Origin of the sequence: Methanolobus halotolerans, assembly GCF_004745425.1 — an archaeon.
In the GTDB taxonomy this organism is placed as follows: domain Archaea; phylum Halobacteriota; class Methanosarcinia; order Methanosarcinales; family Methanosarcinaceae; genus Methanolobus; species Methanolobus halotolerans.
Genome location: NZ_PGGK01000002.1, coordinates 56,616 through 113,881 on the forward strand (window position 1 = coordinate 56,616; position 57,266 = coordinate 113,881).

62 protein-coding genes (1 of these 62 only partly in view) are annotated in these 57,266 nt (G+C 45.1%); 35 read left to right on the top strand and 27 right to left on the bottom strand.

The features are described from left to right. Positions 1 to 90 precede the first annotated feature (90 nt). The 3 genes from CUN85_RS01890 (at position 91) to CUN85_RS01900 (ending at position 2,221) form a co-directional block, all read left to right on the top strand. The gene (locus CUN85_RS01890; protein ID WP_135388460.1) at positions 91 to 891 is read left to right on the top strand and encodes an undecaprenyl-diphosphate phosphatase; all 801 of its coding nucleotides are present in this window, start codon (positions 91 to 93) and stop codon (positions 889 to 891) included. Between the two features lie 100 nt (positions 892 to 991). Further along, complete coding sequence (locus CUN85_RS01895; protein ID WP_135388461.1) at positions 992 to 1,309, top strand: DUF134 domain-containing protein; 318 nt, start codon at positions 992 to 994, stop codon at positions 1,307 to 1,309. A 78-nt stretch (positions 1,310 to 1,387) separates the two neighbouring features. Continuing rightward, complete coding sequence (locus CUN85_RS01900; protein ID WP_135388462.1) at positions 1,388 to 2,221, top strand: Mrp/NBP35 family ATP-binding protein; 834 nt, start codon at positions 1,388 to 1,390, stop codon at positions 2,219 to 2,221. A 107-nt stretch (positions 2,222 to 2,328) separates the two neighbouring features. On the opposite strand, the gene CUN85_RS13690 is transcribed toward CUN85_RS01900, so the two are convergent. Further along, the gene (locus tag CUN85_RS13690; RefSeq protein ID WP_235856152.1) at positions 2,329 to 2,625 is read right to left on the bottom strand and encodes a hypothetical protein; all 297 of its coding nucleotides are present in this window, start codon (positions 2,623 to 2,625) and stop codon (positions 2,329 to 2,331) included. Positions 2,626 to 2,634: 9 nt separating this feature from the next. Between CUN85_RS13690 and CUN85_RS01910 the strand changes: the two genes are divergently transcribed. Further along, positions 2,635 to 3,342: a hypothetical protein gene (locus CUN85_RS01910; RefSeq protein ID WP_135388463.1), complete on the top strand. Its 708-nt coding sequence runs from the start codon at positions 2,635 to 2,637 to the stop codon at positions 3,340 to 3,342. Here CUN85_RS01910 and CUN85_RS01915 read toward each other — a convergent pair. Beyond that, on the bottom strand, positions 3,314 to 5,365 hold the full coding sequence (locus CUN85_RS01915) for a PAS domain-containing sensor histidine kinase (protein WP_135388464.1): 2,052 nt from the start codon (positions 5,363 to 5,365) through the stop codon (positions 3,314 to 3,316). The two genes, CUN85_RS01910 and CUN85_RS01915, sit on opposite strands and share 29 nt — an antisense overlap. 240 nt (positions 5,366 to 5,605) lie before the next feature. On the opposite strand from CUN85_RS01915, the gene CUN85_RS01920 reads away from it, so the two are divergent. Further along, positions 5,606 to 6,034: a bactofilin family protein gene (locus CUN85_RS01920; RefSeq protein WP_135388465.1), complete on the top strand. Its 429-nt coding sequence runs from the start codon at positions 5,606 to 5,608 to the stop codon at positions 6,032 to 6,034. A 13-nt stretch (positions 6,035 to 6,047) separates the two neighbouring features. Here the strand turns inward: CUN85_RS01920 and CUN85_RS01925 are convergent, their stop codons facing one another. The 3 genes from CUN85_RS01925 to CUN85_RS01935 form a co-directional block, all read right to left on the bottom strand. After that, positions 6,048 to 6,806, bottom strand: coding sequence for an ABC transporter ATP-binding protein (locus tag CUN85_RS01925; RefSeq protein ID WP_135388880.1), 759 nt, complete (start codon positions 6,804 to 6,806; stop codon positions 6,048 to 6,050). Next, a complete protein-coding gene (locus CUN85_RS01930; protein ID WP_135388466.1) occupies positions 6,806 to 7,645 on the bottom strand; it encodes an ABC transporter permease in 840 nt (279 codons plus the stop codon). The genes CUN85_RS01925 and CUN85_RS01930 overlap by 1 nt, the downstream gene beginning before the upstream one ends. An 89-nt stretch (positions 7,646 to 7,734) precedes the next feature. Continuing rightward, entirely contained in the window at positions 7,735 to 8,745 is a 1,011-nt protein-coding gene (locus CUN85_RS01935; RefSeq protein WP_135388467.1) for an ABC transporter substrate-binding protein, read from the bottom strand. 155 nt (positions 8,746 to 8,900) lie between these two features. Here CUN85_RS01935 and CUN85_RS01940 point away from each other — a divergent pair, with 155 nt between their 5' ends. Next, positions 8,901 to 9,422, top strand: coding sequence for a helix-turn-helix domain-containing protein (locus CUN85_RS01940; protein ID WP_135388468.1), 522 nt, complete (start codon positions 8,901 to 8,903; stop codon positions 9,420 to 9,422). Between the two features lie 15 nt (positions 9,423 to 9,437). On the opposite strand, the gene CUN85_RS01945 is transcribed toward CUN85_RS01940, so the two are convergent. From CUN85_RS01945 to CUN85_RS01970, 6 genes are all read right to left on the bottom strand, one after another. Further along, entirely contained in the window at positions 9,438 to 12,869 is a 3,432-nt protein-coding gene (locus tag CUN85_RS01945; RefSeq protein ID WP_135388469.1) for an S-layer protein domain-containing protein, read from the bottom strand. Between the two features lie 53 nt (positions 12,870 to 12,922). Next, positions 12,923 to 13,912, bottom strand: a complete 990-nt coding sequence (thiL, locus tag CUN85_RS01950) for a thiamine-phosphate kinase (RefSeq protein ID WP_135388881.1) — start codon at positions 13,910 to 13,912, stop codon at positions 12,923 to 12,925. A 219-nt stretch (positions 13,913 to 14,131) separates the two neighbouring features. Beyond that, the gene (locus CUN85_RS01955; RefSeq protein ID WP_167848758.1) at positions 14,132 to 14,941 is read right to left on the bottom strand and encodes a DUF4349 domain-containing protein; all 810 of its coding nucleotides are present in this window, start codon (positions 14,939 to 14,941) and stop codon (positions 14,132 to 14,134) included. Between the two features lie 114 nt (positions 14,942 to 15,055). Beyond that, positions 15,056 to 15,856, bottom strand: a complete 801-nt coding sequence (locus tag CUN85_RS01960; protein ID WP_135388472.1) for an anaerobic ribonucleoside-triphosphate reductase activating protein — start codon at positions 15,854 to 15,856, stop codon at positions 15,056 to 15,058. Between the two features lie 4 nt (positions 15,857 to 15,860). Continuing rightward, positions 15,861 to 18,152 carry an anaerobic ribonucleoside-triphosphate reductase gene (gene nrdD / locus CUN85_RS01965; RefSeq protein WP_235856169.1) on the bottom strand — a complete coding sequence of 764 codons (2,292 nt, stop codon included), beginning with the start codon at positions 18,150 to 18,152 and terminating at the stop codon, positions 15,861 to 15,863. Between the two features lie 138 nt (positions 18,153 to 18,290). Next, positions 18,291 to 18,542 (bottom strand): glutaredoxin family protein, encoded by a 252-nt coding sequence (locus CUN85_RS01970; protein WP_135388476.1) that lies wholly within the window; start codon positions 18,540 to 18,542, stop codon positions 18,291 to 18,293. 371 nt (positions 18,543 to 18,913) lie between these two features. On the opposite strand from CUN85_RS01970, the gene radB reads away from it, so the two are divergent. Continuing rightward, positions 18,914 to 19,582, top strand: a complete 669-nt coding sequence (radB, locus tag CUN85_RS01975; protein ID WP_135388478.1) for a DNA repair and recombination protein RadB — start codon at positions 18,914 to 18,916, stop codon at positions 19,580 to 19,582. Between the two features lie 4 nt (positions 19,583 to 19,586). Here radB and CUN85_RS01980 read toward each other — a convergent pair whose 3' ends face one another. Continuing rightward, positions 19,587 to 20,318, bottom strand: a complete 732-nt coding sequence (locus CUN85_RS01980) for a tRNA (adenine-N1)-methyltransferase (protein ID WP_328591215.1) — start codon at positions 20,316 to 20,318, stop codon at positions 19,587 to 19,589. A gap of 21 nt (positions 20,319 to 20,339) precedes the next feature. Continuing rightward, positions 20,340 to 22,184 carry an HD domain-containing protein gene (locus CUN85_RS01985; protein WP_135388482.1) on the bottom strand — a complete coding sequence of 615 codons (1,845 nt, stop codon included), beginning with the start codon at positions 22,182 to 22,184 and terminating at the stop codon, positions 20,340 to 20,342. Between the two features lie 684 nt (positions 22,185 to 22,868). Between CUN85_RS01985 and CUN85_RS01990 the strand changes: the two genes are divergently transcribed. The 3 genes from CUN85_RS01990 (at position 22,869) to CUN85_RS02000 (ending at position 25,307) form a co-directional block, all read left to right on the top strand. Further along, positions 22,869 to 23,900, top strand: coding sequence for an AI-2E family transporter (locus tag CUN85_RS01990; RefSeq protein WP_135388484.1), 1,032 nt, complete (start codon positions 22,869 to 22,871; stop codon positions 23,898 to 23,900). A 112-nt stretch (positions 23,901 to 24,012) separates the two neighbouring features. Next, a complete protein-coding gene (locus CUN85_RS01995; protein ID WP_135388486.1) occupies positions 24,013 to 25,032 on the top strand; it encodes an S-methyl-5-thioribose-1-phosphate isomerase in 1,020 nt (339 codons plus the stop codon). Between the two features lie 95 nt (positions 25,033 to 25,127). After that, positions 25,128 to 25,307, top strand: coding sequence for a preprotein translocase subunit Sec61beta (locus CUN85_RS02000; protein ID WP_135388488.1), 180 nt, complete (start codon positions 25,128 to 25,130; stop codon positions 25,305 to 25,307). Between the two features lie 73 nt (positions 25,308 to 25,380). On the opposite strand, the gene CUN85_RS02005 is transcribed toward CUN85_RS02000, so the two are convergent. Further along, positions 25,381 to 25,668 (bottom strand): signal recognition particle protein Srp19, encoded by a 288-nt coding sequence (locus CUN85_RS02005; RefSeq protein ID WP_135388882.1) that lies wholly within the window; start codon positions 25,666 to 25,668, stop codon positions 25,381 to 25,383. A 117-nt stretch (positions 25,669 to 25,785) separates the two neighbouring features. Here CUN85_RS02005 and CUN85_RS02010 point away from each other — a divergent pair, with 117 nt between their 5' ends. Continuing rightward, positions 25,786 to 26,073 (top strand): hypothetical protein, encoded by a 288-nt coding sequence (locus tag CUN85_RS02010; protein WP_135388490.1) that lies wholly within the window; start codon positions 25,786 to 25,788, stop codon positions 26,071 to 26,073. Here the strand turns inward: CUN85_RS02010 and CUN85_RS02015 are convergent. Then, positions 26,045 to 26,512, bottom strand: coding sequence for a DUF5806 family protein (locus tag CUN85_RS02015; RefSeq protein WP_135388883.1), 468 nt, complete (start codon positions 26,510 to 26,512; stop codon positions 26,045 to 26,047). The genes CUN85_RS02010 and CUN85_RS02015 overlap by 29 nt on opposite strands. 103 nt (positions 26,513 to 26,615) lie before the next feature. On the opposite strand from CUN85_RS02015, the gene CUN85_RS02020 reads away from it, so the two are divergent. The 12 genes from CUN85_RS02020 (at position 26,616) to CUN85_RS02075 (ending at position 34,666) form a co-directional block, all read left to right on the top strand. Then, on the top strand, positions 26,616 to 27,041 hold the full coding sequence (locus tag CUN85_RS02020; RefSeq protein WP_135388492.1) for a universal stress protein: 426 nt from the start codon (positions 26,616 to 26,618) through the stop codon (positions 27,039 to 27,041). A gap of 121 nt (positions 27,042 to 27,162) precedes the next feature. Next, positions 27,163 to 28,200 (top strand): peptidase U32 family protein, encoded by a 1,038-nt coding sequence (locus CUN85_RS02025; protein WP_235856153.1) that lies wholly within the window; start codon positions 27,163 to 27,165, stop codon positions 28,198 to 28,200. Beyond that, the gene (locus CUN85_RS02030) at positions 28,197 to 28,583 is read left to right on the top strand and encodes a DUF5402 family protein (RefSeq protein ID WP_135388494.1); all 387 of its coding nucleotides are present in this window, start codon (positions 28,197 to 28,199) and stop codon (positions 28,581 to 28,583) included. The genes CUN85_RS02025 and CUN85_RS02030 overlap by 4 nt, the downstream gene beginning before the upstream one ends. Positions 28,584 to 28,840: 257 nt before the next feature. Next, the gene (gene mtrE, locus CUN85_RS02035) at positions 28,841 to 29,752 is read left to right on the top strand and encodes a tetrahydromethanopterin S-methyltransferase subunit E (protein ID WP_135388496.1); all 912 of its coding nucleotides are present in this window, start codon (positions 28,841 to 28,843) and stop codon (positions 29,750 to 29,752) included. Between the two features lie 5 nt (positions 29,753 to 29,757). Further along, entirely contained in the window at positions 29,758 to 30,468 is a 711-nt protein-coding gene (gene mtrD / locus CUN85_RS02040) for a tetrahydromethanopterin S-methyltransferase subunit D (RefSeq protein ID WP_268921572.1), read from the top strand. A gap of 1 nt (position 30,469) precedes the next feature. Beyond that, positions 30,470 to 31,315: a tetrahydromethanopterin S-methyltransferase subunit MtrC gene (mtrC, locus tag CUN85_RS02045; protein WP_135388500.1), complete on the top strand. Its 846-nt coding sequence runs from the start codon at positions 30,470 to 30,472 to the stop codon at positions 31,313 to 31,315. Next, positions 31,312 to 31,626 carry a tetrahydromethanopterin S-methyltransferase subunit B gene (locus CUN85_RS02050; protein ID WP_135388502.1) on the top strand — a complete coding sequence of 105 codons (315 nt, stop codon included), beginning with the start codon at positions 31,312 to 31,314 and terminating at the stop codon, positions 31,624 to 31,626. Before mtrC ends, CUN85_RS02050 begins: the two co-directional genes overlap by 4 nt. 1 nt (position 31,627) lies before the next feature. Continuing rightward, positions 31,628 to 32,356, top strand: a complete 729-nt coding sequence (gene mtrA, locus CUN85_RS02055; protein WP_135388504.1) for a tetrahydromethanopterin S-methyltransferase subunit A — start codon at positions 31,628 to 31,630, stop codon at positions 32,354 to 32,356. A gap of 1 nt (position 32,357) precedes the next feature. Next, positions 32,358 to 32,585, top strand: a complete 228-nt coding sequence (locus CUN85_RS02060; RefSeq protein ID WP_135388506.1) for a tetrahydromethanopterin S-methyltransferase subunit F — start codon at positions 32,358 to 32,360, stop codon at positions 32,583 to 32,585. Next, positions 32,585 to 32,818 carry a tetrahydromethanopterin S-methyltransferase subunit MtrG gene (mtrG, locus tag CUN85_RS02065; RefSeq protein WP_135388508.1) on the top strand — a complete coding sequence of 78 codons (234 nt, stop codon included), beginning with the start codon at positions 32,585 to 32,587 and terminating at the stop codon, positions 32,816 to 32,818. The genes CUN85_RS02060 and mtrG overlap by 1 nt, the downstream gene beginning before the upstream one ends. A gap of 15 nt (positions 32,819 to 32,833) precedes the next feature. After that, positions 32,834 to 33,790, top strand: coding sequence for a tetrahydromethanopterin S-methyltransferase subunit H (mtrH, locus tag CUN85_RS02070; protein ID WP_135388510.1), 957 nt, complete (start codon positions 32,834 to 32,836; stop codon positions 33,788 to 33,790). Between the two features lie 309 nt (positions 33,791 to 34,099). Next, positions 34,100 to 34,666 (top strand): hypothetical protein, encoded by a 567-nt coding sequence (locus CUN85_RS02075; RefSeq protein ID WP_135388512.1) that lies wholly within the window; start codon positions 34,100 to 34,102, stop codon positions 34,664 to 34,666. Positions 34,667 to 34,702: 36 nt separating this feature from the next. Here CUN85_RS02075 and CUN85_RS13230 read toward each other — a convergent pair whose 3' ends face one another. The 5 genes from CUN85_RS13230 to CUN85_RS02100 form a co-directional block, all read right to left on the bottom strand. Continuing rightward, the gene (locus CUN85_RS13230) at positions 34,703 to 35,089 is read right to left on the bottom strand and encodes a PspC domain-containing protein (protein ID WP_235856154.1); all 387 of its coding nucleotides are present in this window, start codon (positions 35,087 to 35,089) and stop codon (positions 34,703 to 34,705) included. A 39-nt stretch (positions 35,090 to 35,128) separates the two neighbouring features. Beyond that, positions 35,129 to 35,410 carry a DUF1894 domain-containing protein gene (locus CUN85_RS02085; protein WP_135388514.1) on the bottom strand — a complete coding sequence of 94 codons (282 nt, stop codon included), beginning with the start codon at positions 35,408 to 35,410 and terminating at the stop codon, positions 35,129 to 35,131. Positions 35,411 to 35,430: 20 nt separating this feature from the next. Continuing rightward, a complete protein-coding gene (purM, locus tag CUN85_RS02090) occupies positions 35,431 to 36,432 on the bottom strand; it encodes a phosphoribosylformylglycinamidine cyclo-ligase (protein ID WP_135388516.1) in 1,002 nt (333 codons plus the stop codon). Positions 36,433 to 36,437: 5 nt separating this feature from the next. Continuing rightward, a complete protein-coding gene (locus CUN85_RS02095) occupies positions 36,438 to 37,838 on the bottom strand; it encodes an aspartate kinase (RefSeq protein ID WP_135388518.1) in 1,401 nt (466 codons plus the stop codon). A 105-nt stretch (positions 37,839 to 37,943) separates the two neighbouring features. Continuing rightward, on the bottom strand, positions 37,944 to 39,161 hold the full coding sequence (locus CUN85_RS02100; RefSeq protein WP_135388520.1) for a hypothetical protein: 1,218 nt from the start codon (positions 39,159 to 39,161) through the stop codon (positions 37,944 to 37,946). Positions 39,162 to 39,269: 108 nt separating this feature from the next. Between CUN85_RS02100 and CUN85_RS02105 the strand changes: the two genes are divergently transcribed. The 3 genes from CUN85_RS02105 to CUN85_RS02115 all read left to right on the top strand — a co-directional run bounded on the left by CUN85_RS02105 (position 39,270) and on the right by CUN85_RS02115 (position 42,302). Further along, complete coding sequence (locus CUN85_RS02105; protein ID WP_135388522.1) at positions 39,270 to 40,463, top strand: cofactor-independent phosphoglycerate mutase; 1,194 nt, start codon at positions 39,270 to 39,272, stop codon at positions 40,461 to 40,463. Positions 40,464 to 40,572: 109 nt separating this feature from the next. Beyond that, positions 40,573 to 41,031 (top strand): Hsp20/alpha crystallin family protein, encoded by a 459-nt coding sequence (locus tag CUN85_RS02110; RefSeq protein ID WP_135388524.1) that lies wholly within the window; start codon positions 40,573 to 40,575, stop codon positions 41,029 to 41,031. A 509-nt stretch (positions 41,032 to 41,540) separates the two neighbouring features. Beyond that, positions 41,541 to 42,302, top strand: coding sequence for a coenzyme F420-0:L-glutamate ligase (locus CUN85_RS02115; protein ID WP_135388526.1), 762 nt, complete (start codon positions 41,541 to 41,543; stop codon positions 42,300 to 42,302). 21 nt (positions 42,303 to 42,323) lie between these two features. Here the strand turns inward: CUN85_RS02115 and CUN85_RS02120 are convergent, their stop codons facing one another. Next, positions 42,324 to 42,773 (bottom strand): deoxycytidylate deaminase, encoded by a 450-nt coding sequence (locus CUN85_RS02120; RefSeq protein WP_135388528.1) that lies wholly within the window; start codon positions 42,771 to 42,773, stop codon positions 42,324 to 42,326. Positions 42,774 to 42,878: 105 nt separating this feature from the next. Between CUN85_RS02120 and CUN85_RS02125 the strand changes: the two genes are divergently transcribed. The 6 genes from CUN85_RS02125 (at position 42,879) to CUN85_RS02150 (ending at position 49,523) form a co-directional block, all read left to right on the top strand. Continuing rightward, positions 42,879 to 43,781 carry a protein translocase subunit SecF gene (locus tag CUN85_RS02125; protein WP_135388530.1) on the top strand — a complete coding sequence of 301 codons (903 nt, stop codon included), beginning with the start codon at positions 42,879 to 42,881 and terminating at the stop codon, positions 43,779 to 43,781. Beyond that, entirely contained in the window at positions 43,778 to 45,475 is a 1,698-nt protein-coding gene (locus tag CUN85_RS02130; protein ID WP_135388532.1) for a preprotein translocase subunit SecD, read from the top strand. Before CUN85_RS02125 ends, CUN85_RS02130 begins: the two co-directional genes overlap by 4 nt. Before the next feature lie 21 nt (positions 45,476 to 45,496). Next, positions 45,497 to 46,525, top strand: a complete 1,029-nt coding sequence (locus CUN85_RS02135) for an AAA family ATPase (protein WP_135388534.1) — start codon at positions 45,497 to 45,499, stop codon at positions 46,523 to 46,525. Between the two features lie 50 nt (positions 46,526 to 46,575). Further along, the gene (locus CUN85_RS02140) at positions 46,576 to 48,228 is read left to right on the top strand and encodes a tRNA uridine(34) 5-carboxymethylaminomethyl modification radical SAM/GNAT enzyme Elp3 (protein WP_135388536.1); all 1,653 of its coding nucleotides are present in this window, start codon (positions 46,576 to 46,578) and stop codon (positions 48,226 to 48,228) included. Between the two features lie 112 nt (positions 48,229 to 48,340). Further along, positions 48,341 to 48,685 carry a helix-turn-helix domain-containing protein gene (locus tag CUN85_RS02145; RefSeq protein WP_135388538.1) on the top strand — a complete coding sequence of 115 codons (345 nt, stop codon included), beginning with the start codon at positions 48,341 to 48,343 and terminating at the stop codon, positions 48,683 to 48,685. 91 nt (positions 48,686 to 48,776) lie between these two features. Continuing rightward, positions 48,777 to 49,523 (top strand): MinD/ParA family ATP-binding protein, encoded by a 747-nt coding sequence (locus tag CUN85_RS02150; protein WP_135388539.1) that lies wholly within the window; start codon positions 48,777 to 48,779, stop codon positions 49,521 to 49,523. Between the two features lie 16 nt (positions 49,524 to 49,539). Here the strand turns inward: CUN85_RS02150 and CUN85_RS02155 are convergent, their stop codons facing one another. Then, on the bottom strand, positions 49,540 to 50,352 hold the full coding sequence (locus CUN85_RS02155; protein WP_135388541.1) for a hypothetical protein: 813 nt from the start codon (positions 50,350 to 50,352) through the stop codon (positions 49,540 to 49,542). A 554-nt stretch (positions 50,353 to 50,906) separates the two neighbouring features. Between CUN85_RS02155 and CUN85_RS02160 the strand changes: the two genes are divergently transcribed. Next, positions 50,907 to 51,308: a DUF1699 family protein gene (locus CUN85_RS02160; protein WP_135388543.1), complete on the top strand. Its 402-nt coding sequence runs from the start codon at positions 50,907 to 50,909 to the stop codon at positions 51,306 to 51,308. Positions 51,309 to 51,357: 49 nt separating this feature from the next. Here the strand turns inward: CUN85_RS02160 and CUN85_RS02165 are convergent, their stop codons facing one another. Then, positions 51,358 to 51,780 (bottom strand): secondary thiamine-phosphate synthase enzyme YjbQ, encoded by a 423-nt coding sequence (locus tag CUN85_RS02165; RefSeq protein WP_135388545.1) that lies wholly within the window; start codon positions 51,778 to 51,780, stop codon positions 51,358 to 51,360. Between the two features lie 15 nt (positions 51,781 to 51,795). Beyond that, positions 51,796 to 51,975, bottom strand: coding sequence for a hypothetical protein (locus CUN85_RS02170; protein WP_135388547.1), 180 nt, complete (start codon positions 51,973 to 51,975; stop codon positions 51,796 to 51,798). A 101-nt stretch (positions 51,976 to 52,076) separates the two neighbouring features. Between CUN85_RS02170 and CUN85_RS02175 the strand changes: the two genes are divergently transcribed. Further along, complete coding sequence (locus tag CUN85_RS02175; RefSeq protein ID WP_135388549.1) at positions 52,077 to 52,577, top strand: hypothetical protein; 501 nt, start codon at positions 52,077 to 52,079, stop codon at positions 52,575 to 52,577. A 7-nt stretch (positions 52,578 to 52,584) separates the two neighbouring features. Beyond that, positions 52,585 to 53,967, top strand: a complete 1,383-nt coding sequence (locus tag CUN85_RS02180) for a DHHA1 domain-containing protein (RefSeq protein WP_135388551.1) — start codon at positions 52,585 to 52,587, stop codon at positions 53,965 to 53,967. 23 nt (positions 53,968 to 53,990) lie between these two features. Here the strand turns inward: CUN85_RS02180 and CUN85_RS02185 are convergent, their stop codons facing one another. The 3 genes from CUN85_RS02185 to uvrC form a co-directional block, all read right to left on the bottom strand. Further along, positions 53,991 to 54,743, bottom strand: a complete 753-nt coding sequence (locus CUN85_RS02185; protein WP_135388886.1) for a DUF128 domain-containing protein — start codon at positions 54,741 to 54,743, stop codon at positions 53,991 to 53,993. A gap of 66 nt (positions 54,744 to 54,809) precedes the next feature. Further along, positions 54,810 to 55,538, bottom strand: coding sequence for a glucose-6-phosphate isomerase family protein (locus CUN85_RS02190; RefSeq protein ID WP_135388553.1), 729 nt, complete (start codon positions 55,536 to 55,538; stop codon positions 54,810 to 54,812). A gap of 81 nt (positions 55,539 to 55,619) precedes the next feature. Beyond that, positions 55,620 to 57,266 carry the 3' portion of an excinuclease ABC subunit UvrC gene (gene uvrC / locus CUN85_RS02195; protein WP_135388555.1) on the bottom strand. The gene runs 177 nt beyond the window's last position, so the window shows 1,647 of its 1,824 coding nt (coding positions 178-1,824); its start codon lies beyond the right edge, outside the window — the gene reads right to left on this strand; its stop codon occupies positions 55,620 to 55,622.

Here is a 57,266-nt window from a genome sequence, read left to right on the forward strand (position 1 = left end):
TTAACCCACAATAGTTATGTATTTCCACTCAATAAAGCAAAATTTAAAAGAACCAACCAGTATATATACAAATAGAGAAGATAATGCACGATGTTAACACTTTTTGAAGCAGTTGTACTGGGCATAGTCCAGGGTGTGGCGGAGTGGCTGCCCATAAGCAGCGAAGGCATGACATCCCTTGTAATGATCAATGTTTTCGGCAAGACGTTCGCAGAAGCCCTCCCTATCTCCATATGGCTGCATACCGGAACACTTTTCTCAGCAGCTATATACTTCAGAAAGGATCTCCTGGAAATTCTGTATGGCATACCCGGGTATGTGAGAAATGTGAAGTCAGGTAACAAACAAGAGCAGCCTTTGATCAGTTTCCTTATCATCTCGACTCTGCTTACAGGCCTCGTCGGACTACCTTTAATAGTCCTTGCAACTAACATCACAGAATTTTCAGGCAAAATTGCGACTGCATTTATTGGATTGCTCCTGATATTCACAGGTGTTCTGCAGATAACCGCTTCAGCGAGGGATACGAAAAAACATATACCATTATTCGGCGACTCCCTTGTCACAGGAATCGCCCAGGGATTTGCCGCACTCCCGGGCATCAGCCGATCCGGGATCACAGTCTCATCATTGCTACTGAGAAACTTTCAGGCCCCTCAGGCCCTCAGACTTAGTTTCCTTATGAGCATACCTACAGTACTGGTAGCCGATGTGGGGATTGCAATGATGGGCATGTTGACCATTGATGCGAATTCACTGATTGCGTTGTGCTTTGCTTTTATCTTTGGGATACTGAGTATAGATGCCTTTATAAAAATAGCACAGAAATTTGATTTTGCCAGATTCTGCATAGTACTGGGATTGTTAAGTCTGCTGGCATATTTCATCTAATAGATCCCCTGTGTTTACCTGGCTATTTAGAGCATAAGAGAATAAGTACATAATAGTTACGGATAAACTTTAAATATCGATATATCCTTCAGGAGAACTAATGAAGTGTAGAGGCAGACCCAGGTCCCCGAGAAGAGTTGAATGCTCCCCTGAAGTCTTTTACTTCAAACCAAGAGGCGTCCCACTCAAAGAGCTTGAAACCGTATCCCTTGCAGTAGAGGAACTTGAAGCACTAAGACTTGTCGATGTTGATGGAATGACACAGGAAGAAGCAGCTTTTAAAATGGGAGTTTCAAGGCGCGCTTTCTGGGAAGACCTGCAGCAGGCAAGGAAGAAAGTGGCACTGGCGCTTACAACAGGCAAGGCCATTGAGATTGCGGGTGGTAATTACATTAACACCGGAAAGGAACATCAATGATTCTTATCCACATAAAAGTTATTCACTCAAATATGAGCATGACAAATACAAAGCATCATTTTTCAAAGAGGAAATTAAATGGCACAAAATATCCAGAGCCCCGAAGCTTTGCTTGAGAAACCAAAGGAATCAAAGCTTGTTAAAAAGATGAGAGCTATTAAGAATAAGATAATGGTCATGAGCGGTAAGGGAGGCGTGGGTAAAAGCACCATTGCCGCAAATCTTGCCGCACGCCTTGCGGAGCGTGGATACAAAGTAGGTCTCCTCGATGCTGATATACACGGGCCAAGTATTCCCAAGATGTTCGGGATAGAGAACGAAAGACCTGGCGTGGACGAGGAAGGCATTATCCCCATATCTGTGACCGAGAACCTGAAGGTTATGTCAATAGCGCTCCTTGTAGAGGACAGGGACTCACCCATAATATGGAGAGGACCCGCAAAGATGGCAGCTATCAAACAGTTCCTTGAAGAGGTCTCATGGGGAAAACTTGATTACCTGTTCATTGACCTGCCTCCCGGAACCGGTGATGAGCCACTGAGCATTGCACAGCTGATCGAGAAACTTGACGGTGCTGTTGTCGTAACCACTCCCCAGGATGTAGCTCTGCTGAGTGTCAGGAAGTCCCTTACATTTGCACATATGCTCAAAGTGCCTGTTATCGGTATTGTGGAGAACATGGGTGCTATGAAATGCCCGCACTGTAAAGAAAAAATAGATATTTACGGAACAGGCGGAGTTGAAAAGGCTGCAGCCGATTTTAATGTAAATATCATCGGAGAATTACCCATCGACCCTGCACTTGCAGAAATTGAGGATATGGGGAGGGTCCATCTAGAAGGAGACAAGGATCTTGAATGGTCCCGGGAATTCAGTAAAATAGTTGACAGTGTAGAGAATTTCAAAAAATAACATTATAGAAGGGAGAACAGATCTCCCTACATTTTCCTATATTTGTTTTCAAATATTTAAACTGATTTTCTCCGGGGTACTTTTTGGGCCCCGATACACATATTTGATCATGAGAGTGGGACTACGCCGGACCCCGGCGGCCTGAGCAAATTCATCAGAAAACTTACAGGAACAGGGTTTGCATATTTTTGCCTGTCCCCGGATTTTCTGTCTGCGTGAACGAACATACCACACTCTTCAAGAACGAAAAATGCCTGCTTTGCGGAGATAGAGTGGTTGATCGTATATCCAGGATCACCGGCTACTATGGACACGTAAGTAGCTGGAATCCCGGAAAACCTATGGAGTACAAGCAGCACCACAGATACAACTGCTCTGCAAAAAAATAAATAACTGAATGGCATCTGAAAGGTATGCGTTTTCAAAGTGAAAGAACATTCAACTGGCTTTTTTGCAGGGACATCGATACTGTGAAAGAGCTTTCACGTGTTATCCAGGCAGCTCATCTCTGGCATGTAAGGACAGACCTTGTTAGTGAACTGATAGCTTTGAAGGAAGAGGGGCACTGGGAGAACTCTTTGAGAGATACTGCAAGGGCAGCTTCCGCTCTTGCTGCGGATGCCATCATTTCCCCGGACGTGAGCAACTGGATGTTGTCCAAACAGAAAGATATGGCATGGAACAGTGATGTATATGATACGGCATATGTACTGACAGCTCTTGCTGACATGGGAATTCATAACAGGAAAGGTTGTTTGTGGCTTATTGAAAACTACGGACCCGCATGGGAACATCCGGGAACAACTGCCCTGATGATCAATGCTCTGATAAAACAGGGGAAACTTAGCAAAAAAGATAGCAGCGGTTTTAACAGGTTCATAAATGAACGTGCCGAATGGATACTCTCAAAACGTGTCGAAGAGGGAGCATGGAAAAACCTTGCCACAAGTAATATTGTTATACAGGCTTTGATACTTGCAGGATATGGCAACAAATGTGGAAAAGCTCTTCAATGGCTTCTGGACAGTATGAATGCCAACGGATCATGGGGAAAAGGTAAGGGTGACATCAATACAACAGCTTTGACCCTTATCACTCTTGCTTCTTTTGAGAAGATGTGACCTCAGTATACTCCTGAATATCCTTACATTTAACAGGAAGGGTCAGATGCATAGTAGTACCTATACCCTGTTTGCTCTCTGCCCAGATATCCCCATTATGAGCTGCAACTATCTTTTTACAGATGTAGAGACCAAGACCGTTACCCCCGTACTTGCGGGTGGAAGAACCATCCACCTGATAGAACCTGTCGAATATATGCAATCGGTCCTCATCTCCGATGCCGATACCATTATCAGCTATCTGTAGGTGTATCCTATCTTCTTCTTTGGTAGCTGATATATTTATAGTTCCCTTTTCAGGAGTAAATTTCACAGAATTGTCGATGAGGTTAGCAAACACATTCCGGAGGTAATCCAGATCCCCTTCTATAAGAGGGAGATCGTTTGGAAGATCCTTTTCAATTGTGTGACCTTTGCTTGTTATTTCCGGTGACCTATCCTGTATAGCGGATTCGACCACCTCTGTTAAACGAAGAGGGATAAAACTATAATCCACATTGCCGCCTTCCGTTATACTTACATAGAGAAGTGAATCGATCAATCTTTTGAGCCTCTCGGAGCTCAGCATGATCTTTTCCATGGCATCATTCTGTTTTTCGGTCAACTCCCCCAGAGCACCATCGTACATAAGTTCACTGTAACCTTTGATAGGGATCAATGGAGTTGTAAGTTCATGCCTCAGGTTTGAGAGGAATTCGTCTTTCATCCTGTCAAGGGACTTGAGTTCCTTATTAACCTTTGCAAGTTCTTCTGCATAATTGTTCAGGGCTTCTTCCGCAACCTTGCGCTCGGTGAAATCCTCTACGACACATACGCCGCCCATCAATTTGCCCTCTTCAGATATCACCGGGCTGAATTCTGCTTTAATGGGTATGACCCCGTTTGAGAAAGGCGAATGGAAGTTATCCTCATACCTGGCAGGGATACCCGCAAGGACCTGTCTTATAGCCTTTTTGATAGATTCGTCTTTGAAGGACCTGAGCATATTGAACCCCATTATCGCAGATATCACACTTTCTTCAGGAGCACCTATTATCTTCACAAAGTTCGCATTGCACTGTGTGATCACGCTCTTTTCATCAAAGTGGAATATACCCAGAGGTGATTTCTCAAATATCATACGATATTTGTTCTTGGATATCGTCATCAGGCGTTCTTTCATCTTACGCCGGGAGATGTCATTTAGAAAAGCGCCATGGAACACTTCCCCTTTCACACGTGTAGTGGTAATTGATATCTCTACCGGAAACTCGCTGCCATCCTTTCGCAGACCTGTTACCTCGAATATCCGGCCTACCACCGGAGATTTACCGATGGATATGATCTGGCCCCACCCTTCATGGGCCTTCCTGTAACGCCTGGGCATGATAAGGGTTAATGGTTCCCCCATAGCTTCATTTTTCCCATACCCGAATAACTCACATGCAGCTTTGTTCCAGAATGTTATGTGACCACTGGAGTCCGAGAAGACCACTGCATATGAGGAAGATTCAAGGAAAGAGAGAAGATTTCCGTTTTCCTGCACTGTCGTGACAGCAAGCTCCTTTTCAGTAGTACCTGTTTGAACAATGTCAGTGCCTGTCAAAAGAAAACCATTCGGAGAGCCATCTTTATTTTTCAGCATAGTGATTTTCAAGGACATACTCACTTCATTGCCGTTCTTTCTGAGGATGGGGCATTCAAGAGAATATCCCGGATCGGTTTTTCCACAGAGGTTGCGAGGAAAACTTTCTTTTAATATCCCCTGTGAACTTGCAGGCACAAATATATCAAACCAGCTTTTGTTTTCAACATCCTGTTCACTATAACCTAATACCGATCCTACTTTCCGATTAATACAAACTACATTGTGTTCATTGTCAATAACAAAGATAAAGGCGTTCACAAGGTCGAAAAATCCTTTTGCTAATTCCAGTTGATCAGAGGTGAGATTACCAGTGAATACAGAATCAGAATCAATTTTCCAAGAGCAATTTTGCCTTGTATTTGCTGAAGAGTCCTGATCCTTGCTATGACATTCCATCCATACACCTTAATCCATGAAAACCAGCCGCATATTGGGTACAATATTAAAATCTTAACATATGCAATTGTATATAGATTGTAATATATAATGGTTTTTATTAGAATCGTTAAAGTCAAACTCGTTTAAGAGTTAAGTAATCTTAATTATATAAATGATAGTGAATGCCTTTAATCTATTTGTATTGGCTCAGAGTAGATTTATAGCTACAAAAGTATTAAGGTAGTACAGGTGAATGCGATGAGTGAAGAGTTAAGACACCATGAGGAATCCAATACTTATATTGCCAGAAAAAGATCTTATTTTGAGAATGACATTAACATTGACGGTAATTTGATCGTAGGAGCAGGATCAGGGTTCTGGAAAGATCTTCATGTCAGGGGAACTCTCAAACTGGGCAAAGGATCCTCAGTCAAAGGCAACATCACGGCTGATAACATAGTCATAGGTCCCAGGTCTGAGATTAAAGGTAATGTAGAAGCAACTAGCGACCTGAAGATCTTTGACAGGGTTACTGTTGACGGATCGGTTACAGCCGGCAAGACCATGTCTATAAGACCAGGATGTACAGTCGGGTTTGTAAGGGCCAGCGAGGCACTCGAGCTTATCGGGCAGGTCAATGTAAAAGAAATAGAGACCGGAACGAAAGTGATAGTACGTTCCGAGTGATGCAGAACATCATTTATTTTTGTTGCTCTTCTGACAGCAGTTTTAGAAGATGGTTGCGCAGTCGATTGACTTCCATGCTTGTCCTGTCACGGGGCCTCGGAATATCAACCTTGACAACTTCCTTGATCCGGCCAGGACGTGCTGTGAACATCACGATCCTGTCAGCAAGATAAACAGCTTCATCGACACTGTGAGTAACAAAGAGAACAGTGAGATGTTTTTTTTGCCAGATACTCAATAACTCATGCTGCAGTGAGTTCCTTGTCTGGGCATCCAGGGCTCCGAAAGGCTCATCCATGAGAAGAACCTCAGGTTCATTTGCAAGCGCACGTGCAATGGCGACTCTTTGTTTCATTCCGCCTGACAGTTCATGGGGGTAGCTGTCCTTGAACTGTGTGAGACCCACCAGCTCCAGATATTTTTCAGCCTCTACCATAGCATCCTTTTTAGAGACTCCGCCCATCTGTGGTCCGAATATCACGTTATCGATGACCGATTTCCATGGAAACAGAGAGTACTCCTGGAAAACCATACCCCTTTTTGGCCCGGGAGAAGTAATCTTTTCATTATCTATGAAAACTTCTCCCTGGTCAGGAGTATCAAGGCCGGAAATAATTCGCAACAGAGTTGTTTTCCCACATCCTGATGGCCCTATGAAACAGACGAATTCCTTATCCTCAAGTTCCAGATCTATGTTTTCAAGGGCAAGTGTCTGAGTCACTTCATCTTTAACGAACTTGCGGGAAACGTTCCTTACGCTGACCCTGCCCATTACATCACCACCCCTGTGCGCCATTTCAGGAATCTGCCTTCAAGATAGTACCTCAGCAGCCGATCGATCAAAAGTCCAAGGAAACCAAGGACAAGCATGTAAACAAGTACAAAATCCATGTTGTGCAGATAGTAATGGTGCCATATCTTGAAACCAAGGCCGTTCTTGCTTACACCGAACATCTCTGCTGCAACAAGGCACATCCAGCCGACACCCATTGCTATACGTACACCTGCAACAATTGAGGGCAGGGCAGAAGGTAGTGCCACCTGCCTTATCAGATCACGGTCGGTGTTGCATCCCAGAACCTTTGCTGCTTCCACATATATACGGGGTATGTTCTTAAATCCGGTGAAGGTGTTGATGATTATCGGGAATAGGGCCCCTATGAATATTACAAACCCTGCTCCGAAGGGATTGAGACCTATCCATATAATGGCAAAGGGAATCCATGCAAGCGGAGGGATCGGGCGTACAATCTCGATCAAAGGATCAAATATCCTGTCAACCGACCTGAACCACCCCATAAGCATCCCCACGGGCATACCTATTGCCAGAGCGGCTATCAGACCGATGAGGAAGTGCATCATACTGAACAGCAAATCCACGACCAGAACTGGAAGCGGTATATCCATAGAGAACGAAAGGAAACTCAATGGAAAATCCACCTGTCTTGATACCACTGATACAAATGCCAGGGAGACATCCGTAAAACTCGGAAGGAAGAATTTGTTCTGCACAACATAAACAGCTATCAACTGCCATATCACCAGTGCAGATATTATGGAAAGTATTTCCACACCTTTATTCTTTAAATTTTGAAAGCCTACCCTGACCATGATTCCTCCGGGATTTAAAAAGCAATACTTTTTTAGACCGATGTGTCAATGTTTTAATCATTATTCAAAGTTATCATTTGCCGGAAAAATTATTGATCAAGAGCTTCATAGAAGCTCAGATCAAATAGGTCTTCCTGCTCAAGTGGCATACTGATGTAGCCAAGTTCATACTGTACCTGAGCATAGTCCACTGTTGAGTTGACTATAAGATTTGGATCTGCAACCCAGACCCCGTCCCAGTCAGTTATGGACTGCCTGACAACTTCAACATCCCAATCCTGGTCATCGGCAAATATCTGTGCCGCATCTTCCGGGTTCTCGACGGTATACTCGGTTGCGCGTACATGTGTCTCCACAATCTGCTGCACTATTTCAGGATGCTCGCGGATGAGCTTGCCACTAACAGCAACAACACAGCACGCATGATCATCCTGGATCTCGCCCGAGGATACAACTGATCTTCCAACACCTTCTTCTTCAATCAGGGTCGGTGCCGGATGCGGAAGGAACACTGCATTCACCTGGTTAGCTGATATAGCAGTCATAGCGTCCCCGGGACCCATAGGTACAATCGTCACATCATTCTCCGGGTCGATATCATTTGCTTCAAGCCATTCTCTCAGAAGTGTGTCCTGGATAGTTCCCGGAGGGAAGGTGGCTATCCTCAGGCCCCTGAGGTCATCGGGACTATCATATGGCAACTCATTGCGCAGTACGATGTCCGAGCCCTGTATCTGTGCTGCGGCAACTATCTTTGCATCCAGACCGCTTGAAATAGCAGACACTACAGGCGCAGCACCTACATATGCAACATCTATCTCACCTGAAAGCATTGCCTGCATTTCAGGAGCACCTGTGGGGAACACGTTATCCCTGATCCTTTCAACACCAAGAGGACCAAGGTCATCACTCCACCATCCATTCGACTCTGCTGCCAGGTAGGCTATCTGGTGAGTGCTTGGCTGGTAACCAAATGTGAGTTCCGTGACAGGTTCATCTTCTGTTGCCTGGTCAGTGCAGCCTGATACAAGTACTGCTGCCACCAGGAAAAGAATTAATATTAAAAACGTAGATGATCTTAAAGATTTTATGCGATTCATTTTATCACCTTTTACTGTTTAGTAATTAAACTTCAGGACAATCTATTTTATATATATTGCCCTGAAAGCAGATAATGTTTCCCACAAGTATTAATATTAAAGTATACATTGCCTTAATAGGACATTATTTTAACAATATCAGTGATGTGTAATGAATGAATGCTGCAGATAAAGTGATTGATGCTGTTTTCGAGTCTGACGAAAACTTCAGGAGGATTCTATCCAAGATAATTAAAGAAGATCTTGGACTTACTGCCATTGAATTTGCAGAAAAGGCAGATATACCCCAGAGTACGCTGTATAAGATCATGTCTGGTAAAAGAGAACCAAACATGAAGACCCTTCGTCAGATAGTCCGGACTATCAAGAAGATAGAGGGATCAGAGAGGGGGGATTTCATAGCAGTTATAGCTGCGCGTCCGGTACTGGATAATATGAGTGAAACAAAAAAGAAAATATGCGGAACACTCTGCACGATAAGAGAGTATTCCGCAACATCGATGGAAGAAGCCATTATTGCAGCCGTGCGTGCCGAAAGGGATGGTGCGAAAGCCCTTGTTTGTGCCCCCATTGTTAGTCCTACAGTGGAAAAGATACTGAGAATCCCGGTTGCAACAATTATGCCAAAGAACAGTCTTATAGAAGCTATAGAAGTAGTATCTAAAAAAATAAGTTGAAAAATTAAGTGGAGTTTATCGGAGATTTCCGACTAACTCCTGAATTGCCTGTATCGACTCATCCACCTTTGCATGGGCGATCTCAACAGTCCAGCCTCCGGCAGTGAAAAGATACCCAAGACCTCCGGCACCGATAACCACAATGGCTCCGAGAATGTACCAGATTGTGCCGGAACTTTCGAATACCTCGTATTCTTTATTCAGACCTCCGATATCGAGGCTATAGACACCGGGCTCTTCTTCAGTGTGCTTGAACACGATAGTCCGGGTTTCATCAACATCAAGACTTACAGCCTGTGAATCTACAACAGTATCGTCTACCCTGAGGTCAACGGTATACTCACCTGCTGCTGTACCTGTGTTTGTGACATCGACACTGATGGTTGTCTCCTTACCCTCTTTCACATCAAGCGGGTCAATGCGCAGGTTACTGAACTCGAACTTTGCTGCAAGCTCCTGAACCTCAAGATCCAGCTCCGCCTCGAGAAGTCCGGATTTTTCGGCCTTGAGCTTGTGCATACCTGCTTCTGTCATCGTGTAGGTGATAGTACCATCACGGGATGTGGAACCTATGGACTTGCCGTCAAGGGTCACTTCAGCACCCTCGATCGCATCTCCCCCAATTGCCTTGAGAACAAAGATAGTTGCCGATGTACCTTCATAGACATCATCAGGTGATACCTCGATGATCATTTTCTTTGTCTCGTCGTCAGGAGAGATAACTTCCAGTTCATCGCTTCCGGAAGCATAGCCGCTCTTTTCGGCCACGATCTCAAGTGTGCCTATCTTGCTGGCAGTGTAGGTTGCCCGGCCTTCATCATCGGTCTTTCCAATGGAAATGCCTTCGACATTTACTGTTGCTTCACTGACGGATGCCCCACGGGAGCTCACTTTGATGACAACGTCATCGCCTTTTGCCACAACGGACCTGTCAAGGTCAACTCTGAGCGTCTGGGAAGGTGCGGTGGTGACCTCCACATAAGGATAGTATCGAACTGTGTTTGAATCATCAGCAACATTGAAGCTGATGTCACCCATCAGTGCCACAGACTTACCCCTTGACAGTGAGATGGAATCCTTATTCTTCATCGTTATACTGCCACTTGTACTGGTGACCTCCATCTTGCTGAAGGTTTCCCCGCTCTCAAGCTCAACGTAATCCTCGGATATCTGGAAGATACCCTGTATGAACACTGCGTTGCTCTCACTTCCCCTGAATATCTCGTCGAAGTGGACCGCGATTATCGGAACGTCATCAGAGTTACCAAGGTCTTTTTCGTATATGTAGGTCCTTCCTGCAGAAACTACATCACTTTCAAGACGATCTCCATCTTTGCTAATCTCTATAAGTACCTGATTGCCATCTCTGTCAACTTCCACTATATCAAGCACATAGCCTTCTTCAAGTATCAGGGACTGGCCTGAGTAGACAGACCTCTTATCATCTTCATCGATCAGAACCTCTGAAAGCAGACCGTCGGAAAGGATATCCACACTGCTGCTGCTTCCAAAAGCATTTTCGGGATAGCCTGCAAAGTATTTCTTTGCCATGAAGCCGATGACATTGAAGTTATTCCATGGCGAGTGCTCAAATGATACCTCCCTGGGAGTGCTTGTATAGACCAGTCCATCTTTTGGTATCTTCCTATCATCAATAGACTTCAGTTCAAGTGTTTCTGTCCGGATGCCCTCATCTATATCATAATAGAAGCCTTCAAAGTTAAGCGGTGTCCACGTCAGTTCCTCACTGCCTTCTGCAACAGTACCACGAAGCTCGTAAGTTCCCGGGTCAGACATGTCAACAAAGGGTGCAAAGCGCAGGGTGCTTGAATCTGCTACGATAAAGTTAATCTTCCCCATTATATCAATGGTTTTTCCAGGAGACAGGGTGATTCTTCCATCGTTCTTCATTTCTATGTAGTCATTACCAAATCCTGTGACTTTCATCTTACCGAAGGTTTCCCCGTCCTCAATTTCGATATAGTCCTCGGATATCTGGAAGATGCCCTGCACGAACACGGCATTGGATTCAGTGCCACTGAATATGGAATCAAAATGTACGGCAATTATCGGAACATCATCCGAGTCGCCAAGATTCTTTTCATAGATGTAATCACCACTGCCACTGATAATTGCAGTGTCTACCTCGTCACTGTCTTGTGTAAGGGTCACCATGACCTTATCACCGTTCCTGTCAACCTGAACGATGTTGAGCCTGTATCCTTCCTTGAGTATAAGCGATGAGCCCGTATATACGGATCTTTTGTCATCATCATCTATGAGGACCTTTGAGAGCTGTCCTGAAGATATCAGACTCACAGAATCAACATTATCAATTTTTGTTTCTGAGGTATATGCAGCAAAATACTTCTCCGCCATGAAGCCTATAACCTCGTACTTACCCCATTCGGAGCGTTCAAAACTGCTTTCAACGGACTCAGTACGGTACTCAAGTTTCCTATCACCTATACTATCACTGATATCAGTTATCTTCATTGTCTCAGAACTGAATCCTGAATCCAGTTCATAGAAGAAACCGGAGAAGCTTTTAGCGTTCCATGTATAGGTGGTGGACTGACCTGCATTCTCATCCCATATCCTGTCACCGCTGTAATAGTTCTCAGGCTGCACCGTTATTGTCGTGCTTGCAGTATCATCACCATCACCATTGGTGGCTGTCAGAGTAACATTGTAGGTGCCTGTGGAATCATAGGTATGCACAGGGTTTTGGTCAGTTGAAGTTTCACCATCTCCAAAGTCCCATGACAACGAGTCCGAATCACTTGAAGTGTCGTTGAACTGTACCGTAAGAGGTGCTGATCCTTCAGTCACATTTGTGTCGAAAGAAGCAATAGGTGGATTCGAAGATGAAGCGTTTACTGTAATGTAATCGGTTTTATTCTCATAAGCAGTTCCGTTGGCATTAATTGCTGCAAAGCTAACTGTAAAGGATCCTGTACTAGAATATGTGTGCACAGGATTCTGTATAGTATAATCTACAGTACCATCGTTGTTCACATCCCATTCCCAGCTAGTAGCATTGGTAGATCCATCTGTGAACTGCACAGTCAGAGGAACCTCACCGGAAGTAGTGTTAGCTGAAAAATCAGCATTCGGAAGAACAGCAGCAGCGTTGACCTGTATGAAGTCAGCCTTTGTTTCCGTATCATTATCAGTTCCGTTTTCCGCAAACAGACTTACAGTGTAGTTACCTGCTGAAGTATAGGTATGTGTCTGATTTTGGCCGATTGCAGTATTTCCATCACCAAAATCCCAGGCCCATGTGGTTGCATTCACTGACTGGTCTGTAAAATCAACAGTTAATGGAACATCGCCCGTAGTCGTGTTAGCTGTAAAATTGGCAGTAACATTTGCAGCCGAAGCCACACTACTAAACAAAAATATTAATGATAATCCAAACAGGATCATTTTTAGGTTTTTATTCATTTTTAAGCCATCCTTGAATTGTGAATAGTGTAATCTAGTCTTCTTGTATAATTCTAAGTCCCCAATTGTAGATAACCTTTCCGATTTATCGACAGGTTTGTACCGTGATTCCGTTCAATGCGAATACCAGCTGTTTTTCCAACTACTTCACCTATGATACTTAAATCACATGCGTTTCTTGCCTCTTCCAGTTTTTCGGGAGAGACAGTGAAAAGCAGTTCGAAATCACCGCCTGTGTAAAGTGCAAAGTCGGTCTGCTCTTCAGGTTCGGAAGTAACGTAGTCTTTCATGTCCTGGCAGACAGGCAGCATGGACTCACAGATGTGGAACCCTACGCCGTTGATGTCGGCAAGGTCATGCAGGGACATTGCAAGGCCATCACTTGTGTCCATCATACAGGTCACAGCACCTGAACGTGCGAGTGCCTGACCCTCAGCGACCCTCGGGCAGGGTTCAAGCAATGTGTTCAAAAAGGAGTCAGGAACATCTATTCCATGCTGGAGAGCGTGGAGTGCCGCTCCTGCGGAGCCTGTAAAGCCTGTCACGCATACCCTATCGCCCGCGTTGGCACCTTTTCTCTTCAGCAGCCTTGACTTTTTCACCAGCCCAAGAGCCGTCCCGGTGATTGTAAGCTCATCATGAGTGTCAATATCCCCGCCAATAACAGTGGTACCGCACGCCTTTGCACAGTCCGACATCCCCCTGGCCATTTCTTTAACAAAGGATACAGGCGTGTCTGAAGACATACCTATAGCCATCAGAATTCCGATGGGACGTGCACCCATGGAGGCCACATCACTTAAGTTGACCGCCGCAGACATCCAGCCTATCTGCCACGGAGTCATCTGTTCAGGAAAATCTGTTTTACTGTGCAGCATATCCGTGGTCACGACAAGATAATCGCCATCTGAAATGTCAAGCACTGCACAGTCATCACTACCCGGCCCTAAAACGAGATCCGTATTAAAATCACTGTTAAACATTCCTGAGAGAAGGTTAACAAGAGACCTTTCACCCATTTCCGAGACTTGTGTCATTTTCATGGCCGTATCCATTAATATTTAAGACAGACTTCATACATTTCAAAACTTTTCTGAGCAGTTTTTTTACAATGAACCTTTGTATTGAAAGACGCTTTATTTATGTTTAATTATAGCATTTTTATTGGAAGTCAATTAATCAATGATTTGAACACAGATATAAGAACAATGGTAAAAAGGAAGTTGGGTTTAGTAGCATAATCCTCCATGCTTAGTAAGCAGTCACCTCCTTGTAACCCGCCTTATACCAATGAACAGTCCTCCCATAAGCATAATAGCGATGACAATCGGAAGGAGATAACCCGCCAGTATTATCAGAGCGTTCACCATCGAGATAAAGCCCTGTACAGACTCTGAGAACGCATCCCTGAGTCCCCATGACTGACTGATAGGGCGGGGCTCTGTGACATGAATGTTGATTGTTGAGAACTCTATCCTGTTATCAAGATACTCCAGACGTCCCGTGAGGCTGTCTATCTCGCCACGGACACGTTCCAATTCCTTTTCCACACTCAGTATTTCCTCAACTGTCACACTCATGTTCAAAACATCTGCAAGGCGTGTTTCCTGTCTTTCAAGATTTTCCAGGCGGGCACTTAGGTCAATGTACTCCTCTGTCACGTCATGGGCGCTTACGCTCCTTGAACTGAGTTCCCCGAATTCTTCCACAGTTTCCATGAATGCAGGGTACTCCGATTCCGGCACCCTGACTGTGATATACCCATCTTTTCTGGCGTTTGTGTCATAGTTAAGAGCATAGACGGATGAACTGGAAACATAACCACCTGCATCCCTGGCAATTTCTGCAATCCTTTCCAGGGTGAACGCAGCATCTTCCACCTCGATAGACATCTCCGCAGTAGTAATGGTCTTGCGCTCCACAGAACGTGTGCCGACTCCGCCTGAACCAGCTTCTTCCGCCATCCCCTCAGGAGAGTAAGACGAATCCTCTGAAGAGACGGACTTTGAATCCGTATCAGAAGACGGGGAACTCTGATATTCATCAATTCCCGCACAACCACTTGCAAGCAAAACAAGTGCGATCAGGAAAAATACAGATAGTAAATATGTTATTTTTATAGGACCACGCTCCTTTTCAAGATAAGAGGAGATTGGAACCTGACATATAAAACAATATTCTAAGCTTCAAAACGATTCGAAGTTAAGTTTCTCATTGCCCCTTTCCTTTGTCCTGATCCACACATTATCCAGGAACTCATGGGCAGCAGCAGCAAGTTCAAGCATCTCGTCCCTGCTATATGGCAGGATATCCCTCATACTCTCAAGCATGGCATTCTCAGGGATACCTTGCTGGAGGACATACGGAACATTCCTGTTCCCTGTAATTTCAAGAATTGAAGCAGCTATCTTTGAGATGTCAGACGCATCACCTATAAAGTCCCTGATCACAGTGGTCCTCAGTTCCAGTTCCACATCGCTGTTCAGGACCATTAGAACAGACTCCGACACATTCTTCACCACTTGTTCAGGATCTGCCCGGGCACAATCAACGGCATCCTGTGAACTACAGCACCCTATGGCCCTGGAATACAGTCCGGAATCATCCAGGGGAGCCTTGACATCGATGAAGAATTTGTCAGCGATCTTTTCCCTGACCATTTCAGCCACGACCTTCGGATAGAAACCGCAGGTGTGTACCCCGACCAGCAGACCTTTTTGCTTTGCATAGCGTGCAAGATCCAGAGACGCCTTCTTTTGCATGAGAGGCTCTCCACCGGAAAGTACCATGCTGCTGACAAAGGGCAAGGACTTTTTAATGGCTGCCTCGGGAACTGAAGTCCCTGTCATGTTACTTTCAAAAAGTAATTCATGGTTCTGGCAATAAGGACACCTGAAAGGACATCCTCTCAAAAAAAGCACGACTGACACATGCCCGTGCCAGTCTATAGTAGAGATTGGAACACAACTACCGTAATTCACGTTCATATGATCAGATCATATCGCTTGAACTGTAGCGCATCCTGTCTGCAAGCTCCTGCTTCTTTGCATTGTTCCAGCCGTTAACCGCCTGCACATATCCCGTTACCCTTGAAAGCTGCTCTACATCATCGGAACCGCAGTTCTCACAGCAATCCTTCAGACCGGACATAATATGGAAGTCGTTGAGACATACGGTCATGTCCTTAGTAAAAGCGAAATAACCTATCTGGGTGTTCCTTGCTATCTTCATTGCGAATTCCTTGAGCCCCTTTGCATCGGGTGCACCCTCTCCCATCCATATATGGCAGATATTGCCTCCATCCACGATCGGGAAGAACACATGCTCGATGTTGATCCTGTCTATCAGAGATATATTTGCTCCCGGGGGTACATGGGTACCGTTGGTGTAGTAGACAGGAAGATCATGGGCCTTGCCGAGTTTTGCAAGGGCAGCTTCTTTGTCGCCCTTGACAACTTCCAGCACTGCATCCTTATATTCGTCATGCAGGAGATCGGATACGGCAAACCTCTGACCGGTGGTCTCTGCAGGAGTGCGTGCAAGTGCTATTTCCATACCATGTCTCTCGCTGAGCTCATGTGCGTACATCTCCATTTCGGTCATAACTCTGATAGCGAACTTGAAAGCATCTTTGGACTCATGTATCTGGGAGCCTACATGATACTGCACCATTTCGTTTATGCCGATCACACCGATGGTATACACAAGCGCATCGATATCAACTGCTATTGCACCTTTCTTGCCCGTAATCGGATCTTTGGGCATCTGGGTCGCAAAGGGCATTCTGTTGCTCTCAATAATACTCTCCATCCAGCTGCGCTTTGTCTTGAACAGTTTGATACACTTGTCCATGAGGTTCCTCAGGTCTGCGAAGAGAGCCTGGTCATCCCCGTTAGCCCTGTATGCGGCCCTCGGACAGTTAAGGGATAAGACCTGCCAGGAACCCATGGAAAAATGCTTTCCATCCTTGAACAGTAGTTTGTCCTCAAAACTTTCATCCGCATCCGCGTTGGCTGAGAACTGGTATGCACAGCACTGATAACAGGATATACCCTCGCCTGCGCCCCTGTATTCAGGTAGCTGGTTATCGAAATATGGTGTGCCGAACTTTGCCGCCAGCTCAAAGGTCATGTCATACAGTTCCTCGTAGCCCGGCAGGTCAGGATTTGCCCTGTTAAAGAATTCGTCCTCTTCCATGAAGTCAGGTTCAAGTGATATCTCCGGCTTTGGGAAATTGAAGGGTTTGCCCCAGTTGTCACCCTCTATCATGACATCCATAAGGGCCTTGAACGACAGACGGACCTCACGCTCGAACTCGCTGTAGGTACGTTTCTCAGTACCATTTGTACCGTCATGGACCCTGCCCTTGTAGACTGCGGGCTTATCCCTCCAGAGCTTTGGTATGCCAGGGGACAGCTGAACAGAGGAGAACACGACCTGCCCACCACGAGCAACCATCATCTGGGTCATCTCATAAACGAACATCTGCATAAGCTGCTTTATGTCGGTGTAGTTCTTGCCTTCCAGGTAAGGCGCAAGGAATGTAAGGAAATTATAGAAACCCTGTCCGCCTGCAAAATTGGTCTGGGCGCTTCCCAGGGCTTTGACAGCATGAAGTATAGCAACTTCAGCTTTCATTGCAGGGCCGGCAACACTTGCCTTTGCACCGGACCCGTCCGGCATAAGACCATAGTAGAAGAAATACCTGAGATCCCAGTCCTGACAGAACGCACGGGTACCGAGATATTCCAGATCATGTATGTGGAGATCACCATTTAAATGCAGGTCAGCTGTCTCGGGAGGCAGCAAGAGAAGGTACTGTTCCTTGGAGATCTTATCTGCCTTTTTCTTATGAGAGGTTTCTGCATTCTCCTGCAGGTTTGCGTTGTCCCGGGCCTCAAACCCGCTTCCAAGGTCGATCTCACATGCATCGTATACCGGAGTACCTACCCTGGTAGAGATATTCCTCCACTCTATATGCCCTTTCTCAAGAAGAACTATATTTACGATCTCCCTGATCAGAGGTCCCGAAAGGAACTTCAGGTCAAGGATCCTGATACGGCGTTCGACCTCTTTTGCAATATCCTGGGCCTCGTCTTTTTCTATACCGGGTTTCCCGTGAAACCTCTCGGCAAGCTTAGTCTCTTTTAATAACTGGTTGATAATGATACTGCGGTCCCATTCAACCATGTGCCCCACTGTAGTGCGCACCTTGGGCATTATGGAGATCGTGTGACCATCAAGCGTCTTTTGAATGGCATGTGGTTTTGTAAGCGATGTCATATTATTCGATACCCCTTTATTTTCTTCTATCCGGAACCGATCCTGCTCCTGATCAGCCTGTTCTGGATCCCTTTTTTCCCCAGCCATTTTATTTTTAGTAGCACAGATATCCATCTTTCCCACCTCACAACAATAAGATCAGACAAGGCTGCCCAGTGCATCCATATTAACGTCAGGACCCTTGAAGAGGTCCTTATGAGTTAAAAACTCGTCGTCTATCTGAAGGACAGGTGCAGTCATCGTGAAAACTCCATTGAATTTCAGTTCAGTGAGGGCTTCAGGAGTGGACATGTCGGCTGTTTTAAAATTAATACCCTTTGAATTAAGTACCTTTTTCAGCTGTTCACATTTCGGGCATGTCTTTGTTGTATATATAATCACTTCAGCCATGTTTCTCGCGTCCCTTGTTATTTATAATTAATTATTTATATAATTACTCACCTGAAGAGGAACGACAATGCCAACCATAAAAGCATATACAGTTGACATTATTTTTTACGTTGCCTTTTACACCGTGAGGTAAATTATACAAATGCCTCCTAGCTTAATAATGCTTTTTCAAACTCTGTCTGGTAACAAAACACCGGATGATAGAAGACATAGCAAATAGACGTGATAACATACACAGGAAAATATAGATCAATTATGGTGCCCGAGTTGAAACCATTCTGATTATAGATCTGAATACAAACCGTCTTTAACAAAAGATGTATATTATGAAGCCTATTATAGCAATTAGTCCAGAACAAGAGGTGTAAAAGATAACCAAGCAGCTATCATCCGGCAGTCAGAGTATAGACAAACTCCTTGAAGGAGGTTTTGAAACAGGCATTGTGACACAGATATTCGGGGAGGCCGGCAGTGGCAAAACAAACCTGTGCATGCAGCTTGCAGTGGAATGTGTCAAGAACGGAAAAAAAGTAATTTACATTGACACCGAAGCCATCTCACCCCAGAGATTCAAACAGATCGCCGGAGAGAACGCAAAGGAGATAGCCAGAGAGATCATTATCTTCGAGCCAGGCAGTTTTGAAGAACAATATGCTTCAGTTAAAGAGATAGAAAAACTAATATCAGACAGGATAGGCTTGATAATAGTTGACTCTGCAACAGCATTTTACAGGTTTGAGCTTGACCAGGAAGAATCGAGCATCAGGTCAAGGCGAGAACTTGCCAACCAGATAGGTTTCCTGCATGGTGTCGCACGCAAGCACAAACTGGCTGTCGTCATAACAAACCAGGTGTACAGCGATGTAGTGACAGGTACCCTGAAACCCATCGGTGGCAGCGGGATAGAACACATTTCCAAAAGTATAATCCAGCTTGAGAAAACCGGAGAAGGCACAAGGCGTGCAAAACTCTGGAAGCACCGCTCCATCCCCGAAGGAAAGAGCTGTGAGTTCAGAGTAACTTCAGAAGGCATCAGATAATATTTTAGATCCTTGCGATACTTATAAAACCGGTATGACCGACCCTGGAGGTCGCCGGTCTTGTACCTCTGTCGGAAAATGAGATCTCACGCTCAGAACATTCAATGGTCCTGACATCATAGAAGCCTGCCTCATCTATTGCTTTTCTGATATCCTTGGTCTGCTCGAAGAAGGGAGAGTACGTCACCAGGAAACCACCCGGGTTCAAAACTTCCCGGACATGAGGAATGACATCCTTTGAGTCCTGTGTATCCAGTGTGACAATATCAAATCTTTCTTCAACAGACGATATTTCGTCAACTATATTACCACATCTGATCTCCACATTATCAAGCCCGGCGCTCAATACATTCTTCCTGGCAACATTTACGAAATCCTCACGTATCTCATAACTGAGAACACGTTTTGCTATGGATCCCAGATACATTGCAAGTATGCCCGAGCCCGTGCCCGCATCAAGTACAGAATCATTCTTATTGAGCCCGGTATAGGCAATTACGGGACCTATATCCTTGGGCATCATAGGGGCACCTGTTCTTTTTGCATGGTTGAAGAAATCAGGCATACGTGGCCGCTGTATTGTGAGCTCCTGACCCATGTGAGATATCACATTATCCCCCGGAGACTTCTCAAGCAGCACCGAAAGATCGATAATCCCGAAATCCGTGTGAAATTCGTCATCGCAGACATTCACAATAAACTCCCTGACCTTTCCCCTGCGGGAGGTCTTAAGCATAACCAATTCACCTGATTGCATTTAGTTTACACCTGTGTAGCGTTTTCCTGACGCGTACCTGTTAGCCGGAATTGTGACAATATCCCGGGGAACGGAATGCTTGTTAATCACAAGATACTCCATTATCTCTTCGAATTCCGGCCGGTAGGCATCAGCAAGCGCCTTTGCATATTCGACACCATCCCATGTAAGGACATATTCATAACTCTGCCGGAACCTGCCTCCTTTCTCATAGTAACGCAGATCCTCGTTAACTATGCCCATGGCAACAAGTATCTGTATGTCCTCAAAGAGCTTTTCACTATATGGGAAACCGTATTTGTCATGGAAAGAGTAATCGAACAGATTCTTAAGCCTTACAGATCCACGCAGATGCCTGATGGTCCGGTAAAGCCAGGTAATGTGCCTTAAACGAGGGATGGAAACAAAACCATCCTCTTCCTTCACAAAAACATTATGAACTCCAAAGAACAACAATATGACACCTTCCACCGGCAGATAATGTTCTGTACGGATAAAATGCAGCAGTTTTGGAGATATTCTATCCACAGCCACCCTGAGCCTTCCTGCCATACTACCTTTATCCACATCCTTCGCCATATCAGGATGCGCGAAAGCCGTTAGAGACAGCTGTCTTGATATAACCCGCACAAGGCCGTTGGCAAGTGCCGATTCATCATAGAAAAAAGCATCTTCATCCCCAATGACTATACGCATACTTTTCGGGACCCCGGAAGCTACGCTCAGATCGACCAGAACATCACCCAGCTCCCTTGCAACCAGGTCTTCAAGTTTCTTTGTTGCCACACCATGACGGGCTATAGTAGATAGTGTCATCCTTATTGAAGGAGGGATAGTCTTCTGGTTTAACCTGGCAACAGGCACGAATATAAAACCGTCACGGATGTCAGTGAGCATTCGGGAAGATTGCTCCGACCCATATGACCTGATAAAACCCAGAAGGTCGTCATCGTTGTATTGCGTGAAGAAGCGCACTACTTCCTCCCTGGCACTTTTTGTGCCGTGCTTTTTGCCGAACTGTATGAGAGCATCCTCAAGCGCCTGCAACAGCATCATGCGTGAGGCTTGTGTCTTGGGATTGTGTATAATAGCAGTGTAGTGATGTGCCCGGGATATCAGCATGGATTCGGCTGCTGTCAGGGCCATGTCCTCATCGTAACCCGAACCCAGGGGACTTCCCAGGACTACATTTCCGTTCCGTATCATAAGACTGCGTACTATCTGGTCCACGTCTATCATGCCAAAGGAAACACCGGTGTGATAAGAATCCCTTAGCAGGAAATCTATACGATCCGCATCCACATCGTCCGAGATTATCTGCGCAAGATAGGGTTTTTCCATGGAGGAGGTGTCACCTGTGGCGATCTTTGATATTTCCCTGAAGAATGTGTGCGGGTCAGCACCGAATTCCTTTTCCACATAGCTGGAGATGGACATGTCTTCTGGCATGTGTTCAGATATTATCTGCCTGGTGAAAGCCTCGTGGCCGAGAAAGTGTACACCGTCCATAACAGGTTGCAATAAAACATCCCTTTTGAGTACACCTTCGACTACGTGGGAGAACGCCGGATGCCCCACATCATGCAAAAGACCAGCAAGCCGTATCTTGCGTATATCCTCCTGTTCAAGTTCCAGTGAACTTCCCATAACAGATGCCATATGCATTGTCCCTATGCTATGTTCAAAACGCGTATGGTTCGCACCAGGGTAGACATTATCCACAAGTCCCAGTTGCTGGATATTCCTGAGTCTCTGAACATGCCTGGTATTGACAAGCATCTGTTCTAACTCATCGAGTATGATTGTCTTGTGCACAGGGTCATGAATGAGCAGAGGTTTTTGCATATTATATAGTATTGTATATCTGAATATATAAAGGTAAGAAATCAGCAAGCCCAGGGATTCCTGCTGGAAACCGGCCAGTACAGACGGTCTTGCTTTGGAGAACAGAACCGACAAGGATCATCCTGATATTCAACATATATATATATATATTTAACTGTCTATATATAATGACATACAGATATTGTTGTGTGATTTGGGCATAATCAAGTCGTTTTTGCTGAAATTGAAAACAGACCGCACACTTACCTTAGCAATCCCACAGAACATAGCCCATCCGAATCATACTCATATCCGGGAGTTGGACAGAACTTTGCTCCTCCGTATAGTTTCATAAAATTTATAGTTCTTTGAGGTGAAATATCGACCACAGTAAATACTGGCAGAAACTGGACCATACATGAAGGGCACTGATTCCGGAGAGGATCGGGATTCATAGTTATACGGCCTGCAGGGCAGTTCACATGTTTCCATGTGATCAAAGAAATGTGAAGAATAGAGTATCTGACGTGTTGGTGTAGCAATAATCACTACTGCCCCGGTAAGCAGTTCTACCACTTGATCATCGGGAATCCCACAGCAACTACACGACATGCCAAGATTGATCAGGATTGAGTGAGACCCCAAATCAATATCAGGAGGCACATATAAACGGAAAGAGAGCAAAGTGATACAATATCACCACCTATGAAGCTATTTCTACTGAGCATTGGTTTTATATTGCTGACACTTGGGATGCAGGAGATCTCCTCCATATTGCTGATATTATTCTTTTCATTCTTCACAGCACTTATATTCGCTCCCCTTGTTCGCTGGCTCCAGAGAAAAAGAGTGCCACCCCTAATTAGTGTTGGTATGGTCCTCCTTCTTTTCATCCTAATAACAGCAGTTTTTGGGCTTCTGACCTCAGTCACTGTAACCCAGTTAAGTGAAAGGATACCCGTATATGAAACGGAGTTGACAGAGTATACTGAAACAATTGTGCAGTATATCCCTTCAGTAGAAGAGATCTCGATCCAGGGAATTCTTCAGGATATCGTTGCATCCCTTGTAGGCTTTGGTATGAGAATTCTCAACGGTATTATAAATGCCACTACAACAATACTACTTATCCTCTTCATAACGACATTTCTCTTACTGGACTCTGCCGGGACCTCTCAGAAGATAAAGAAAGAGTTAGGAGAAGAGTTTGTATTACTGGAAAAATTGCACGATCTCGGCAAGGTCGTTATGAGATACGTCATAGTAAGAACAGAAACAAACTTAATCACAGCTTTGGGGATTACAGTCATTTTATTTATAGCCAATATCGAGTTTGCGATATTCTGGGGAGTGGTCATATTCATATTCAGTTATATTCCTTTCATCGGCCTAACCCTGGCATCGATTCCACCTGCGTTGCTTGCGTTGTTACAATATGGGCCTGCCGGAGCCATCATTTTAATCATAAGCATCCTTTTCATAAATTTGCTAGCAGATGAGGTATTGTTCCCTTCGCTGGCAGGAAGAGATTTGGAGCTATCCCCATCTGTCGTGTTATTATCCCTGATATACTGGACCTACGTACTGGGACCCGCTGGTGCGATCATCTCTACCCCCCTGATAATATCCATCAAGATCATATTGGAAAGCTTTGAAGAGACTGAAGAACTATCAAAACTGATGAATTCGAAGGAGAATCATAAAAGGGAAAAAAAATCAGATGACAAGGAAACCTAGGCCATGCAGGAACCGGATGACCCTGCTGCGAATATCCTGCCACCAGAAGGATATCTAATAGGACCTACCTTCACACTTTTATCCCAGGCATGTCTTTTATCGGGTAGATATCATGAGAACCATAGACTGGAATGACGAATCAAATTCAATTGTGATGATAGATCAGACGCTCCTTCCCATGGAGTACAAGATCATCGAGTGCAGGACACTTGAATCACTTTGTGAGGGCATCACATCCCTGCGTGTCAGAGGGGCACCTGCTCTCGGGGCTGCCGGAGCATTCGGAATCGCCCTTGCCGCAACCCTCAGCAATGCGGATGACATGGACATCCTGACAGAGGAACTAAAAGCAGCAGCACATAGGATCAAGGCCACACGCCCTACCGCAGTTAACCTTGCATGGGGAGTTGACAGGACCATAAGTGCAATCCCGGACGCATATAATCTCGATGGCATCAGAGATGTCGTGCTTGCCGAGGCAAAGAACATCGCAGATGAGGATGTAAAAACCAACAAAAAGCTGGGAAAACACGGAGCCAGATTACTGGACGATGGTGACACTGTCATGACACACTGCAATGCAGGAAGAATGGCATGTGTGGACTGGGGAACGGCACTCGGAGTCATCCGTTCCGCTGTGGATGCAGGCAAGGAGATAAATGTGATCGCCTGTGAGACAAGACCACTCAACCAGGGAGGCAGGATAACAACATGGGAACTCATGCAGGACAATATACCTGTGACACTTATTACCGATTCCATGTCAGGTCATGTTATGAATAATGGTATGGTGGATAAGGTCATCGTGGGTGCCGACAGGATAACAGGGGATGCAGTCTTCAATAAGATAGGTACCTACACCCACTCTGTGCTTGCAAGAGAACATGAGATACCATTCTTTGTTGCCGCACCCATCTCAACATTTGATCCTAATAACTGGGAAGACACTGTCACCATTGAACAAAGGGATTCAAAAGAGCTGCGTTTCTTCAGGGATCTGCAGATAGCGCCTGCGGATGTAAAGGTTTACAACCCGGCCTTTGACGCGACACCGATGGAGAATGTGACTGCTGTGATAACTGAGAAGGGAGTGTTCTATCCGCCTTTCCTGCTGGATGAGCTAATTGCCTGAGAGCACAATCTTTTAAATCAATAAGTACATCAAGGGCAACAGATAACTAAGAAAAACACCTTAATACTGTTAACAGCAACTGATACGGAGATAACATGGCAAAAAAGAAATCAGAGGGCAGCGGACTTATGTCATCGGCAGGTCTCATGCGTTATTATGAGGCCGACAAAAGGGCAATACACGTCAGTCCGAAAACCGTCGTAACCGTAGGCATAGTGATTGGCCTGGGAATACTTCTACTGAATGCAAATTATGGAATGTGGCCTCTTTCCTGAAAACAGAGGCTCATTATTTTTATCCTTTTAACAAACAATTTCAGAAGTTTTTGAACATTACAGACTGCTCAAGTTACTTTCCACGCATCTCCTTGATCGTGGAAGAGATCTTTCTGGAAAGAATGGTCTTTGGAGCTGTATTATCTATAAGGACCCTTCCTTTTGATTCCCACCAGGACTTCGGATAGGCTTTATCAGGTTCGGTTTCCGGATTCAAACCCAACTTTTCAGCTGCAAGCCCAATCTCTTTGATAGTAGGTTCGTTTATAGACGTCTTTCGTGAAATGATACGACCTCTACTTCTTGACTTGGCTTTATCAATATATGCAGGCCAGATAACAAGCTTTCCTTTATCCTTCATCAACATGAGACATAGATTGGAATTCATTCAATTTAAATTTGCTTGGGAAAGCCGGGTCATTAATATGAAATATTAATAACAATAAATGTTAAGTATAAAAGATACTGCATTAGACCCATGGTAGATACTCCAAGAGAGATAGAAATTGAAAAAGATGTAGAAAATTTTATAAAAAAAGCTGCCAGGGACTTCAGGCTGTGTACAACATGTGGCGGACCCGTCATTTATCCTATTGAGTACAGCACTCCAAAGGACACGGACCTTACGGTCGAGATAGGGGACAGCACCTTGTACATATCCAGAGTTCAGGCAAGGTACCTGCGGCAGATAGAGATGCGAATGCTTGAAAGGTATTGCAGGCACCTTGAGAGAGATGTTAATAATCCTCATCCAGAGATTCATTGATCCTGCGCAGGACATCTGCAATCAATAACTGGACCTCGGTAGCATGCTCCTCAGGAACCTCAGTACCTTCTGTGTCCATTAGTTTTTTAATATCGATTACGATCCTGTGAATAAAAGTTATCATTTCTTCCTGGGTGATCAGACCGGCATAGTAGGCATAAAAGAATGTAGTGCCGCTACGCTGGACCTTTTTCTTGAAAGAGGCACGTGCATTTGATACTTCCTGCCTTGAATATGCCTCATCCATAAAGGGAACAAGCTCCGGGAGTTTTTCACCTATCCAGGTCATTTCAGACTGATTTGAAAGATTCTTAAAGTCCGCACATAATCTTGCAGTGACCCACTCACGCGCAGTGAGGTGAGTTGTCTCTTTAAGAAAGCGCGTTACTTCGGAATAACTCTTATTGTCCATCTTTTTGAATTTGCGATATTTATTCACCAACATTCCACCGGGCATATATTCGACTGGTATTGCAGCCACTATAGTACAGACTAAAAGCAAATCCAAATATTTAATAATAGCGCAGCATTATCCTAGAACAATGAAGATACTGATCCCTACCGATGGTTCGGCATACGCCGAAAATGCTGCCCGGGTTGCGGCCAGGATCGCCATGGAACACGATTATCATTTGATACTTCTCCATGTTGTGGATGACAAGGGATTTACCAGGAAAACGTGGCGCAAGGAAGGTGCAGAGAACATTCTCCAGGGTCTCAGGGACGTGCTGCTACAAATGGGCTGTGAGGAAGGACGTATAGAGACTACAGTCGTGGGTGGCAATGCACCCGAGATGATAGTTGAAGTTGCAAAACAGTTCAACGTGGACAGGATCGTCATGGGAACCCAGGGAAAGAACGGAATAAAAAAATTAGTGGGTACTGTTACCGAGAAAGTGCTGCAGATGTCTGACGTACTGGTTCTTGTGGTCCCCCCAGGATATAATTCATCACAAGACTCATCATAAAGATAGGCATTTCAGATCGAGAGCAACACCTGACACTGCACCAGCAAATGAGATAATTTTGACAGCATTCCTCTGGTTTCGTCTCACCAAAATCTTTATCTTAGTAAAAGCGTTCCACCAAATGATGAAACTTTACGTACCGCATGTGGGACACATGGAGGGCCTGCAAGACCTGTTATCAGGCCCCGATAACATCTATGCGATATACATGGCGGGAACTCCCGACTATGTGGGAACCGGAAGGACAAATCTGGGAGCACCGGGGATAGAGGAGATACGTGAGCAGACAGAGTATGCACACGATAAAGGCGTAAAGATGGAGATCGTGCTCAACAGCTCTTGCATGGGCGGGCAGCATCTGACTCCGCAGGGCTTCAATAAGATCCACTGGTACTTTGACAGGCTCAACGACATTGGCATCGATTCCATCACGGTTGCAGAACCTTATTTTGTGGAAATGCTATCAAAAGACTACAATATGGAAGTAGTTGTATCGGTCCTTTCCTTTGTTGACTCCCCTCAAAAGGCAGAATTCTATGAGGAACTGGGTGCTGATACAATCGTTGTGGACCCTGTAGTCAATAGGGATTTCGCAAAACTGGAAGCTATTAAAGAGTCGGTCACATGCGGCCTGAAACTTCTGGTTAACGAAGGTTGCCTTTACCAGTGTCCTTTCAGATATGCACATTTCAACTTCTTCTCCCATGCCAACGGTCCTGGTCCGAAATTGAACGTACTTGATGACTATTATTATTATAAGTGCCTGTCACTCCGGATCAATGACCCCCAGCAACTGATAAAGTCACCCTGGATACGACCTGAGGACACAAAGAGGTACGAGCATATCACAGACACCTTCAAGATAGGCGGCAGGACGCATTTCACAAACTGGATACTTAACAATGTCCATGCATACACAAACAGGGATTACGACGGGAATCTTATGGACCTGCTCGACTGCCCGAGGGATATACGCGACCTGTTCTACATACCTAACAAGGAGCTTAAAGGTACCCTGGACCAGTGGAAACAATGTAATAAGATCTGTTCAGATTGCGGTTATTGCAAGAGGCTGACTGAAAGGATCGTGCGGGTATATTCAGTAGATGACATGCAATCGACACTTCAGCCCCTGAAAAGTACAGGTGGATCAACATGAATATAACACAAAAGCTCTCAAAGAACCGGAGTGTTCTTGAAAACAAACTACGCGACCTGCTTGCAAAGCCCGTCTTCCTTATAGAGGAAGATGCTTTTGCCCTGCCTTGCGGATGCTGCGGGATTACTGCAAATGCGCGCGGGCTCCAGGCAGATGACCTTGAGATATTTGAGGATCATATTGCACAGTACCTGAAAGAAGCATCCCTTGAGCTGGATATCGAACCATCTTTCCTTTTTGCGAGAATCATACCCGGTACCTCAGAGATAGCATCCCTCAATTCACGTGTGCTCTGCAACCGGTGTTATATGGATTTCGCCAGAGGAAGCGGGAAGAAACCACGTCCGGACATATATATACTTAGCCTTGATCGCAGAAAATGAACACATCACTCCTTTTTAAATTAAATAGAGAAATTAATATATTTTTTATTAGCTTTTGCCCGGCCCATCCTGCATAAATAAGGATTTTTTGTCCGCTTTCATTCGAAAGGTTTAATAAGTATTTAATATAATGCAAACCACCTGACGTTAGTCTACGCCATATCAATTATGATAAAATAAAAAAGATCGAACTCATGTCGATTATTATAATTTTGGCACGATTTACGCATATACAAATAAAAAAGGAGGAAATCTGAATGGAACCGCTCACAGGCATGGGCGTAATGGCACTGATCGGAGCAGCTGCAACTATTGCAGGTGCTTCTGAAGACCTCGAGTCAGACGTAGGGTCCCAGAGTAACCCGAACTCTCAAGTGCAATTAGCGCCCCAGATGATGTATCCACACAGGATATTTAATAAAGCCATATCTGGCGAACCACCATCAAACGCACTGATATGTGCTATCGGTGGAACTATCGCTTCTGTTCTAATAAGCTCTGGTGCATCTGCTGTTCTTGCATTGACAATTGGAGCTATTCTTGCAGCAACAGTACACGGCACTTATTCAGTAACATCTTATTTAGGCAGATCAGCAAGTCAGAAACGTTTCAAACAACCAATTTATCTTGACATCGTAAGATCGCACGTTCCGGTTATGATGGGATATGCATTCATCACAACCTTCTGTATACTTGTGGTAGCATACCTCATGACAACCGTTCTGGAACATCCGTTCTCATTGCCGCTTCTGGCATTCATATGGGGAATAACTGTCGGTGCTATCGGATCATCCACCGGGGATGTCCACTATGGTGCTGAACGTGAATTCCAGAATGTTGAATTCGGATCCGGGCTTAACGCTGCAAACTCAGGGAACATCGTGAGAAAGGCAGAATCAGGCCTCAGGAACGGTATTGACAATTCATGGTTCTGTGCCAAATTTGGAGGACCGGCCACCGGCATTGCCTTCGGAATGACAGTATTCCTTAGCGGCTGGATCACCGTGGTATTCGATGCCTCACAAAGTGATGCACTCGGCTGGGCATCGATCATTGCAGGAGCGATCATCGTACTGTTACTGATAATCTGGAACAGGAACATTGAAGTCGCTGCACGTAATGCATATGGCCCTTACAAGCAAGATGAAGAAGCAGAGGTGGCAGCTTGATAGATATAGTCGGAATTATAGCAGAGGATTTCCTTAATATACTTTTAATAACCCTCGGCGGAATGCTTATTGCACTGGGTGTCCACCTGGTCCCGGTCGGAGGAGCTCCGGCAGCTATGGCACAGGCAACCGGCGTAGGTACAGGTACAGTTCAGCTTGCTGCAGGTGCAGGTCTTACCGGCCTTGTGACCGCAGGGTTCATGATGAACGTTACTGAGAGTATGGCACTTATCATTGCTTCCGGAACCATCGGTGCAATGATAATGATATCAGTTACAATGATAGTAGGACAGTGGATGTATGTATATGGTGTCGGTTGTCCACCCGCATCCGCAAAGGTCAAGTATGACCCGATCACCAAGGACAGACAGGATCTCTATGTATCCCAGGGTACAGAGGGACACGGCATTCCAACCGCATCCTTCATAAGCGGAGTCATCGGCGCCGGACTTGGCGGATTAGGCGGTTCTCTCATATATTACTCCCTATTAAGCATTGAGAACGGATTGCCTGAAGCAAATTTCATTGGTATTGCAAGCATCTTCGCAATTGGCCTTTTCTTTGTTAATGCGGTCATACCATCATATAACATCGGAGGGACCATTGAAGGGTTCCATGACCCCAAATTCAAGAAATTCCCCAAAGCTGTGCTCGCATCCTTTGTCGCAACATTCCTGGCTGCGATCATGGGTGTAGTAGCTATCGGAGGTATGTAAAATGTCAGCAGGTGGAGGAGGAGGAGGAGCCCACGAGGCAATTCCCCAGAATAAATTGATAGCCTTCGGAGTAATAGGTGGCTTAGTAGGAATATACGCTGCTTACTTCCTTGTCGACATCATCGGACCATCCATGTCATTCTTAGGTGCCCTTGGTGCTATATGCAGTATCGTATGGGGTGCTTCAGCAGTCAGGAGAGTTGCAAACTACGGTCTGGGTACAGGCGTACCTTCAATTGGCATGCTTGCCCTTGGTATCGGTGTTATTGCGACTACGTTCGGACTTGCTGTCGGCGGAATTGCCGGGCCTTTGGTCGCTCTTGTCTTTGCTTCCCTTATCGGGTTAGTAGTAGGCATGCTCGGGAACAAGGTGCTCAACATGGGCATACCCATTATGGTGCAATCAACTACCGAGATCGCTGCCGCTGGTGCTTTGACTATTGTTGGACTCAGCACTTCCATGATTGGGACATTCATGTTCTTTGACGAGATAGTCAACGGCGTGGTCGTTGCTCAGGGAGTAGCCAGTGGAGTCATGACAACCGGATATATAGCAGTTATCTTTATTGCAGGCGGCCTTGCGATCTTGCATCCATACAATGCAAATCTCGGACCTGATGAGAAACAGGACCGTACACTTGCATGTGCATTCGAAAAGGGTGCAATCGCAATGATACTTGCAGGAATCGTCGCTACAATTACACCATTCGCGTCAGGAAGTATTACCATCCTGATAGGAATTGCTATCTGGTATGTTTCCTTCAGCGGATACTACAAGCGTGTAAAAAGAGACGCATTCATGGTCACAGGTTCAGGACTCCTGCCTTCTAAGGAGGAATTGGAATGAGCATGGTTCACGTAGCCCCCGAAGCACATCTGGTGCTGGATCCACTCAGCTCTTTACTGGCAGCAGAAAGAGAGGATATTATATCCTATTCTATGGATCCTATAATCACACAGCTTGACGAACTTGATAAAATAGCAGATGACCTTATAAACTCTCTATCGCCAGACAAAGCACTACTCAGCTCATTCCCGGGACGTGAGAATTCCGCATACAGTGCAGGTTTCTACGGAAATGCGTTCTACGGCATAATTGTCGGTCTCGGAGTTGCAGGACTGATGCTTCTGGTAATAGGTGCATTAGGAGTGATGTAAAATGGCAGCAAAAAGAGATGCTTCTCCTAACTGGCCGATGCTAAAAGGTGAATACGACGTTGGAGACATCCAGAACAGTGTAGCTGTTATTACCTGTGGCTCACACCTTGAAGCAGGCCCTCAACTTGATGCAGGTGCAGCAATTACAGGCCCTTGTAAAACGGAGAATCTCGGTATTGAGAAGGTCGTTGCACACATCATAGCGAACCCGAATATCAGATATTTCATAGTAACAGGAGCCGAAGTCAAAGGACATATCACCGGACAGGCATTCATTGCTCTTCACCAGCATGGTGTAAAAGACAACAGGATCGTAAACGCAACAGGTGCTATTCCTTACATCGAGAACCTCAACGAGGAAGCCATCGCGAGATTCCAGGAACAGGTTGAGATCATTGATTTCATCGGCACTGAAGATATGAATTCCATCGTTTCCAAGATCAAGGAATATGCATCCAAGGACACAGATGCCTTCGATGCCGAACCAATGGAGATCGTGGTCGGAGAAGGCGGTGCTGAAGAAGGTGCAGAGATAGGCGGGCTTAAGCCAATGGCCGCTGAGATGGCAACCATCAGGAGCAGGATACTGGAAATCAACAAGGAAATGATGAACATCGGTAACCTGAACAAGTTCCACTCAGGAGTACATGCAGGCAAGGTAGAAGGAATAATGATCGGCCTTACCATCACCTTAACACTGCTTGGAATGTTGTTGTTCGGAGGTAACTGACATGGCAGAAGAAGAATATGGAAAAGGAGTCCCGATGGTCATCAACCCGAATATGGGACCCATTGAAGCCGTGGTTGAGGACATCCGTTACAGGGCTCAACTTATCGCAAGGAACCAGAAACTTGATTCAGGAGTATCTGCAACCGGTATAAGCGGTTTTCTTGCAGGATTCGTCTTCATCTTACTGATGACGATCATACTCCCGATGGTCATCTGGAGCGTGATATAATGAGTGAACAAAGCGACAGAATACCAAGCGTAGTCGTAGATCCGGAAGACTTCAACCAGGTACTCGACAAACTCAACACAATAGATGAGAAGATCGAGTTCGTAAACAGTGAAGTTGCTCAGCGCATTGGTAAAAAGGTAGGAAGAGACATAGGAATTTTGTACGGAGCAGTAGCCGGAATCATCATATTCCTGTTATACCTTTTGTTCCTGGCACCTATGCTTAGAATCTAAAATGGAGAGATTATTATGTTCAGATTTGATAAGAAACAAGAAGTATTCGAGGTAGGCGGAGTCAAGTTCGGTGGCCAGCCAGGAGAATACCCCACAGTACTCATAGGAACGATGTTCTACAACAGGCACAAGATCGTGACTGATGAAGATAAGGGTGTCTTCGACGTAGAGGCTGCAAACAAGCTCTGGCAGAGCATCGTTGACATGGGGGAGGTCACTGGTAACCCTTATGTGAACCAGATTGTCGGTGAAACACCTGAAGCTATCAAAAAGTACATTGACTGGTTTGTCGAACTTGATGATAAGACACCATTCCTTATCGACTCATCTGCAGGTGAAGTGCGTGCAGCTGCTGCAGAATACGTCACAGAGATCGGCGTAGCTGACAGGGCGATCTACAACTCCATCAATGCCAGTGTCCATGCAGACGAGATCGAGGCTATCAGGGACAGTGACATTGATGCATCCATTGTACTTGCATTCAATGCAACTGATCCAAGCGTAAAGGGTAAGCTCGAGATTCTTGAGACCGGTGGAACCGGACAGGACAAAGGTATGCTCGAGATCGCAAAGGAATGTGGAATCACAAAACCACTGATCGATGTTGCAGCAACTCCACTTGGAGCAGGTTCTGGAGCATCTATCAGGTCAGTAATAGCTATCAAGGGACACCTTGGACTGCCTGTTGGCGGCGGATACCACAACATGGCATCCGCATGGGACTGGATGAAGACATACAAGAAACAGTTCGAAACAAAAGAGCAGAGGCAGGCAATCTATATGCCAACCGATATCGGAACAAACCTTGTACCCCAGGTACTCGGATCAAACTTCCAGCTGTTCGGACCTATCGAGAACACAGACAAAGTCTTCCCTGCAACAGCCATGGTCGATATCATGCTGGCAGAGACTGCAAAAGAACTCGGTCTTGAAGTCAAGGACGAGAACCACCCTATCAACAAGCTGGTTTAAACAAACCGGCTCTGTTTTTCTTTTTTGATCAGTCGTTTATCGGAAGCGAGTTCACATAACCTGCCGGCTATTTGAAAAAGTGAATAAAAGAGAACCGGATGGATAAATCCACTCCCCAACCGGCTTGTAGTATTATTGATACAAATTGTGTTCTTTTGTATCGCACACATACAATACATTAAAAATATAAAAGTATTTTTGAACAAACTAAAATGTATAATTTAAAATATATGATTCTGAATGATAATTTAATTGTAGCATCTAAGTTCTCAGGAAAAGCAATTAAACCAGGAAATTGTATTTTCCTGCATGACCGATGTGATGCTGCTATGGGACCAGAGCCTGCTGTTTGAGAAACTGTTCCTCGAGCATAAAATAAAATGCCAGAGAATCGCCCCGGAGAATCTGGGAACACCTTTTTTACCACCATGCAAATGTCTGATGATCCCGACCGGCTTTGCCAATCCTGCATATACAAAAGTCCTGAGTGGCATTGAACGTAACAAAAAGAAACTTGAGAGATTTGTGGAAAAAGGAGGGATCCTGGTAATATTCGGGCCAATGGTAAGTGAATATAACTACCCATGGCTCCCCATGGATCTGCGGTATGTACAAAAGCAGATGTCTGCAAATATCTGTAAGGCAAATGAGCACAATGCACAGTGCCTTGTGGATGACACTGAAGCTGAGGCAGAGTTCGATGGATATTTTGCGGACGCCGAAGGAGACATCATTTTCAAGGACGAGAGCGGAAATGCCCTCATGGTTGCCAAAGAACTCGGTGAAGGAATGATCATTGCAACAACAATACATGAATTCCCTTCAGGAGACTTTCTGAAATGGGCAGTGCAAACTGCAAAAAGGACAAAGATATGAGCCTCACAACCCATATTGATGAAAAGAATGTTCAGCCTATGTATAACCGGTCTTTTTTGAACTCTCATCCTGCATCACGATAACCAGAATAAGATACAGCAGTCCGCCGACCCATATACCTGTGACCAATGCTAATGCTACGAAGATTATTCTCACCAGCGCGGGTTTGACATCAAAATACTGAGCAATTCCACTGCAAACTCCCGCGACCATACGATCGTCACGGCTTCTGACCAGCCTCTTTGACCCATCTTTGTGATTATCGACCTTTACCTGATAGTAATACCATGCACTCGCTCCCAGCAGTCCCAGACCGATGCCAAGTCCGGCATCATCAATTAGAGCACCACATACAAGACCGGCAATCAAACCCCAGACAAGGTAAATACCATAATCAGGATCTTCCTGATCGTTTTTCTCCACAGGTTCACTTCCGTTATAGATGCCAATACTCAGAAAAGGTCATTCTTTCCCGAACCGGGAATGCAGTCTTTCGATCTCATCAGCAGCATCCGGCAGTCTGAGAACAAAAAGTCCGAAACATGGCTTGATATACTGGAAAAATATCTCATCTCCTTTTACACCGATAGGAATGGAATCACCCTTAAGCATCACTCCGCGTATGGTGTAACCACCGGGTACATGATACATTTCATCGGACTTTTCCCTGACCAGTGCTTCACACTGGGCCGGTGTACCCCCTTTCAGGAGGATCTCAAAGGGAAGATCGCTTATACAGGCCATTATTGATTTTCCTTTCTACGTTAAACAATAACAAGGCTGGAAACCTTTATACCACTTTCCACTATCCTTCCGACGATCTTACCCCCTGTCATCTCAGCTGCTTTTACAGCCTGCTCCGGCGGGAGGATTATAACAAAACCCATGCCCATATTGAACGTCCTGTACATTTCCAGACCATCAATGTTACCTTCGTCCTGAAGGAAGCTGAAAATATCATTTGGCTCGATCGGATCGTCGAAATCAAACCCGAGTTCAGTCACACGTTTTAGTTTCAAAAGTCCACTTCCGGTAATATGTGCCAGTCCGTGGACATCGCATTCCCTGATAACATCAAGGACCTCCATGTAAATGCGGGTGGGTATGAGAAGTTCGTCTCCTATAGTCGTAGAAGGATCTGACGGCAAAGGATCATGATAAGAATAAGAAGATCGCTCTATTATTTTCCTGACAAGGGTATACCCATTACTGTGAACACCTGCTGCAGGAATGCCCACAATTGCATCCCCTACGCGGACCTTCTCACCTGTGATTATATCTTCCTTTTTTACCATTCCAAGGCAGGTACCCGCAAGGTCAAAACCTTTGATTATGTCCGGGAGTGTTGCGGTCTCGCCTCCCACAATGGACATACGGGATATTTCGGCCCCTTTTCGCAGCCCTTCACCAATTTGTGCGGCAAATCCCTCATCGTGCTTTTCAAGGGCCAGGTAATCGACAAAGGATATAGGTTCGGCACCTATCGCCAGCAGGTCATTGACATTCATTGCAACACAATCGATACCGACGGTGTTCCAGCGTTTCATCTCGTTAGCTATCACAACCTTGGAACCCACCCCATCCGTTGCCAGAGCAAGTGCATATTCCCCGAAATCTATCAGGCCCGCATAGTGACCTATACCCGTAAGGGGTGCTCCCAGTCCCGTACGTTTATATGTCATATCTTTTGTCAGGGCCCTGATAGTAGTTTCCTCTTTCTCAATGTCAACGCCGGAATCCGCATAGGTGAGATGTTTATCGTTCATTGTGATTACCTTTGCTGGTCCAGTTCGAATTCCCTGTGTAGTATTCTCACAGCCTCAATTGCATCAGCAGAGCTTACGACAAATGAGATATTATGCTGTGAAGAGCCCTGACTGATTATGATAACGTTGATATCCCCTTTTCCAAGTGCATAAAACACTTTACCTGCAACTCCCGGGATACCATCCATACCTGCACCAACCACTGCAACAACACATACATCCCTGTCGTACGCAACGTCGCCAATGACATTATTGCTGAACTCGGACCTTATGGCAGCAACTGCCTGCTCCAGGTGTTCCTCGTTGACCACAAGGGTCATGTTAGCTTCCGAGGAGCCCTGACTTATCATAATTATATTCACACCTGCACCTGCAAGTACGGAAAACACCCTTGCGGCAGTACCGATGGCGCCCACCATACCGGCACCCGAGATGTTAATCAGGGCAACCCTGGATATCAGGGTCACTGCCTTAACAACGTCTTCAATCTGATTCTGTTCAGCAACTATGAGCGTACCCTCGAAGTCGGGTTCAAATGTGTTCTTCACACGCACGGGTATCTTATGCTTGATGGCAGGTTCAATTGTCCGGGGGTGCAGAACCTTTGCACCGAAATAAGATAGTTCCATGGCCTCGATATAGGATATCTGAGGGATCGACTTTGCCTCAGGAACGAATTTTGGGTCGGATGTCATTATGCCATGAACCTCTTTCCAGAGCCATATCTCGTCTGCCTTCACTGCAGCACCCAGGATAGATGCAGAGAAATCAGAACCGCTTCTCCCCAGAGTTGTGATTATCCCCTTGTGGTTCTGGGCTATAAAACCGGTAACAACAGAAATACCACTTTCCAGCAGAGGGGTCAGCCTTTCGTTTATTCGGGAATAGCTGTCTTCAAGCACTTTGGCATCACCATAGGTTGAATCAGTGACTATCCCTGCTTCACCACCTGTAAAAGATTTTGACTCAATCCCAAGGGAACATATCGAACAACTGACTATCGGAGCCGCAAGACGCTCACCATAGGAAGATATATAATCGATGGAACGCGTGGTCAGTTCCCCCAGGTAACAGATGCCTATGAGGGCCTTTTCAAGCTCATCGATACGTTTATCGACAGACTCTATGCATACGGACCTAAGATTATCGCTATCTACTGCAACATGTATGGCATCGTAATGTTTCTTGGTAAGATCAGCTATGAACTCTTTTACATGAGATACCTTACCGCTTACAGATACTTCTTTTGCAGTATTTAGTAAGCCATCCGTTACACCGCCAAGCGCCGAAGTCACAGCTATAAGCTCATTACCTTTTTCATGATACTGCTTTAGGAGTTCAGCCACATACCGGATCTTCTCTCCGTTGGCAACTGATGTGCCGCCGAATTTCATTACGATTCTCATATTTAATCACGCTTATATTTTCAGCTAATTTCGTGTATAAACAGTGCAGACTAATATAAAGATTATGAGTAAAGGCCATAATCCTGAATTGATGAGAACATTTGTCTACAAGAATTTTCTAAAGAACCAGAAAAGCACAATGAATACGCCGGCGGTTACAATAAGAGAGAGCGTATTAGAAAGATTGGAAGGCAATGAAGGTACATTCATGTTCGAAGAGACATTTTCAGAGCTGTTATCCTTTCCAAGACCTTCTGTTGCTGAATTTGCAAAGCCGGCTATTGAACCTGTGATATTGTCTTTAATGTTGACCGATACCGAGAATTCCTCTGAATAATACGAGCGATCATCGTTGTAATCTATCGTCATCAGAGTTGCCTTATGGATTCCCGTGTAAAGTTCCTCTGTGACTGCTTTATAAGTTCCCGGACTCACATCTTTTCTAGTATCCAGAAGTTGTCCATCAACCATGATACGAACCTCTGGGTACGAATCATCCAGACAGTAATTGATAATGGCAATACACCCGGCCTTCAATCCGCCGCCTAAGGGAGATACAATATCTATATCAATACTTTCCGGAGAATCAATATTATCGGAGATCTGATCCTGTTGCAGTGAGACATGATCAAGGAAGACCGTAATGCCATCATCCGTCTCAAATAAACCTTTCACGTATGCAAGGAAGATGGTTTGCGGGCCGGTGTCAGAGTAAACCGTATAGTGAAAATATTCCCCTTCTTCAATATCTGCCTTTTTCAGCTTCCTGCCACTAAACCGGAGTTCCAGGGACACTTCATCGTAATCCATACCTGTGACCTCAAGAGTATAAAGACCGGTCAGTTCAAGTTCAGAACCACTTTTCAGTGAATAGTCCTTATCAAGGATAAGGTAATCATTGATATTTTCCAGCGGATCAAGGTATTGTTCTATGAGAATAGTGGAATGGTATATTCCATCTGAAGTTTTCACCGACCCCTCCGGAGTTATACTCAGGATGAGATGATCCACATCTTTTTCATTACCCTCACCCTCGTATTCGATTACCGGACGCACATACTCCAGAGAATCATCTACTCTGGCAAAGTTATCCTCCAGCTCTATCTTTTCTCCGTCCAGGTATAACTCGATAAGAATATCACCGCTCTTGCTGTTCATATCCAGAACCTTGAAAGAATAACCCTGCTCCAGGGATACCACATCCCGTACACTAACGCCAGGTTCTGAATAATGTATCATTGCTTTTGTAGTCAGGCCCGCTGCGGGAGAGATACACAGGAAGAACACACAGGCACAGATAATTGCAAAATGTATATATTTCATCGAAACCTCACATCATTGGACGGGATAAAATGGCTGAGTATTCTTCTAGCCTGCAGGCATATTATTGTCCTATAGTTTTTATAAATTTCTATGAATATAGGTGAAAAGATGAAATATGTAGTACTCATCGGAGACGGTATGGCAGACGAACCACTTGAAGAGCTGGGCGGCATGACAGTCCTCCAGAAGGCTATGACACCAAATATGGATCATATAACATTCAATGGCCGCGCAGGACTCGCCAGAACGGTACCCTACGGGTTGCCTCCTGGCAGTGACGTCGCCAACATGTCTATTATAGGATATGATCCTAAAAAGTACTACTCTGGCAGGGCACCTTTTGAGGCTGCGAGCATGAGAGTCGAACTTGAGAAAGATGATGTTGCATTCCGATGCAACCTTATAACCATCAAAGATGACATCATCGCAGACCATAGTTCAGGACATATTACCAATGAAGAAGCAAAAGAGCTGATCGGAAGTATAAGCTCTGCACTTGGTGATGATAGCCTCAGCTTCTATCCGGGTATCAGTTACCGCCACCTTATGGTGACAAAGAAAGGGCTCGGCGCAAATACCGAATGTGTTCCCCCCCATGATATCATCGATGAGAACAGGCATGACCATATGCCAAAAGGCAAGGACAGCGATATCATATGCGAGCTGACCGAAAGATCCATGGAGATCCTGAAAGACCACCCTGTCAATAAAAAGAGAATAGAAGAAGGCAGGAACCCAGGTAACTCCATCTGGTTATGGGGACAGGGGTTTGCACCTGCATTCACCTCTTTCAAGGAACTCTATGGGCTCCGGGGTGCTATTATATCAGCAGTCGACCTTGTAAAAGGAATAGGTATCTACGCAGGACTTGATGTGATCGAGGTCCCGGGAGCTACCGGCTATCTGGATACAAATTACCAGGGCAAAGCAGAATATGCCATTGAGGCCCTCAAAGACCATGATTTCGTGTTCGTACACGTTGAGGCACCCGACGAGGCAGGGCATATGGGTGATGTGCAGGCCAAGATACAGGCTATCGAGGACTTTGATGAGAAGGTCGTAGGTACTGTGCTCAAAGCTGCGAAGCAATACAGCGAGGATGTCACAATAATGGTATTGCCCGACCATCCCACACCCATCGCACTCAGGACCCATACCTCCACACCTATTCCCTTTGCCATATACTCGACATCAGAAGCATTTCCGGACGCATCCGAGGCTTTTGATGAGGAATCGGTCAAGAAGGGGGCGCTTGGTACTGTCTATGCAGCCGACCTGGTAAGTATACTGATCGGCCCCTGAAGGCGCCCGCTAATTAATCTTATGAATCAATTATAAATAGATCCAATGATAATAGTTGTATGGTGGGCATCAGGGAGTGAAACCCACTACAATATGAGGAGTGATGAATATGAGACATGGATTAACACGCTGGAGTCCATCTTCCGTATCGGCATGGGACCCTGTTGAAGAGATCAGCAGGATGCAGAACCGCCTGAGCGAGATGTTTGGAGAAACTGAAAGAGGCACCTGGATGGAGCTTGACACCTTGCGCCCTCTTGTGGATGTCAAGGAAGAGGATAACGACATTGTTGTAAAGACAGACCTTCCAGGCGTTAACAAGGACGATGTGGACATCAACATCAAAGGTGACAGGATATGGATAACTGCTAATACTCATAGAGAATCCGAAGAAGAGAAAGAAGGATACTCCATGAAAGAGCGCTCGTTCAAGAGATTCGCTCGTTCGTTCAGCCTTCCTGCAAATGTCACTGAAGAAGGGGCAAAGGCCAAACTAGAGGATGGTGTGCTCACGGTCACCCTTCCCAAATCAGAGCTTGAGGAAAAGCAAAAGATCATGATAGAATAATATCCTGTTTTCCTCCGTATGTTCACGAAAAACGACACTTTTCCTATTTACGCAAATTTTCCTTTACAGCCGTTTTTTACTTGAGACTAGTAAATACTGTTTGTAGCGGCATCAGTCAGAGTTATCATCATAATTTGCTCAGTTGGGGTAACTATCATCATCGCCGCAGAATATCGTATACGATAATATTATTAATACCTATGCACATGTACAGATAATCCATTTTTGCATTAATATTGATGCTTTTGATCGGGCTCTGTAGAAAACCTGCCGTTATCAGGATCATTGAACTTAATAATGATATCATGATCATAACTCAGTGAAACATTCCATATTATAGAGATTCTGAACGATTACCTGGATAGTAAGGATGTTCCACAGAGTCAATATTTAATTAATGGTTGCAGCAATCCTTTTTTGCGAAAGTGGCACTTGTATATAAAAATCAGGTTGAAACAATAAACAGCTATATTTATTCCTAATGCCGTTAGTCCTCCGAGGAACGAGATATGAAGATGGAAGCCTTTACTGTTGACAACATACCGCTGATAAAAAAAGGAGATAACATTGCAGGTATGATCTGCAGGAATGCGGAGATCAGAAATAATGATATTGTTGTCATTGCCTCGACCATAGTTGCTAAGGCAGAAGGCAGGATGTTCAGGCTTGAAGACATTGAAGCAAAGGAAGAAGCCCGGAGAATAGCGGATGAACATCGGGCTGATCCCAGATTAATTCAGGCAGTCCTTGACAGGAGCTGTGAGGTGCTCATGGACTTTCCAATATTACTTGTGGAAACAAAGAACGGCCATGTTTGTATTAAAGCTGGTATCGACGGATCCAATGTAGAGAAAGGATATCTGGCAGACCTGCCAGAAGACCCGGATGCCAGCGCTGCAGGTATCGGGAAGGCGGTGGAGCAGATCTCCGGGAAAAATGTCAGTGTGATAGTGACCGATACCAATGGCAGGGCTTTTAAGATCGGACAGACAGGAATAGCCATAGGGCTTTACAGAATACATCCCATAAAGAATTGGATAGGGAAAAAGGACCTGTTCGGGAATACCCTGGAGATCACCCAGGAATCGGTTGCAGACGAAATTGCAGGCACAGCAAATCTCTTGATGGGAGAAGGAGACGGAGGCAATCCCGTGGTCATAGTAAGAGGTCTGGAAATGCGTTCCGAAAAGGATACATCAGTAAAAGAGATGTACAGGCCTGACAAAGAAGACCTGATCAAAAAAGGGCTTCGCAGCCTCAGGCATAACTGAAAAGCAGTCTTTATAAGAAATCTAGAAAGGAATGATGACAACTTCAACACCTGCATCATCAAAGAAACCTATTGCGTCCGTATCCGGATAAGGCTGGATGTAAACCACTCTTTTTATATTTGAGTTTATTATCATCTTGGCGCACAGTATGCAGGGCTGGTGCGTGCAGTAAAGGGTTGCTGAATCCGTACTTACACCGTGAAGTGCAGCCTGTATTATGGCATTCTGCTCTGCATGGACAGCCCGGCATTTCTCATGACGTGTACCGGATGCTATATTGTTCTGTTCCCTTATGCAGCCGACCTCCAGGCAATGTTCCATATTGCGCGGAGCACCGTTATAACCTGTGGAAAGAATCCTCTTGTCCCTTGATATCACAGCACCCACTTTATTCCTTAAACATGTAGAACGTTTGGCAACAACAGTGGCGATCTCAAGAAAATATTCGTCAATGCTGGGTCTCTCAGTCATCGGTTAAGAGAAACAGTAAGTAGTATATATAAGTTGTAGTGTATGAAGGGACAACCAGTTTATTAATAACGGGAGATTACACAGATTATTACGGAGTATACAAAAATGGAAGTCGGTTTGACTGAACGTCTGGATTCGTTTGTAAGAGCTCACAGCGACCGTCAGCTTGCGGCAATACCGCTTGCCGTATTCCTTGTAGCAATAATCATACTTGGTATTATGTTTGCAAGCAGTGGCGCACCTGTGAGACTAGGAATGGAATTTGAGGGAGGAACGCTTATTTCGGTATCAAGCCAGGATCCCGCTGTGTCCTTCGAACAGAAGTATGCCGACTATCCGATTACCGACGCCCGTGAAACCGGGTCACGTGTAATTATGCAGTTCGGACCCATGAGCAACGAACAACAGAGCGAACTTGTGAGAGATGTGACATCCACCTACTCCAGCGTGGAGATAAAACAGATAGGACCCTTATATGGAGCAAGCCTGCAGCAACAGGCGATCCAAGCTGTCATACTATCGTTTATAGGAATGGCCATTATGGTGTTCCTGCTATTCAAGACATTCATACCATCCATCGCAGTAGTACTGTCAGCGCTCTCGGACATCCTGATAGCAGCCGCATTCATGAATGTTGCAGGCATCGAACTGTCGCTCGGTACAGTAGCCGCTTTGCTGATGATCATAGGTTACTCAGTAGACAGTGATATACTGCTGACAACAAGAGTCTTAAAGAGAAGGGGAACTCCCCAGGAAAACATTTCAAATGCAATGCATACAGGCATCACAATGACGACAACAACTCTTGCAGCACTTGTTGTAATGTATCTGGTATCAACATATTCATACCTGCTCAGCCCGTCCCTCACGCAGATCACACTGCTCTCGGACATATCCATTGTGCTTATATTCGGACTGCTTGCAGACCTTATGAACACATGGTTGTTGAACACCTCCATCCTTAGATGGTATGCAGCCGGCCGGAATCCAAGGGGGCGAAAAGCATGAGAGAAGATGACGAGCAAAAAAGCCTTTTCAAAGATACAAGGGTCATTATATTCATACTTGCAATACTGGCATCAGTATTCTTCATCCAGCCGGGATACTCTTCAGACGAAGGCCTCACAACAGGTCTAAACTACGGACTTGACCTGGAAGGCGGTTCATGGCTCCAGATTAAACTTCAGGGTGCTGTGGCACAACTGGATGCCGATGCAGAAACCCTGTCCCGGACTGTACTCCGGAACAGTATCTCGGATACCGTTGAGATAGAACAGGTAGACACAAGCAATGGCCAGCTTACTGTCACCTTTACAACCCCTGTACAGCTCACCAGTAACCAGATGAATCAACAGGGCATGGGCGAATCTACGATAACAAGATCGGATAATGTTACACAGGTAATCCTATACACTTCAAAGGCCACGCTTATCACAACCTACCTTACGGATTCCCTGGGAGCCGAGGTCGTTCCTCTCTCCGTTGACGGTGGTGTGGAATATGAGATAAGGACTGCCATCTCCCAGGAAGAACTGCAGGAGCTCATGTCCCGGGTCGGAGGCAATATAGTCACCGATTTTGATGGCACACCAATCTATCGCGAAGGTGTCAGGACAGAGACACGGGACCTTACAAAAGAAGTCCTGAGTGATAAACTGAATACCCTTGGGCTCAAGGACATACCAGTCAGAGTAGTAGGCGAAGATTACATCCTTATTGACTTTGCAGGAATGGACCTTGCAACTGCACAGGACATCGCTTCAAGGCCGGGAAAGTTCGAGATACGGATGCAGACACAGGATAATGCTACCAGGCATGTACTATACGGAGATGAGATCCAGAGTGTCGGAATAGCAAGTTACAACGACAGGGACGGACAATGGTACATTCCTTTTACACTGACCGATGCAGGAGCACTCGCACTCCAGAAAGTGGCCATTGAAACGGGAGCAACCACTGACCCGATGTCCCACAATCTCATAATGTACCTCGATGAGAACGAAGTCTACAGCGCACCCCTGAGTTCCTCTGCGGCAGCAACACTTGCCAGAAACCCCATTTACTCCTGGCAGGCTTCCACTGGAGGGGATGAGGAGAGCAAGTTAAAGGCTGAACAGCTGCAGATACACTTACGTGCAGGGGCACTTCCTGTCAAAGTGGAGATCATAGGCTCCGGCCAGGTGGACGCTTCTCTGGGAGAGCAATTCAAGGGTCAGGCGATATTTGCAGGAATATTTACACTGCTTGCTGTCGCATTCGTTGTTTACAGAAGGTACAGGAAACCCGAGATCCTCATACCGATGATAGGCACATCGGTCAGTGAGGTTATAATGATACTCGGTTTTGCCGGTGCCATCGGCTGGCAGCTGGATCTTCCGAGCATTGCGGGAATAATCGCAGTCATAGGTACGGGTATAGATCACCTGGTGATCATTACCGATGAAGTACTCTATGAAGGCAAGCTTCCGCCAAAAAAAGTATATCTTGCCAGGATCACAAAAGCATTCACCATCATATTTGCCGCCGCAGCGACAACTATCATAGCAATGTCACCACTTGTAGTAATGGGCTTTGGCGCTCTGCAGGGGTTCGCAATTACCACTATAGTAGGTGTACTGATAGGCATACTGATCGCAAGACCGGTGTATGGAAAGGTCATCCACGAGATATTGGAAGCAAGAGCACGTAAAAATCCGGAGTAAGGATGATATCAGGTGAGGGAAATGAGAGATATCTGGACTGTTAAGTACAGGCCTGCAAAACTCGATGATATTGTAGGCAACGAAGGATCCATCGACACGATGAGAAAACTCCTGCGCTCGAAGAACCTTCCCCACCTTGTCCTTTACGGACCTGTTAACACAGGGAAATCCTCAGCAGCCTTTGCAATGGCAAATGAGATATATGGTGATGATTACCAGCGTAACTTCACTTACTTCAATGCATCCGACTTCTTTGAACAGGGCAAACGTTACATCGTGAGGGATAAGAGATTCACCCGCATAATCGGAACCGATGACCCTTCAAAAATTAACAAGAGCGTTATTTCCATATTCAAGGAAGTGATTAATGAATATGCAAGTATGGGACCCCTTGACGCTGATTACAAGGTGATCTTCATCGATAATGCAGAGTCGCTGAATTCCGATGCCCAGCACGCGCTCAGGAGAATGATGGAAAGGTACACTGCAACCTGCAGGTTCGTACTTTCCACCACACAGGCCTCAAAACTTATCGCACCCCTGCGTTCCAGAGGCCTTCAGCTGTTCTTTACACATGTGTCAGATGATAAACTTGCAGCATTCATCAGAGATGTTGCGGATGCCGAAGGACTACCCCTGACAAACGACGGGGTCGATGCACTTGGCTACCATGCAAAGGGGAATATTGCAAAGGCACTTCACACGTTGCAGCTTGCATCTGTCAGTTTCGGGGACGAGACTATCGGAGCAAAGGAGATATACGATTCCACTCTTCTGGATAGGTCGGAAAACATAAGCCATCTGTTCAATGCGGCTGTATCAAAGGATATAATAGAGGGGCGAAAAGCCATCGATGCCCTGATACTTGAAGAAGGCATGTCGGGACAGGAAATACTTTTGCAACTACATCAAATGGCGATCAATTCCAACGAGAGCGATCCCGTTATTACAGAATGGGTCATCAGGATGGCAGATACTGACTTTTACATGACAGAAGCGGCCAACGAAAGGATACAGCTTGAAGCACTTGTTGTCCGCTTCTGCCAGTAGATCAGGATTATGATCAGCCCTACTACAAGTAAATATAATTTTTAATACAAATGACAGCAAACGAAAACCCTGATCCTGATTTTTACAAGGCATGCAGAGAGATCCTTGAAATGGTGATGGAAAAGAAGATCACCGATACCCGGCAGTTAAATGAAGTAAAGAAAAAACAGGCCAAGAAATACAGGCTTTCCTGCCTTCCGAAGAACACTGACATTATCATAGCCGGCAATGAAGAAGAACAGGAAATGGTCCGGGACATACTGCGCCGCAAGCCGGTACGTACCATCTCGGGAGTAGCTGTCATTGCCGCAATGACATCACCTGCCCCATGCCCCCACGGAGTGTGCATACCCTGCCCGGGAGGACCGGATTCGGACTTCTGTTCACCGCAGAGCTATATGGGCAGGGAGCCTTCCACAATGCGTGCGATCCAGTGCGAGTACGACCCCTATAGGATCGTTGCCGGTAGGCTGAAGCAGCTCCGGCAGATAGGACATGAGGTAAAAAAGGCCGAGCTGATTGTGATGGGTGGTACTTTTTCTGCCAGGCCGATAGATTACCAGGAATGGTACACAAAACGCTGCCTGGAAGCAATGAATGATTTTTACGGTACACAATGGCGCCAGGAGGTTAGAGCTATAGGAAAAGAAATTCCCTATGTGACCCTGGAAGATGTGCAGCAGATGAACGAAGCTGCAGAGGTAAGGAACACAGGTATCACATTTGAGACGAGGCCTGACTGGGCATCAGCCGACCACGTGGACAGGATGCTTGAGCTCGGTGCCACCAAGGTTGAGATCGGCGTCCAGAGTACCTATGATTTTGTACTGTCCCGTATGAAGAGAGGGCATACCGTGGCGGATAGTATTGAAGCGAACCGAATTCTCAGGGACAGTGGCCTGAAAGTGGGTTTCCATATGATGCCCGGACTTCCTGGCATGGATGAGAAAAGGGAGATTCGTAATTTCAAGAGAGTGTTCACAGACCCCGGATTCAAGCCGGATTACCTGAAAATATATCCCACGCTTGTCACAGAGGGCACCGAGCTTAACAATATGTGGACACGTGGGGAGTACCAGGCAATAAATGATGCAGATGCTGTCAGGCTTCTCGCAAATATCAAGTCCTTTATTCCGGAATGGGTGCGGATGCAGCGCATTCAGCGGGACATACCTGCACAGCAGATCCTGGCAGGAGTCAGAAAGAGCAATATCAGGCAGCTTGCACAGGACCACCTTCTACAGCAGGGAGGTAGATGCCGTTGCATCAGGTGCCGTGAAGTAGGGCATAACATCCTGCAGGGAAAAGAACCCGATGTCGGGAATATAGAGCTCACAGTTCAGAGTTATGATTGCTGTGGAGGGAAAGAGCACTTTATCTCATTCGAGGACACGGTCCAGGATATATTGATCGGGTTTATGAGGATGAGGTTTCCTCACATGCCCCATCGGAAGGAACTGGAAAATGCAGCCCTTGGAAGGGAACTACATGTATACGGGTCCATGGTGCCTGTTGGCGATAAGGCCAAAGGTCACGACTGGCAACATCGGGGGTACGGAGCTGAGCTTGTTGCACGTGCCGAGGAGATTGCACGTGATGCCGGCTATACCGGGATGGCCATAATGAGCGGTATCGGTGTGCGAGGATACTACCGCAGGATCGGGTATGAACGCGACGGGATGTATATGTCGAAAAATTTGTAGGCAGGCAGGATAATATTTATTTCCAATGAAAGTTATAAATCAGAGAGACTGAAGTAAAGTGTCACTCATCCTTCTATAGAGGGATTTTGACTTAAAACCAAACGGAGACTGAATGTCAGAAAAAGAGCTTCTTGAAGAGATACTGGAAAATCTGCAGCAGATGAATGAAAAACTTGATAGTTTCATTGGAAAAAAAGAAACTGCACCCGACCAGTCAAAAAAAGGGAATATTGCTGAATCCCTGGATATCATGACACTACTCTCCCTTCCTGACCATTTACGTACAACAGCGACAACCCTTTTTGAAATAGGACCCGCAACTGCAGAGGAAGTATCTAAGGTAACATTAAAAGAAAGGGCAGTAGAAAGCAACTATCTGAATCAGTTGGTCCGGATGGAACATGTTGAAAAATACAGGGAAGGAAGAAAAGTATACTTCAGGATCAACGAAAAATGAAACTGGATCTTTTTAAATATGACAAAATCCTGACCAGTATATGATATATTGCAACTGTACATGGATCGAAAACTAAAGAGGAAATGAAAATATGACTTTTGCACTGGCCGTACACTCTTCCAAAGGAGGGACAGGAAAAACCAGTATTGCAGTAAACCTTGCAGCAGCCTATGCCCTGGATGGTAAAAATGTCTGTCTTCTGGATGTGGATATCAGAGGCCCTTCTTTGTGCAGTATCTTCAAACCGGACACCTATTTCTGGATAAACGATATGCTCTCAGGAGATAGAGAAATAAAGGATACGATACATGATGTCAGCGAAAGGTTCGGGACAAAAGGTAAGTTCTTTGTAGGTTATTCAAATCCTGATATTAACCAGATACGCGAACTTGCAAGAAAAGACCGGAGCTGGCAATCCAATGCATTGAAGAATATCATTAAAGGAAAAAAAGAGCTTTCAGGTAAAAATATAGACGTAATTATCTTTGATACCAGTCCCGGAGTAGAGTATGAGTCGATAAATGCAGTTGCTGCTTCTGACATAGTGTTGATAGTACATAATTCTTCAATCGCATGCCACAACTGTACCGATCAGCTGATCAAGGGGATATACTCCCCACTAAATAAACAATGCGCCATTGTCGACAATATGTGCCATCCGAATGTCTTAGGGCCTTCAGAAGAAAAGAGGTTCGGGATAAATGTGATCGCACAAATTCCCTGTATGTGCAATGTTGCCACAAGGAACAATGAGATACTCTCCCTGACAGATCCGGATCATGTATTCTCAAAGGCGATATGCAGCATGAAGAACAAAATCGAAGATTTTTATATGTGAATTCCATTCATTATTTTTACCGGTCATTGTCCTTTTTCTCAATTATCGGTATTACATCGTTATACAGATAATCATCCATGTTCCGGGACCTCATCCTGCTAACATCATCCTCAATACCTTCTGAAGATAGAATTATATCCTTAATCGTAGAAAAGAAGAAAAATGCAACAAAAGTAGCGCTCAAAGCCAGAATCGTGCGCTCCAGAGGGTATAAAAGAACTGCCGATCTGAATGCTTCAGTGCTCAGATCGAAAATATAAGAATATGCAATACTGCCCATCAGATGGTCGGAAAGAACACCTATCAAAGCTGCAAAGAAAAGCGATACGAAAACAAATGTCCGGGAGTGGATAGACTTTATGCTGTTCTTTTGAAATATTATGAAAGCCACGAATACGACTATATGGAACCACGGGTAAAAAAATGCACTTCTGCCCACATCAAAAAGGTACCAGACCACTATAAGACTGCCAAATATGCCTAAAGCCGCTTTATGCTGCCTGTTCACTATCAGGCCGGATATTACCGAACTAAGCATTATGAAAAAAGGCGAGAGCATGCTAAAAATATTCTTGCTCAGGTAACCTGTGTTGTTGATCTCGTGTAAGAGCATACCGGTACCCGAGATGATCGCACCCCAGAAAGGCCCGTAAAGCATTCCATTTAGCGATCCGAATGCTACAATAGAACTTATTCTCGTTCCCTCAATTCCTATGACACCCATAAGGTCAGGCAGATAGCTTGAAAAATAAGTTAGAATAACACCAAATAGAATATAGATAAAACTGATATTTCCCTTTATTTTCAATTTCGATAACATTGGTGTCATAGCAGAACTAATCTATGAAAGAGATTTATATATAAGTTTACATTGCAAATCGGTCTTAATCCAGCCTGAAATAAATTTAAAAAGCAACTACAGTTAATGCAGTTGATGTATCCGGCAATAGTATTTTGATGAAAATATTCATTTACAGGAACTGAAATACACTTTTCTAGATACACCTGGCATGAACTGTACACGAATGCTCCAAATAAATTTATACATAGTATCAAAATTTAAAATAACGAAATTAATAATAAAATCTAACCTGACAAATACTTACCGAATATTATCAAAAGTGATTTATATAACGTAATTTATCCAGTAAGCAAAAAAGATTATTATTTACAAATCTGCATCATGCATCCGATTATAGACAAATATATAATAAAAAAACATATTAATAATATGATTAGACTAATTTATACCATGAGTATAATCTTATATTTCGGGATAGCTTTAAATAAAACTTTGTATATACAGTAAATTATCACAGTATAAAATGATGTATTTATAAGTGCAAATTAGTAGATTTACATAACAATAAATGGAGATTTAACATGAAAATAAGAGTTGTAAGTTCAAAAGAAGAGATCAACACACTTGGACCAAACGAAGAGATCGTGCATCTTGCATTCAGGCCTTCTAATACAGATATTTTTTCACTAGTAATGAAATGCCCAAGTGTAAAAGCGCTTCACATCCCAAGTTCATATAAAAGGACAATATCAAATTCCGCAAAGATGTATCTTGAAATGCAGGGGATAGACCTTCTTGAAGGCGACGTATGGGGACACAGGAAAGATATTAATGAATATTCAGAAGTGTCGCAGGGTGTCTACGACCGCATAAACCAATACAGACAAGAAGGGCTTTCCGAGGATGAGATAGAGGACAAGATGATCAGAGAGACCAGGCTCAGTCCGGATTTCGTTAAGTTCCTTGTAAAACAGAATAACTAAAACAAAAAAAGACCCCAAGCCCCATTGGGGTCCTGTAACTATTTTAAAATTATCGTTCACCATATATCTGGACAAGTACTTTTCTGGAACGCGGACGGTTATCCAGATCTATGAAAATTATCTGCTGCCATGTTCCAAGCTGTATGCTTCCGCCAAGCAGAGGAAAGGATTCACTTTGGCCAAGCAGCGATGCCCTGACATGAGAGTGACCGTTACCATCATGCCACTTTTCATTATGCCTGTAATTGAAATCCTGAGGGACCAGCCTTTCAAGTGCTTCCTGGAGGTCAGATATCAGGCCAGACTCATACTCAATAGTAGATATAGCAGCGGTTGAGCCCGGTACAAAGACCATAACTATCCCATCCATGACACCCGATGAGGCAACCAGGCTGGAAACATCAGCAGTCAGATCAATTATATCCGTATTTCCTCTAGTATCGAATTCCAGGTATTCAGTGACAACTACCACACCAGACCCCCGGGATCATTCCATTTGATTGATCTTCAGACCAACAAGTGAAGTAATGATAATAAAAGCTACGAGTGCACCCATGAAGCCATATTCCTGGTGTTGCTGCATGGTCTGGTGTACCAATATGAACAGTACTGTCAGCAGGGCTACGGAGCCTATGGAGTATATAATTTCAAGTTGTTTCTTGTTCATCAGGGAACAATTGAATGATAAGTACATCAACTTAACGCAGATGACAAAGCATTTTTAATAATATTAAGTGAATCTTATTTCAAAAATAACACGGGTATTCCATGACAGACTTCGAAAGGACACTGGTCCAGTCTTTCAATATATATTTTGAAGAAAGCAATTTAAAGGGCATTGCACACCGTCTGAAACAGCACAGGTTCACACCACAATTCCTGGACGTGCTTGTGGATTCACTGGACCCCGATTACTACCTGGGGATAGAATGCAAGAGCATCTCGGTGGACAAGGGCGCAAAAGCACTCTATTTCACACAGCACTTCACTATCGACAAGAACGGGAGCCATCAGATCGACCGCATATCGGACTTTCTTATCAGATCAGGCAGGACGGGTTTTCTTGCAATTGAGCTTAAAATGGGTGTAGGTAAATCCAGGGAAGCATACATAATACCCTGGGACGTGCTTCGGGACAGATTCCATGAAGACGGCAGGACAAAGTTCACGGTAAACGAAATACAGGAATTCTGCAGGATAGAGAGAAAAGCAAATAAGTATATCATTGACCCCGAAGGATGGAAGAAGGGAACAAGGATAATCTCATGAGGAAAAAATGTCTGAAACCATGATACAAATGGCCCGGCGCGCCGCAAAATGTGCGGAAGAGATAAAAAAGCACAAAGAAGTACAACTGGTATCCCACATAGACGCTGACGGGATAAGTTCGGGAGCGATCATAGCAAAAGCCCTTGAAGGGGCTGACATAGACCATGAAATGCTTTTTGTGAAGCAGCTTGACGAGAATATTATAAGGGACCTTGCAGACAGCAATCCGGAACTAACGATATTCACCGACCTTGGAAGCGGCCAGATAGAGCATATCAATAATTACGAACTGCATGCAGTTATCTCGGACCATCACAGGCCCCAGGGTGATACGGACCTGCATCTGAACCCCCATCTTTTCGGAGCTAACGGCTCCTTTGAGATCAGCGGTTCCGGAACCACATTCATACTTGCCAGCCAGCTTGATAAGAACAACAGCCTCGCAGACCTTGCCATCGTCGGATGTGTCGGCGATATGCAGAACCGCAAATATGGAAAACTTGTCAGTCTTAACAGGGAGATACTGGAAGACAACCCGGCTATTGTCATACCAAAAAATGACATCTCACTCTATGGAAAGCAGACAAGACCTATTTTCAAGATGCTGCAATTCTCCTCTGACCCCTACCTGCCGGGGCTTACAGGCAGTGAGGACGCATGCATAGGTTTCCTTCACAATATTGGACTGCGCTCGGCAAACGATGAGAAATGGCGCAGGTGGATAGACCTGACAGAGGCTGAAAAGGTCAAAATCACGTCAGCACTGTTTCAGTACTCCGTTCAGAACGGGCTTTCTTCATACAACATCAACCGCCTCGTAAACGAATGCTACCTGTTGCTCCCGGAAAAAGAAGGAACGGAAATGAGGGATGCCAGCGAATATGCCACCCTTCTTAATGCGACCGGGAGATACATGCAGGCCGAGATTGGCATGGCCGTTTGCATGGGCGACAGGGAAGACGCATATGAGGCTGCGCGCAGACTGCTCTATGAGCACAGGAAGAATCTGGTTGAAGGACTGAACTTCGTGAGAGACACGGGGGTCACCCAGTTATCACACCTGCAGTTCTTTGATGCAGGCAGCAACATACCGGAAACCATTGTTGGCATTGTTGCAGGAATGAGCCATGCTTCCAATAACCGCCGTCTGCCAATTGTAGCATTTGCAGATAAGGAGGACGGCCACAAGATCTCTGCGAGAGGCACACAGGAACTTGTTAACAAAGGACTCAACCTATCAGAGGCCATTAGTCAGGTATGCCAGGAAATAGGAGGTGCTGGCGGCGGACATGACATTGCAGCAGGTGCCACTGTGCCCTTTGGTAAAAAACAAGAGTTCATAGATAGATTAAACTCGATCATAGCATCACAGATAGCCAGTAAGGCCTGAAAGTGATTTATTTACAAAAAAAATCAGACATCTTTGATGTGCTTCAACTCATTGATGTCCATTAACGTAGACATGGCATTTGTCTTTATAGGAATGCCATGCTCCTGAACTATTGCCATGGGATTCGTACCACCTATGACGACAATTCCCAGGTGGTCCCTCTCCACAGGCACATCCAGTATCCGAGTATTGGGTTCACCCACTTCAAGAATGCCTGTGATGCCCGCATCAACCATATCCGAGAGCGTACTGTCAATGACATCCCTTGCAACCATAGGTGCCTCCCGGAGATTTGCAAGTATCTTACCGGTGCCGGTCCTGAGCATTTCCATGACAGATGTCAGTTCCTGTGACATCAACACTTCCAGAGGGTCTATGGTAGTGCTTTTATAAGCCAGAACATTCGTGAAGCGGATAGGAGCACCATCCCTTATTTCCACAAGACCGCCAAACTGAGGTTTGACCATTACACCTGCCTTCAACAGGATCCCATCAATCGTGATACTGCATACTGTTGCAAAGCCGATCTCATCCTTTCCTATGACCTTTTCCCCGATCGAGTCGCCTTCGTGCAGCACTTTCAACATTGGACTTACAGCGAGACCACTGTTAATAGCGAGACTGAATATTTTAAGGACTGGTTCAAAATCCTCTTTATTAATAAGAGAAAGGTTTACTATTACATCTCCCTCCATGGTCTTTGGATTGAAGGTAGTCCTGAACATCAGGTCCTCGATCTTGGCGGAAGTAAACTGGATACGGCCGTTCTTTAGCAACAATACACCTCTTACCGTTTTAGTAACTTTCAACCATTTATATGTTCGCACGGCAAAATGTTACTATCATGCAGTCACCTTTTCGAAAACAGGCATATATTCCCCTGGCCGCGTCAGAAACTCAAGCTTACCGATGTCATCTACAAGGTCATACATGTCCTTTCCGGCTGAAAGGCCCAGCTCCGGATAATCTGTTGTTTCCCGGGTTCTTATCGGAGGAACTTCTGCGTAATCGGGGTTCGTGATAAAACCATCCACAAGGAGATAATATGCAGCACCAGAAAGCTCTTTAATGGGTTCATATACCGATGAAAAATCCCTGGCCACCCAGTTTGCCATTTTCAGGGTTTCCCCGGTTGCATTGATGGTTATATGGCCATAATCCGGAGGAATAACAACACAGTCCCCTTTTTCTGCTACATAGACCATTACATCCGTAATCATATCACCTTCCTGTTTCTGAAGAAGGTAAGTAGCCGTTCCTTCTAGTACCTGATACACCTCCGCATATGAAAGCGTGGTACCGGGTACAAAGGGATGATAGTGACCTGCGGTCTTTACGTATTCCCTCCCCAGCATTTTAGGAGGTATGATGGTTATATCATACCTGAGATTATGTTCTTTTATCTTTTCAAGATCAGACTTATTCCTGTAAAGATCCCTGTACATATAGTAGAGTTCCATATTACCGGCCTGAGACAGCCATTCCTTATCATAGAGAACTTCTTTCATATCGTAAAGCATCCTTATATCAGGAGTCCTTATGTAGCCATAGAAATCCAGTTCATTACCCATTTAAACTCACCCTTGAATCAGCAGGAATACATTAACTTTCAAATTTATTAGATAAAATATATGAACCCAATATATTTGAATTTAGCCGCCATCAGCTTTCACGGATGACTTATCACAGAGGTATTCATGTATAAGCTCTGCGATCTTCTTACTGATGCCCTTTACCTGCATGAGATCTTCAGGAGAGGCAGACTTCATATTCTCAACCGAACCAAAATGTTCGATGAGAAGTTTCTTTTTGCCGGGACCTACACCCGGTATTGCATCAAGCTGGGAATGGGTGAGTGTCGCAGACCTTCTGCGACGGTGGGACGTTACAGCAAAACGATGCGCCTCATCTCTAATCCTCATAAGCAGTTTTAGGGCAGGAGAGGTCAGGGGCAGGATTATGACCTCTCCGGGTCCTTTGCAGGGAGTGATTATGTGTTCAAAACGTTTTGCAAGACCGATCAACGGAATATCAAGTCCCAGGGCATCCAGAGAGGATTTGGCTGCTCCCACCTGGCCCGGTCCGCCGTCTATCAGTATGAGGTCCGGCAATGAATCCTTTTCCTTCAGCAGACGTGAATACCTCCTGTTTACCACCTCGGCCATCATTGCGAAGTCATCTATACCCCGGACAGTGCGGATGTTGTGCTGCCTGTACCTGCTGTTAGCCGGCAATCCGCTCTCAAAAACAACCACTGATCCAACGGCATTGGTACCCGAGATATTCGATATGTCAAACCCTTCGATATGCTTTGGCAATTTTTCAAGAGACAGTACATCTTTGAGTTCATTGAGCGCAATCAAGGATGATTCAGCCGGACCTTTTTCCATCTTCGCGACCCTCATTGCCATTTCCGCATTGCGAACACACATATCCATTATCTTTTTCTTCTCGGTCCTGAAGGGGACCTGTATCTTCACTTCCCGACCGGACCTCTGGCCCAGCCACCCGGAAATAAGTTCATTTTCAGGTAGCTCATACTGTACGAGGATCTCAGGTGGAATAGGAGAATCCTGATAATATTGCTTGATAAATGCAGCCAATGCGGAAGGTACCTCCACAGAGCCCCCGGAATCCACCATGGTGAAGTCTACTTTCCCGACCATGCTGCCGTGCCTTATGTAGAATATCTGCAGGTATACAGTCGGGCCATCCGCTACTGCAGCAATCACATCCCTGTCTCCTATACCCGAAGTTGCTATCTGTTGTTCTGTAAGGCATTTCAGGCCCCCTATCTGATCCCTTACCTCCGCCGCAGCTTCATATTCCTGACTTGCGGCAAAAGTGTTCATCTTTTCCTCCAGCTCTTTTAAAAGCCCTGCAGTATCACCTTTTAAAAAACGAACAGCCTCCATGACCCTTCTGTTGTATTCTTCCAGGTCCATAGAGTCTCTACATGGAGCCATGCAGCGTTTTATATGGTAGTTGAGGCATGGCCGGGTCTTCCCGGAAGTTACTTGCTTTTTGCAGCGGCGCAGCAGGAACATCTTTGAAATCACTTCCAGAGTACTCCGGATTGCCCTGCTGTTCGTGTAGGGGCCAAAATAGAGAGCATCATCCATGAGTCTCCTGCGGGTCAAAAATATCCGAGGGAACTTCTCATTGATCGTAACCTTGACATAAGGATAGCGTTTATCGTCCTTCAGGCGAACGTTATATCTGGGCCTGTACTTCTTGATGAGATTGGCCTCGAGTACAAGTGCATCTATCTCAGTGTCCGTTACGATAAATTCGATATC

Coding starts and splice junctions, on each gene's coding strand:
- CUN85_RS02095 (WP_135388518.1), bottom strand. CDS start 37,838: ATGAGAATCGTAATGAAATTCGGCGGCACATCAGTTGCCAACGGAGAG.
- purM (WP_135388516.1), bottom strand. CDS start 36,432: ATGAACGATAAACATCTCACCTATGCGGATTCCGGCGTTGACATTGAG.
- mtrC (WP_135388500.1), top strand. CDS start 30,470: ATGTCAGCAGGTGGAGGAGGAGGAGGAGCCCACGAGGCAATTCCCCAG.
- mtrG (WP_135388508.1), top strand. CDS start 32,585: ATGAGTGAACAAAGCGACAGAATACCAAGCGTAGTCGTAGATCCGGAA.
- CUN85_RS01945 (WP_135388469.1), bottom strand. CDS start 12,869: ATGAATAAAAACCTAAAAATGATCCTGTTTGGATTATCATTAATATTT.
- CUN85_RS02180 (WP_135388551.1), top strand. CDS start 52,585: ATGTCTGAAACCATGATACAAATGGCCCGGCGCGCCGCAAAATGTGCG.
- thiL (WP_135388881.1), bottom strand. CDS start 13,912: ATGAAAATGACACAAGTCTCGGAAATGGGTGAAAGGTCTCTTGTTAAC.
- CUN85_RS02085 (WP_135388514.1), bottom strand. CDS start 35,410: ATGGCCTGTATAAGCGATCTTCCCTTTGAGATCCTCCTGAAAGGGGGT.
- CUN85_RS01895 (WP_135388461.1), top strand. CDS start 992: ATGAAGTGTAGAGGCAGACCCAGGTCCCCGAGAAGAGTTGAATGCTCC.
- CUN85_RS02050 (WP_135388502.1), top strand. CDS start 31,312: ATGAGCATGGTTCACGTAGCCCCCGAAGCACATCTGGTGCTGGATCCA.
- CUN85_RS01890 (WP_135388460.1), top strand. CDS start 91: ATGTTAACACTTTTTGAAGCAGTTGTACTGGGCATAGTCCAGGGTGTG.
- CUN85_RS02130 (WP_135388532.1), top strand. CDS start 43,778: ATGAGAGAAGATGACGAGCAAAAAAGCCTTTTCAAAGATACAAGGGTC.
- CUN85_RS02025 (WP_235856153.1), top strand. CDS start 27,163: ATGATGAAACTTTACGTACCGCATGTGGGACACATGGAGGGCCTGCAA.
- nrdD (WP_235856169.1), bottom strand. CDS start 18,152: ATGACATCGCTTACAAAACCACATGCCATTCAAAAGACGCTTGATGGT.
- CUN85_RS02005 (WP_135388882.1), bottom strand. CDS start 25,668: ATGAAGGATAAAGGAAAGCTTGTTATCTGGCCTGCATATATTGATAAA.
- CUN85_RS02170 (WP_135388547.1), bottom strand. CDS start 51,975: ATGAACAAGAAACAACTTGAAATTATATACTCCATAGGCTCCGTAGCC.
- CUN85_RS02150 (WP_135388539.1), top strand. CDS start 48,777: ATGACTTTTGCACTGGCCGTACACTCTTCCAAAGGAGGGACAGGAAAA.
- CUN85_RS02115 (WP_135388526.1), top strand. CDS start 41,541: ATGAAGATGGAAGCCTTTACTGTTGACAACATACCGCTGATAAAAAAA.
- CUN85_RS01940 (WP_135388468.1), top strand. CDS start 8,901: ATGAATGCTGCAGATAAAGTGATTGATGCTGTTTTCGAGTCTGACGAA.
- CUN85_RS02105 (WP_135388522.1), top strand. CDS start 39,270: ATGAAATATGTAGTACTCATCGGAGACGGTATGGCAGACGAACCACTT.
- CUN85_RS02060 (WP_135388506.1), top strand. CDS start 32,358: ATGGCAGAAGAAGAATATGGAAAAGGAGTCCCGATGGTCATCAACCCG.
- CUN85_RS01985 (WP_135388482.1), bottom strand. CDS start 22,184: ATGCAAAAACCTCTGCTCATTCATGACCCTGTGCACAAGACAATCATA.
- CUN85_RS02075 (WP_135388512.1), top strand. CDS start 34,100: ATGACCGATGTGATGCTGCTATGGGACCAGAGCCTGCTGTTTGAGAAA.
- CUN85_RS01920 (WP_135388465.1), top strand. CDS start 5,606: ATGAGTGAAGAGTTAAGACACCATGAGGAATCCAATACTTATATTGCC.
- CUN85_RS01910 (WP_135388463.1), top strand. CDS start 2,635: ATGCGTTTTCAAAGTGAAAGAACATTCAACTGGCTTTTTTGCAGGGAC.
- CUN85_RS02030 (WP_135388494.1), top strand. CDS start 28,197: ATGAATATAACACAAAAGCTCTCAAAGAACCGGAGTGTTCTTGAAAAC.
- mtrH (WP_135388510.1), top strand. CDS start 32,834: ATGTTCAGATTTGATAAGAAACAAGAAGTATTCGAGGTAGGCGGAGTC.
- CUN85_RS02135 (WP_135388534.1), top strand. CDS start 45,497: ATGAGAGATATCTGGACTGTTAAGTACAGGCCTGCAAAACTCGATGAT.
- CUN85_RS01990 (WP_135388484.1), top strand. CDS start 22,869: ATGAAGCTATTTCTACTGAGCATTGGTTTTATATTGCTGACACTTGGG.
- mtrA (WP_135388504.1), top strand. CDS start 31,628: ATGGCAGCAAAAAGAGATGCTTCTCCTAACTGGCCGATGCTAAAAGGT.
- CUN85_RS02155 (WP_135388541.1), bottom strand. CDS start 50,352: ATGACACCAATGTTATCGAAATTGAAAATAAAGGGAAATATCAGTTTT.
- CUN85_RS02140 (WP_135388536.1), top strand. CDS start 46,576: ATGACAGCAAACGAAAACCCTGATCCTGATTTTTACAAGGCATGCAGA.
- CUN85_RS02160 (WP_135388543.1), top strand. CDS start 50,907: ATGAAAATAAGAGTTGTAAGTTCAAAAGAAGAGATCAACACACTTGGA.
- CUN85_RS02100 (WP_135388520.1), bottom strand. CDS start 39,161: ATGAAATATATACATTTTGCAATTATCTGTGCCTGTGTGTTCTTCCTG.
- CUN85_RS01915 (WP_135388464.1), bottom strand. CDS start 5,365: ATGGAATGTCATAGCAAGGATCAGGACTCTTCAGCAAATACAAGGCAA.
- CUN85_RS02125 (WP_135388530.1), top strand. CDS start 42,879: ATGGAAGTCGGTTTGACTGAACGTCTGGATTCGTTTGTAAGAGCTCAC.
- CUN85_RS02175 (WP_135388549.1), top strand. CDS start 52,077: ATGACAGACTTCGAAAGGACACTGGTCCAGTCTTTCAATATATATTTT.
- CUN85_RS01930 (WP_135388466.1), bottom strand. CDS start 7,645: ATGGTCAGGGTAGGCTTTCAAAATTTAAAGAATAAAGGTGTGGAAATA.
- CUN85_RS01980 (WP_328591215.1), bottom strand. CDS start 20,318: ATGCTTAAGACCTCCCGCAGGGGAAAGGTCAGGGAGTTTATTGTGAAT.
- CUN85_RS02145 (WP_135388538.1), top strand. CDS start 48,341: ATGTCAGAAAAAGAGCTTCTTGAAGAGATACTGGAAAATCTGCAGCAG.
- CUN85_RS01995 (WP_135388486.1), top strand. CDS start 24,013: ATGAGAACCATAGACTGGAATGACGAATCAAATTCAATTGTGATGATA.
- CUN85_RS02020 (WP_135388492.1), top strand. CDS start 26,616: ATGAAGATACTGATCCCTACCGATGGTTCGGCATACGCCGAAAATGCT.
- CUN85_RS01970 (WP_135388476.1), bottom strand. CDS start 18,542: ATGGCTGAAGTGATTATATATACAACAAAGACATGCCCGAAATGTGAA.
- CUN85_RS02110 (WP_135388524.1), top strand. CDS start 40,573: ATGAGACATGGATTAACACGCTGGAGTCCATCTTCCGTATCGGCATGG.
- CUN85_RS01900 (WP_135388462.1), top strand. CDS start 1,388: ATGGCACAAAATATCCAGAGCCCCGAAGCTTTGCTTGAGAAACCAAAG.
- CUN85_RS01935 (WP_135388467.1), bottom strand. CDS start 8,745: ATGAATCGCATAAAATCTTTAAGATCATCTACGTTTTTAATATTAATT.
- CUN85_RS01925 (WP_135388880.1), bottom strand. CDS start 6,806: ATGGGCAGGGTCAGCGTAAGGAACGTTTCCCGCAAGTTCGTTAAAGAT.
- CUN85_RS02010 (WP_135388490.1), top strand. CDS start 25,786: ATGGTAGATACTCCAAGAGAGATAGAAATTGAAAAAGATGTAGAAAAT.
- mtrE (WP_135388496.1), top strand. CDS start 28,841: ATGGAACCGCTCACAGGCATGGGCGTAATGGCACTGATCGGAGCAGCT.
- CUN85_RS01960 (WP_135388472.1), bottom strand. CDS start 15,856: ATGAACGTGAATTACGGTAGTTGTGTTCCAATCTCTACTATAGACTGG.
- CUN85_RS02190 (WP_135388553.1), bottom strand. CDS start 55,538: ATGGGTAATGAACTGGATTTCTATGGCTACATAAGGACTCCTGATATA.
- CUN85_RS13690 (WP_235856152.1), bottom strand. CDS start 2,625: ATGCCATTCAGTTATTTATTTTTTTGCAGAGCAGTTGTATCTGTGGTG.
- CUN85_RS02120 (WP_135388528.1), bottom strand. CDS start 42,773: ATGACTGAGAGACCCAGCATTGACGAATATTTTCTTGAGATCGCCACT.
- CUN85_RS02000 (WP_135388488.1), top strand. CDS start 25,128: ATGGCAAAAAAGAAATCAGAGGGCAGCGGACTTATGTCATCGGCAGGT.